46 protein-coding genes and 1 pseudogene (2 of these 47 cut by a window edge) are annotated in these 57,671 nt (G+C 73.2%); 18 read left to right on the forward strand and 29 right to left on the reverse strand.

Annotation, left to right across the window (positions count from 1 at the left end; all coding sequences use genetic code 11):
- The 6 genes in view from MF406_RS11380 to MF406_RS11405 are tightly spaced (at most 24 nt apart) and all read left to right on the forward strand, a layout consistent with a single transcriptional unit that may run on beyond the window.
- A protein-coding gene (locus tag MF406_RS11380; RefSeq protein WP_242893446.1) for a glycoside hydrolase family 97 catalytic domain-containing protein crosses the window boundary here: on the forward strand, nt 1-1,880 show its 3' portion. Its footprint begins 616 nt before the window's first position; only the last 1,880 of its 2,496 coding nucleotides appear in the window; the start codon falls outside the window, past its left edge; its stop codon occupies nt 1,878-1,880.
- A 24-nt stretch (nt 1,881-1,904) separates the two neighbouring features.
- Entirely contained in the window at nt 1,905-3,176 is a 1,272-nt protein-coding gene (locus MF406_RS11385) for a sugar ABC transporter substrate-binding protein (RefSeq protein ID WP_242893460.1), read from the forward strand.
- Entirely contained in the window at nt 3,173-4,102 is a 930-nt protein-coding gene (locus tag MF406_RS11390) for a carbohydrate ABC transporter permease (RefSeq protein ID WP_242893475.1), read from the forward strand. Before MF406_RS11385 ends, MF406_RS11390 begins: the two co-directional genes overlap by 4 nt.
- On the forward strand, nt 4,095-4,958 hold the full coding sequence (locus tag MF406_RS11395; RefSeq protein WP_242893478.1) for a carbohydrate ABC transporter permease: 864 nt from the start codon (nt 4,095-4,097) through the stop codon (nt 4,956-4,958). The genes MF406_RS11390 and MF406_RS11395 overlap by 8 nt, the downstream gene beginning before the upstream one ends.
- A gap of 2 nt (nt 4,959-4,960) precedes the next feature.
- Nucleotides 4,961-7,105, forward strand: coding sequence for an alpha-galactosidase (locus tag MF406_RS11400; RefSeq protein WP_242893481.1), 2,145 nt, complete (start codon nt 4,961-4,963; stop codon nt 7,103-7,105).
- Complete coding sequence (locus MF406_RS11405) at nt 7,102-8,070, forward strand: aldose epimerase (protein ID WP_242893483.1); 969 nt, start codon at nt 7,102-7,104, stop codon at nt 8,068-8,070. Before MF406_RS11400 ends, MF406_RS11405 begins: the two co-directional genes overlap by 4 nt.
- On the opposite strand, the gene MF406_RS11410 is transcribed toward MF406_RS11405, so the two are convergent.
- The gene (locus MF406_RS11410) at nt 8,043-8,867 is read right to left on the reverse strand and encodes an AraC family transcriptional regulator (protein WP_242893485.1); all 825 of its coding nucleotides are present in this window, start codon (nt 8,865-8,867) and stop codon (nt 8,043-8,045) included. The genes MF406_RS11405 and MF406_RS11410 overlap by 28 nt on opposite strands.
- A 133-nt stretch (nt 8,868-9,000) precedes the next feature.
- Between MF406_RS11410 and MF406_RS11415 the strand changes: the two genes are divergently transcribed.
- Genes MF406_RS11415 through galE form a run of 4 tightly spaced genes read left to right on the forward strand, consistent with a single transcriptional unit; the run spans nt 9,001 to nt 15,349 of the window.
- The gene (locus tag MF406_RS11415; RefSeq protein ID WP_242893488.1) at nt 9,001-12,078 is read left to right on the forward strand and encodes a DUF5107 domain-containing protein; all 3,078 of its coding nucleotides are present in this window, start codon (nt 9,001-9,003) and stop codon (nt 12,076-12,078) included.
- Between the two features lie 43 nt (nt 12,079-12,121).
- Complete coding sequence (gene galT / locus MF406_RS11420) at nt 12,122-13,234, forward strand: galactose-1-phosphate uridylyltransferase (protein WP_242893491.1); 1,113 nt, start codon at nt 12,122-12,124, stop codon at nt 13,232-13,234.
- The gene (gene galK / locus MF406_RS11425) at nt 13,227-14,375 is read left to right on the forward strand and encodes a galactokinase (RefSeq protein ID WP_242893494.1); all 1,149 of its coding nucleotides are present in this window, start codon (nt 13,227-13,229) and stop codon (nt 14,373-14,375) included. Before galT ends, galK begins: the two co-directional genes overlap by 8 nt.
- Nucleotides 14,372-15,349, forward strand: a complete 978-nt coding sequence (gene galE, locus MF406_RS11430) for a UDP-glucose 4-epimerase GalE (RefSeq protein WP_242893497.1) — start codon at nt 14,372-14,374, stop codon at nt 15,347-15,349. Before galK ends, galE begins: the two co-directional genes overlap by 4 nt.
- Here the strand turns inward: galE and MF406_RS11435 are convergent.
- The 16 genes from MF406_RS11435 to hrcA all read right to left on the reverse strand — a co-directional run bounded on the left by MF406_RS11435 (nt 15,346) and on the right by hrcA (nt 33,095).
- The gene (locus tag MF406_RS11435; RefSeq protein ID WP_242893500.1) at nt 15,346-15,846 is read right to left on the reverse strand and encodes a hypothetical protein; all 501 of its coding nucleotides are present in this window, start codon (nt 15,844-15,846) and stop codon (nt 15,346-15,348) included. The two genes, galE and MF406_RS11435, sit on opposite strands and share 4 nt — an antisense overlap.
- 313 nt (nt 15,847-16,159) lie before the next feature.
- Complete coding sequence (locus tag MF406_RS11440) at nt 16,160-17,848, reverse strand: UvrD-helicase domain-containing protein (protein ID WP_242893503.1); 1,689 nt, start codon at nt 17,846-17,848, stop codon at nt 16,160-16,162.
- The gene (locus MF406_RS11445; protein WP_242893506.1) at nt 17,845-19,452 is read right to left on the reverse strand and encodes an ATP-dependent endonuclease; all 1,608 of its coding nucleotides are present in this window, start codon (nt 19,450-19,452) and stop codon (nt 17,845-17,847) included. Before MF406_RS11445 ends, MF406_RS11440 begins: the two co-directional genes overlap by 4 nt.
- A gap of 138 nt (nt 19,453-19,590) precedes the next feature.
- Nucleotides 19,591-20,751: an ImmA/IrrE family metallo-endopeptidase gene (locus tag MF406_RS11450; RefSeq protein WP_242893508.1), complete on the reverse strand. Its 1,161-nt coding sequence runs from the start codon at nt 20,749-20,751 to the stop codon at nt 19,591-19,593.
- Nucleotides 20,744-21,466, reverse strand: coding sequence for a hypothetical protein (locus MF406_RS11455; protein WP_242893511.1), 723 nt, complete (start codon nt 21,464-21,466; stop codon nt 20,744-20,746). The genes MF406_RS11450 and MF406_RS11455 overlap by 8 nt, the downstream gene beginning before the upstream one ends.
- Before the next feature lie 108 nt (nt 21,467-21,574).
- On the reverse strand, nt 21,575-22,843 hold the full coding sequence (locus tag MF406_RS11460; protein WP_242893514.1) for an ATP-binding cassette domain-containing protein: 1,269 nt from the start codon (nt 22,841-22,843) through the stop codon (nt 21,575-21,577).
- Nucleotides 22,844-23,094: 251 nt separating this feature from the next.
- On the reverse strand, nt 23,095-23,274 hold the full coding sequence (locus MF406_RS11465; protein ID WP_242893516.1) for a hypothetical protein: 180 nt from the start codon (nt 23,272-23,274) through the stop codon (nt 23,095-23,097).
- A 129-nt stretch (nt 23,275-23,403) separates the two neighbouring features.
- The gene (locus MF406_RS11470) at nt 23,404-24,222 is read right to left on the reverse strand and encodes a PP2C family serine/threonine-protein phosphatase (RefSeq protein ID WP_242893519.1); all 819 of its coding nucleotides are present in this window, start codon (nt 24,220-24,222) and stop codon (nt 23,404-23,406) included.
- Between the two features lie 180 nt (nt 24,223-24,402).
- The gene (locus MF406_RS11475; protein ID WP_242893522.1) at nt 24,403-25,866 is read right to left on the reverse strand and encodes a S9 family peptidase; all 1,464 of its coding nucleotides are present in this window, start codon (nt 25,864-25,866) and stop codon (nt 24,403-24,405) included.
- A 157-nt stretch (nt 25,867-26,023) separates the two neighbouring features.
- Nucleotides 26,024-27,079, reverse strand: coding sequence for a GTPase Era (gene era / locus MF406_RS11480; RefSeq protein WP_242893524.1), 1,056 nt, complete (start codon nt 27,077-27,079; stop codon nt 26,024-26,026).
- Nucleotides 27,076-28,353, reverse strand: a complete 1,278-nt coding sequence (locus tag MF406_RS11485; RefSeq protein ID WP_242893527.1) for a hemolysin family protein — start codon at nt 28,351-28,353, stop codon at nt 27,076-27,078. Before MF406_RS11485 ends, era begins: the two co-directional genes overlap by 4 nt.
- An 11-nt stretch (nt 28,354-28,364) precedes the next feature.
- Complete coding sequence (gene ybeY, locus MF406_RS11490; RefSeq protein WP_242893541.1) at nt 28,365-28,814, reverse strand: rRNA maturation RNase YbeY; 450 nt, start codon at nt 28,812-28,814, stop codon at nt 28,365-28,367.
- Entirely contained in the window at nt 28,811-29,869 is a 1,059-nt protein-coding gene (locus tag MF406_RS11495) for a PhoH family protein (RefSeq protein ID WP_242893544.1), read from the reverse strand. The genes ybeY and MF406_RS11495 overlap by 4 nt, the downstream gene beginning before the upstream one ends.
- A 137-nt stretch (nt 29,870-30,006) precedes the next feature.
- A complete protein-coding gene (locus MF406_RS11500; protein ID WP_242893547.1) occupies nt 30,007-30,804 on the reverse strand; it encodes a 16S rRNA (uracil(1498)-N(3))-methyltransferase in 798 nt (265 codons plus the stop codon).
- Nucleotides 30,805-30,806: 2 nt separating this feature from the next.
- Nucleotides 30,807-31,940, reverse strand: a complete 1,134-nt coding sequence (dnaJ, locus tag MF406_RS11505) for a molecular chaperone DnaJ (RefSeq protein WP_242893549.1) — start codon at nt 31,938-31,940, stop codon at nt 30,807-30,809.
- A gap of 141 nt (nt 31,941-32,081) precedes the next feature.
- Nucleotides 32,082-33,095 (reverse strand): heat-inducible transcriptional repressor HrcA, encoded by a 1,014-nt coding sequence (gene hrcA / locus MF406_RS11510; RefSeq protein WP_242893578.1) that lies wholly within the window; start codon nt 33,093-33,095, stop codon nt 32,082-32,084.
- A 266-nt stretch (nt 33,096-33,361) separates the two neighbouring features.
- Between hrcA and MF406_RS11515 the strand changes: the two genes are divergently transcribed.
- On the forward strand, nt 33,362-34,249 hold the full coding sequence (locus MF406_RS11515; RefSeq protein WP_242893580.1) for a DUF3097 domain-containing protein: 888 nt from the start codon (nt 33,362-33,364) through the stop codon (nt 34,247-34,249).
- A 406-nt stretch (nt 34,250-34,655) separates the two neighbouring features.
- Nucleotides 34,656-35,024, forward strand: a complete 369-nt coding sequence (locus tag MF406_RS11520) for a nuclear transport factor 2 family protein (protein ID WP_242893584.1) — start codon at nt 34,656-34,658, stop codon at nt 35,022-35,024.
- Nucleotides 35,025-35,257: 233 nt separating this feature from the next.
- Here MF406_RS11520 and hemW read toward each other — a convergent pair whose 3' ends face one another.
- The gene (gene hemW / locus MF406_RS11525) at nt 35,258-36,547 is read right to left on the reverse strand and encodes a radical SAM family heme chaperone HemW (RefSeq protein ID WP_242893587.1); all 1,290 of its coding nucleotides are present in this window, start codon (nt 36,545-36,547) and stop codon (nt 35,258-35,260) included.
- 19 nt (nt 36,548-36,566) lie between these two features.
- On the opposite strand from hemW, the gene MF406_RS11530 reads away from it, so the two are divergent.
- Entirely contained in the window at nt 36,567-37,178 is a 612-nt protein-coding gene (locus MF406_RS11530) for a GNAT family N-acetyltransferase (protein ID WP_242893590.1), read from the forward strand.
- A 107-nt stretch (nt 37,179-37,285) separates the two neighbouring features.
- Here MF406_RS11530 and MF406_RS11535 read toward each other — a convergent pair whose 3' ends face one another.
- The 3 genes from MF406_RS11535 to MF406_RS11545 all read right to left on the reverse strand — a co-directional run bounded on the left by MF406_RS11535 (nt 37,286) and on the right by MF406_RS11545 (nt 41,280).
- Nucleotides 37,286-37,918: an MOSC domain-containing protein gene (locus MF406_RS11535; protein WP_242893593.1), complete on the reverse strand. Its 633-nt coding sequence runs from the start codon at nt 37,916-37,918 to the stop codon at nt 37,286-37,288.
- A gap of 131 nt (nt 37,919-38,049) precedes the next feature.
- Nucleotides 38,050-39,909, reverse strand: coding sequence for a translation elongation factor 4 (gene lepA, locus MF406_RS11540; protein ID WP_242893609.1), 1,860 nt, complete (start codon nt 39,907-39,909; stop codon nt 38,050-38,052).
- Between the two features lie 261 nt (nt 39,910-40,170).
- Complete coding sequence (locus MF406_RS11545; protein WP_242893612.1) at nt 40,171-41,280, reverse strand: substrate-binding domain-containing protein; 1,110 nt, start codon at nt 41,278-41,280, stop codon at nt 40,171-40,173.
- A gap of 41 nt (nt 41,281-41,321) precedes the next feature.
- On the opposite strand from MF406_RS11545, the gene MF406_RS11550 reads away from it, so the two are divergent.
- The 3 genes and pseudogenes from MF406_RS11550 to MF406_RS11560 form a co-directional block, all read left to right on the forward strand.
- Entirely contained in the window at nt 41,322-42,665 is a 1,344-nt protein-coding gene (locus MF406_RS11550; RefSeq protein ID WP_242893615.1) for an MFS transporter, read from the forward strand.
- Between the two features lie 244 nt (nt 42,666-42,909).
- Entirely contained in the window at nt 42,910-43,503 is a 594-nt protein-coding gene (locus tag MF406_RS11555) for a hypothetical protein (RefSeq protein ID WP_242893618.1), read from the forward strand.
- Between the two features lie 76 nt (nt 43,504-43,579).
- Nucleotides 43,580-44,176: pseudogene (locus MF406_RS11560) on the forward strand (type II toxin-antitoxin system PemK/MazF family toxin); the annotation flags it as partial.
- Between the two features lie 93 nt (nt 44,177-44,269).
- On the opposite strand, the gene MF406_RS11565 reads toward MF406_RS11560, so the two are convergent.
- Complete coding sequence (locus MF406_RS11565) at nt 44,270-45,463, reverse strand: integrase (RefSeq protein WP_242893621.1); 1,194 nt, start codon at nt 45,461-45,463, stop codon at nt 44,270-44,272.
- 80 nt (nt 45,464-45,543) lie between these two features.
- Nucleotides 45,544-46,908 carry an NF041680 family putative transposase gene (locus MF406_RS11570; RefSeq protein ID WP_242893081.1) on the reverse strand — a complete coding sequence of 455 codons (1,365 nt, stop codon included), beginning with the start codon at nt 46,906-46,908 and terminating at the stop codon, nt 45,544-45,546.
- 78 nt (nt 46,909-46,986) lie between these two features.
- Here MF406_RS11570 and MF406_RS11575 point away from each other — a divergent pair, with 78 nt between their 5' ends.
- Entirely contained in the window at nt 46,987-47,358 is a 372-nt protein-coding gene (locus MF406_RS11575) for a DUF6788 family protein (RefSeq protein WP_242893078.1), read from the forward strand.
- Nucleotides 47,359-47,587: 229 nt separating this feature from the next.
- Nucleotides 47,588-47,848 (forward strand): 30S ribosomal protein S20, encoded by a 261-nt coding sequence (gene rpsT, locus MF406_RS11580; RefSeq protein ID WP_242893623.1) that lies wholly within the window; start codon nt 47,588-47,590, stop codon nt 47,846-47,848.
- Between the two features lie 114 nt (nt 47,849-47,962).
- On the opposite strand, the gene holA is transcribed toward rpsT, so the two are convergent.
- The 6 genes from holA to MF406_RS11610 form a co-directional block, all read right to left on the reverse strand.
- On the reverse strand, nt 47,963-48,964 hold the full coding sequence (gene holA, locus MF406_RS11585; protein ID WP_242893626.1) for a DNA polymerase III subunit delta: 1,002 nt from the start codon (nt 48,962-48,964) through the stop codon (nt 47,963-47,965).
- 4 nt (nt 48,965-48,968) lie between these two features.
- The gene (locus MF406_RS11590; RefSeq protein ID WP_242893629.1) at nt 48,969-51,566 is read right to left on the reverse strand and encodes a ComEC/Rec2 family competence protein; all 2,598 of its coding nucleotides are present in this window, start codon (nt 51,564-51,566) and stop codon (nt 48,969-48,971) included.
- Nucleotides 51,567-51,718: 152 nt separating this feature from the next.
- Nucleotides 51,719-52,210 carry a helix-hairpin-helix domain-containing protein gene (locus tag MF406_RS11595; RefSeq protein ID WP_242893644.1) on the reverse strand — a complete coding sequence of 164 codons (492 nt, stop codon included), beginning with the start codon at nt 52,208-52,210 and terminating at the stop codon, nt 51,719-51,721.
- A 573-nt stretch (nt 52,211-52,783) separates the two neighbouring features.
- Nucleotides 52,784-53,794: an aldose 1-epimerase gene (locus tag MF406_RS11600; RefSeq protein WP_242893647.1), complete on the reverse strand. Its 1,011-nt coding sequence runs from the start codon at nt 53,792-53,794 to the stop codon at nt 52,784-52,786.
- 445 nt (nt 53,795-54,239) lie between these two features.
- The gene (locus tag MF406_RS11605) at nt 54,240-57,239 is read right to left on the reverse strand and encodes a leucine--tRNA ligase (protein ID WP_242893650.1); all 3,000 of its coding nucleotides are present in this window, start codon (nt 57,237-57,239) and stop codon (nt 54,240-54,242) included.
- 369 nt (nt 57,240-57,608) lie between these two features.
- Nucleotides 57,609-57,671, reverse strand: partial view of an alpha-hydroxy-acid oxidizing protein gene (locus MF406_RS11610; RefSeq protein ID WP_371744475.1) — the 3' end only. The gene runs 1,332 nt beyond the window's last position; 63 of the gene's 1,395 nt are visible here — the last part of the coding sequence; its start codon lies beyond the right edge, outside the window; the stop codon is at nt 57,609-57,611.

Here is a 57,671-nt window from a genome sequence, read left to right on the forward strand (position 1 = left end):
CCCGCGTGCAGCTCGCTGACGAGAGCGTCGAGATCACGCGCGGGCCGGTGACCCCGTGGCGGGTGCTCGTGATCGGTGACCTGGCCGATGTCGTGGAGACCCGCCTCATCGACGAGCTCGCGCCCACGGCGGCGCCGGCGCTCGAGAGCGCGGCGTGGGTGCGCCCGGGTCGGGCGGCCTGGTCATGGTGGTCGGACTTCTACTCCGGTGCGCAGCTGGCCCATCAGCGGCGGTTCGTCGACGCTGCCGCCGAGCTCGGCTGGGAGCACCTGCTGATCGACTGCGGCTGGGACCCCGTGTGGGTGCCCGCCATCGTCGAATACGCCAGCCGCCGCGGCATTCAGGTGCATCTGTGGACGGTCTGGCACGATCTCGACGGGCCTGCGAAGCTGCGCAGGCTCGAGCTCTGGCGTTCTTGGGGCGTGGCCGGGATCAAGGTCGACTTCATGGAGTCAGAGTCGAAGGACCGTTACCGCTGGTACGATACGATCCTCGCCGAGACCGCGCGTCTCGGGCTCATGGTGAACTTCCACGGGTCGGTCATCCCGCGCGGCTGGGCGCGCACCTGGCCGCAGGTGATCGGCTATGAGGCGATCCGCGGCTCGGAGTACTACGTCTTCTACCAGGGCACGCCGCTGACCGCTGCACACAACGTCATCCAACCGTTTACGCGCAACGTCGTCGGCGCCATGGACTACACGCCCGTCGCGTTCGGTGCCCCCGACCGGGAGACCAGCGACGCGCACGAGCTCGCCCTCGCGATCGCGTACGAGTGCGGGATCACGAACTTCGCCGACGACGTCGACGCCTACCGCTCCCGGCCCGAGGCGGCGCGCCTGCTCGCCGAGCTGCCGCCGTCGTGGGACGAGACGCGGCTTGTGGCCGGTGATCCCGACACCGAGGCGGTCATCGCCCGCCGATCCGGTGACCGGTGGTTCATCGGTGCCATCGCGACGGGCGCCCCGCGCACCCTGACGGTGCCCCTGGAGCGCCTCGGCGACGGTCCCTGGCAGGCCTGGATCGTCTCCGACGGCCCCGAAGGCGGCTTGACGGCGGCCAGCCACGACGCGGTCGCAGGAGAACTCGCCGTCCGTGTGTCCGGCAACGGCGGCTTCGCCGCCATCCTCGCCCCCGCAGGCGCAGCGCTCCTGGACGCGGCGCCCCGCCCGCTGCGCGCGCCGCTCGTCGTCGAGCCCGCCGTGCAGACGCTCGCCTCAGACGGGACGGCCGAGCTGCGCACCGAGCCCGGGGCAACCGTGCGCACCGCGCCCGGCTGGCTCGCCGAGCGCGTCGAGCCAGGACGGTGGCGCGTCCGTGCACCCCACATCGTGCTTCCTGGAGAGGTGGGGGTCGTCACGCTCGAGCGGCCCGACACCGATGTGCCGGTCGTCACCCACGCCCGGATCATCGCCCCGCTGACGCCGGGAGAGCATGCGCTGTCCGCGCTGGCGATCGTCGCGTTCGAGAACGAGAGCGGACCCGTCGAGCGGGACATGAGCAACGGCGGCGGGAATCCCGGCGACGGCCGGCGCATGTGCGTCGCCGGTGTCGAGTACGACACCGGCCTGGGCGTGTCCAGCCCGTCGCGCGTCGTCATCCACCTCGGCGGCGAAGCGGCGCGGCTCTCGGTCGCAGTGGGGATCGATGACGAGACGCCCGACACCGATGCGGTGGCCCGTGTTCTCGCCGACGGCATCCAGCTCACGGCTCTCGACCTGCACGCAGGACATCCCGCAGCGCCAATCGCCGTCGACCTTGCCGACGTCAGGGTGCTCGAGCTCATCACCGAGCCGCGAGAAGGCACCGTCGCGCACGTCGACTGGGCCCTGGGCCGGGTCACCGCCACATCACAGCAGATGGGAACCTCCGGTCGGGGTTGACCGGGAGAAGAAAGGAAACAAGTTATGCGCACCAAGAGAGTCCTGGTCACCGCAGCCCTGATCACCACCGGCGCCCTCCTGGCCGGTTGCTCCGGCGGCGATACGGCAGACACCGGCGACGGCGGTGATGTCACCATCACCTACGGGGTCTGGGCCGGAACCCAGACCCCGGCGATGGAGGCGATCGCCGCGGCCTTCGAGGACGAGAACCCCGGGATCAACGTCGAGGTCCAGGAGCAGCCCTGGCCGCAGTACTGGTCCACGCTGCAGACCGGCGCCCAGGGCGGCACCGCCCCGGACGCGTTCTGGATGCTCGCCCAGCAGATCCGCCCCTATGCCTCGGGCGGTCAGCTGCTCGACCTCACCGACGCCATCGAGTCCGAGGGCGTCGACCTGGCCGACTACCCGCAGGCGGTGCTCGACCTGTACGACCAGGGCGACGGCGCCATCTACGGTCTGCCGAAGGACTTCGACACCAACGGCGTCTGGTACAACAAGGAGCTCTTCGACGCCGCCGGCGTCGACTACCCCTCGCCGGACTGGACGTGGGAGGACTTCCGCGAGACCGCTCGAGCGCTCACCGGTGACGGCGTGTGGGGCGTGGCCGCGCCGATCGACCCGCAGGGCGGGTACTACAACACGATCTACCAGGCCGGTGGCCAGGTCATCTCCGACGACGGCACGACCGCCGAGATCGCCTCGCCCGAAGCTGTCGAGGGCATCCAGTTCTGGACCGACCTGCAGGCCGACGGCTCCTCGCCCACGCTGCAGCAGCTCTCCGACACCGAAGCCGTGACGATGTTCGAGCAGGGCCGGGTCGCGATGTACATGTCCGGCTCGTTCTGGGCGCTGCAGTTCTACAACAACGAGGAGTTCCGCCCGAACGTCGACGTCGCGCCGCTGCCGACCGGTCCTGCCGGGCAGGCGAACATCACCAGCGGCATCGCGAACGTCGGCTTCGCCGGCACCGACCACCCCGAAGAGGTGGCGAAGTTCCTGCTGTTCGCCAGCGGTGAGCGCGCCGCACAGATCCAGGCCGAGACCGGCGCTGTCCTGCCCGCGTTCAATGGCACGCAGCAGGGCTGGCTGGATGCGATGCCGGAGTTCGAGAACCTGCAGGTCTTCATCGACGCCGTCGAGTACGCCGTCCCGCTGCCCGTGCAGGGCAATGCCGCCGAGTGGCAAGGCCTGCAGACGCAGTACCTGACGCCGGCCTGGAACGGGGAGATCTCCGCCCAGGAGGCGGCCGAGCAGTACGCGGTCGCCATCGACGAGGTCCTCGCCGCGGATCGATGAGCACACAGACCCCAGAGTCGGTGCGGCGGCCTCAGCGCCGCCGCACCGGCCTGTCCCACCGCACCGAGTGGTGGGCGTTCGTCATGATCGCCCCCGCCACGATCGGGCTCGCGGTCCTGTACCTGTGGCCGTTCGCCTCGACCTTCCTCACGAGCTTCCAGAACGTGCCCGCCTTCGGCCCGGGCGAGTTCACCGGCGTCGACAACTACGCCCGGCTCCTGGACAGCGACGCGTTCTGGCGTGCGCTGCGCAACTCCGGCCTCTACACCGGGCTGGTGCTGCTCGGCATCCCGATCGCGATCGTCCTCGCGGCCCTGATCCAGCAGGTCTCCCGCGGGCGTGGCATCTATCGGGTGCTGTTCTTCCTGCCTGTGGTGACCCTGCCGGTCGCGGTCGGGATGGTGTGGCGGTTCATCCTCAACGGTGACTTCGGCCTGTTCAACTGGTTCCTGTCGCTCTTCGGGATCCCCGGCCAGTACTGGGTCGCCGACGACCGGTTCACGATCTACGCCTTCGCCGTGGTCGGGATCTGGATGACCCTCGGCATCAACCTCATCATCCTCGGCGCCGGCCTGCAGAGCATCCCCCTCGACCTCTACGAGGCCTCGTCGCTGGACGGCGCCGGGCGGATCCGGCAGTTCTTCTCGATCACCCTGCCGCTGCTGAGTCCCACGATCTTCTTCGTGATGATCCTGTCGGTCATCTCCGCGCTGCAGATGTTCGACCTCGTCTTCGTCATGCTCGGCAGCGTCAACAACACCGCGATCGACGGGTCCAAGACCATCGTCTACCTGTTCTACGAGGCCGGCTTTGTGCAGTTCCGCCAGGGCGATGCCGCCGCCATCGCGATGGTGCTGCTGCTGATCATCATGGCCGCCACCGCCATCCAGTTCCGCCTGCAGAAGAAGTGGGTCGTCTATGACTAGCATCAGCGTGCGCGCCGCCGGGCAGGACCGGCGCGCGCCCAACCGGCACGGGGAATGGCGCATCCATGTCATCCTCATCATCGCGGCCGCGCTCATGGTCGTGCCGTTCGTGTGGGAGATCCTCGCGTCCTTCAAGACGAACGCCGAGGTCTCCTCCCTGCCACCGACGATCCTGCCCAACGAGCCCAGCGTGCGCGGATACGGCACGTTCTTCGACTCCGTCCCGTTCCTGGCCCAGTTCGCCGTCTCGGCGGCGTCGCTCGTGATGCGTGTCGTCGGGCAGGTCCTCGTCGCGGCCCTCGCCGGCTACGCCTTCGCCCGCCTGCGCTTCCCGGGCCGGAACGTGCTGTTCGTGATCTTCCTGCTGATGCTGATGGTGCCCAGCCAGCTGTTCCTGCTCGGCCAGTTCGAGATCATCCGCGACGTCGGACTGCTCAACACCGTCCCCGCCCTCGCGATCCCGGGCATCTTCTCCGCCTTCGGGACCTTCCTCATGCGGCAGGCGTTCATCACCATGCCCAAGGAGTACGAGGAGGCCGCGCGCCTGGACGGTGCGGGCCCCATCCGCACCTTCTGGAGCGTCATGCTCCCCATGGCGCGACCGATGATCGCCGCGCTGGCCGTGCTGACGTCCCTGTACTCCTGGAACGACCTGCTCTGGCCGCTCATCGTCACCCCGACGGGAAGTGCGAGGCCGTTGCCCGTCGGGCTCGCGGCGATGCAGGGGCAGTTCGGCACCGACTACCCGGCGCTCATGGCCGGAGCCATCATCTGCACGATCCCGCTGGTCCTGGTCTTCCTCGTCCTCCAGCGGCAGTTCTTCGCCGGCATCGCCTCGAGCGGCCTGAAAGGTTGACCGTGACATCCCCGATCGTTCATCTGCGACGCGACGACACCAGCGTCGTCCTCTCGCTCACCGAGGACCGGTTGCCTCGCATCCTGCACTGGGGACGCGACCTCGGACCCCTCTCACCCGACGAGCTCAACACGTTGGAGCTGTCCACTAGGCCCACCATCGGCGACAGCCCGGTGACCTACCCCCAGCCTGTGCCGGTCCTCCCGCAGCTCGCGGAGGGATGGCTCGGAACCCCCGGCCTCGCCGGCTCCCGGGACGGTCGCGCCTGGGCGCCGCTGTTCCTCGTCACCGGCGCTGTTGTGCGCGATGAGGATCCCGACGAGGCGGCGACACTGACCGTCGAGGCCGCCGACGCCGTGTCCGAGCTGGACCTGACCCTCGAGCTGCGGCTCGAGCCCAGCGGGCTGCTGCGTATGCGTGCCCGGCTGCGCAACCTCGGTGCGGCGTACCGGGTGGACCGGTTGGAGCTGTCCCTGCCGGTGCCCGACCGCGCCGACGAGCTGCTGGATCTCACCGGCCGGTGGGCGCACGAGCGGGTGCCGCAGCGGCACCCGTTCCCGCTCGGGCGGTGGGAGCGCGAGAGCCGCGGCGGCAAGCCCGGGCTGGACGCCCCCACCGTGCTGCTCGCCGGGGCGAGCGGCTTCGGGTTCCGCAGTGGCGACGTGTGGGGGGCGCACCTGGGCTGGAGCGGGAACCAGACGCTCGCGGCCGAACGCACCCCCGCGGGCTCCCGGATGCTGCGCGGCGGTGAGCTGCTGCTGCCCGACGAGCTCACCCTCGGTACCGGTGATGAGGTCGCCACCCCGTGGTTCTTCGGTTCCTGGGGAGCGGGGCTGGACGAGCTGTCCGGCCGCTTCCACCGGTTCCTGCGGGCACGGCCCGCCCATCCGTCCACGCCGCGACCGGTGCTCGTGAACACGTGGGAGGCGGTGTACTTCGACCACGATCTCGGCCGGTTGCTCGCCCTCGCCGAGCGCAGTGCCGCCCTCGGGGCCGAGCGGTTCGTCGTCGACGACGGCTGGTTCCTCGGCCGGCGCGACGACACCACTTCTCTCGGGGACTGGACCGTCGACCCCGCGGTCTGGCCGACCGGGCTCGAGCCGCTGGCCGAACGGGTGCGCGAGCTCGGCATGGACTTCGGTCTCTGGTTCGAGCCCGAGATGGTCAACCTCGACTCCGACCTCGCCCGTGAGCACCCGGAGTGGGTCTTCGACGCCGGTCACGGGCCCGGGTTGCCCTCCCGCTACCAGCACGTCCTCGACCTCGGTCACGAGGACGCCTACACGCTGGTCCGCGACCGGATCTCCGAGCTGGTCGCCCGCCTCGGTATCGCCTACATCAAGTGGGACCACAACCGGTTCCTCACCGACACCGGTCACAGCCCCGACGGGCGACCAGGGGTCAGGCGCCAGACCCAGCAGGTGTACCGGATGATGGACGAGCTGCGCGCCGCGCACCCCGGGCTGGAGATCGAGTCTTGCGCCTCCGGCGGCGGGCGCGTCGACCTCGGTGTTCTCGAGCACACCGACCGCGTCTGGGACTCGGACTGCAACGACCCGCACGAGCGCATCGACATCCAGCGCTGGACGACGCTGCTGCTGCCGCCGGAGCTGCAGGGCACCCACATCGGTGCCGAGGAGTCGCACACGACGCACCGGGTCGCGCCGCTCGCGTTCCGCGCCGCGACCGTGCTCTGGGGGCATCTCGGCGTCGAACTCGACCTCACCCGGCTCGACGACGACACGTTCGCGGCCGTCCGCGCGTGGGTGGACACCCACCGGGAGCTGAGGCCGTTGCTGCACAAGGGCACGGTCGTCCGCGCCGACACCCCGCCCGAGACCCGTCTCGACGGCGTCGTCTCCCAGGACCGCGGGGCGGGCCTGTACCAGTTCGCCGTCCTGCAGCGGCCGGCAGCCTGGCCGCCGCCCCGACTGCGCCTGCCCGGGCTCGATCCGACCCGCCGCTATCGCGTCGAGGAGCTCGTCGTGACTGACGCGGTCCCCGTCGGGCAGCGACCGCCGTGGCTTGTCGACGGCGGCATCGTCCTGCCCGGTGCGGTGCTCGCCGAGCATGGCGTGGAGGCGCCGTCCCTGGATGTCGACCGCTCGGTGCTGCTGAAGGTCACCGCGACCGACGGCCTCACATGAGCCCGCGCGACGACCTCGCGCTGATCAGGTTGTCGCGTCAGTCCGGGGAGTACTCCGTCACGGCGGTCGTCTCACGACGCGCGGCGGCGCTGCGGATGCTGCGCGTGGATGATGTCGACCTGGTCGAGCCCACGACGAGGACGACGGATCCGCCCGGGATGGCCGGTGCCATCCTCGCGCCGTGGCCCAACCGCGTCGAGGGCGCGTCCTGGTGGTTGGACGGACACGAACACCATCTGGCGGTCACCGAGCCCGAGCTCGGCCACGCCAACCACGGCCTGCTCACGGCGACAGACTTCACGGTGCCCGAACGGCGCCGGGATGCCGTCACGCTTCACACCGCCATCGCCGAGACGAAGGGGTACCCGTTCGCGCTCGACCTGTCGGTCTCCTACCGGCTGCGCGAGCACGGGATCGCCGTGACGATCACCGTGCGCAATCTCGGTGCCGCGCCCGCTCCGGTCGCCCTCGGCGCGCACCCGTACCTGCGGATCGGCGATGTGCCGACCGCGCAGCTGCGGATGAGCCTGGACGCTGACCACGCGTGGCCCCTCGACGAACGCCATGTGCCGGTCGGGCGGGTGGCCCGGACCGTGCAGGACGTGCTCGTGTCGCGCAGCCCGCGGCATGCGACCTACGAGAGCAGCGCCCCGGGCCAGGCCCTCGCGCACACCCTGACCGCCCCGGACGGTCGCCGGGTGACCCTGACTGCGGACGCCGCCCACCGTTTCACGCAGCTGTGGATCACCGAGTCCCTGCCCGCGGACGACGGGGCGCGCGAGGCGATCGCGATCGAGCCGATGACCGCGCCGCCCAACGCGCTGCGCAACGGCGCCGGACTGCGCTGGCTCGAATCCGGCGTGACGTGGACCACAGGATGGAGCATCCACCTCTCCCGCGCTGCCCCCCGCACGCCCGCGGAGGCAGAGCCCCGCCGTCAGCCGGCGGAGTCGCGGGCGCGGTAGTCGGTCGGGCTCGTACCGTGGTGTCGGCGGAACTGCCGGGAGAAGTAGAACGCGTCCGTGTAGCCGATCTCGCGCCCGATCTCGGTGACGGTCGCATCCGTCGTGTCGAGCAGCTGGCGCGCCCGCGCCATCCGCAACGCAGTGTGGTGCGCGAGCACGCCCCCTCCGGTGGCGCGGTGGAACATCGCCGTCAGATGCGACGGGGACACGCCCACGAGCACGGCGAGCTCTGGCACCTTGATCGACCCGTCCAAGCGGTCCTCCAGGTACGACATGGCGCGCTGCAGCGGGTCTCCCGGCTTGGGCAGGAGCTGGTCGACGGCGATCTGCGTGAGCAGCTTCCACGCCGCACCTGCCGCGGCGAGCATCTTCGCCGGTGACGGTGCGCGCTCGAGCGCGGTCACGACCTCGTCGAGGAGTGCCACGGCGCGCTCGACGGCGCGTACGGCGACCACCGGCTTCGCCTCCGTGACCCCGATGCTCCCGATCAGCTCCGGGACGTCCGTCCCGCCCAAGTGGGCCCACCAGATCGTCCAGGGGTCGCCGTCGTCGGCGCCGTACTCGTGCGGGACGGTCGCTGGGACGACGAGCGCCTCGCGCGCTTCGACCCGGTGCAGTTCCTGCCCGAGCCGCACCCAGCCCGCGCCACTGGCGCAGACGATCACGATGTACTCTGCGGTTCCCCGCGTGCGGCGCATCCGGTGATCCGACGCGTGCGGGTAGTAGCCGGCATCCGTCACCGCCAGGCGCCTGGTCACCGGTCGCCGCAGCGCGTCCGCGACGACCGGGCGCGGCACTACGACCAGCCGCTGCCCGCGGAAGCCCTCTTCGATCGGCACCCACCCATCCTTGCCGACGATCGGTGAATCGTCCAGGTAATGCGTAAGCCGGGCCCTGGTGCGAGCTGTCGGCGGGAGGTTGGCTGGAGACATGCACGATGACGTCACGCTCACGCTTCCCGACGCCCCCGAACATCTCGCCACCCGGCTGACGAACGGGGGTGCGGTGGCCTGGCCGCAGCCGGTGACGATCCGCACCTACGCTGTCGGCAACCCCGACCCGTATCCGCTGTTCGTCGACCGCCGCGTCTACCAGGGATCAAGCGGCCGGGTCTACCCGATCCCGTTCATCGACCGCGTCGACCACGAGGCGTCCCCCCGGCAGTGGCAGGCCATCCATCTGGAGAACCGGTGGATCCGCCTGATGGTGCTGCCTGAGCTCGGTGGGCGCATCCATATCGGCTACGACAAGAGCGCCGACTACGACTTCTTCTACCGCAACAACGTCATCAAGCCCGCCCTCGTCGGACTCGCCGGCCCGTGGATCTCCGGCGGCGTCGAGTTCAACTGGCCCCAGCACCACCGCCCGGCGACCTTCCTGCCGGTGTGCACGCAGATCGAGGAGCACGACGACGGCAGTGTCACGGTCTGGTGCTCCGACCACGACCCGTTCACCCGCATGCGCGGCACCCACGGCGTGCGCCTGCACCCCGACCGCGCCGTCGTGGAGCTCGTCGTGCGCCTGCACAACCGCACCAGCGAAACGCAGACGTTCCTGTGGTGGGCCAACGTCGCCGCCCGCGTGCACGACGACTACCAGTCCTTCTTCCCCACCGACGTCGCCTACGTCGCCGATCACGCCCGGCGCGCCATCACCGCCTTCCCCGAGGCCGACCGCCCGTACTACGGATTCGACTACACCCGACGGCACGAGACCGGCGGGGACCGGATCGACTTCTACCGCAACATCCCCGTGCCCACCTCCTACATGGTCACCGGCACCCGCGACGACTTCTTCGGCGGATACGACCACGCCGCCGGCGCCGGATTCGTGCACGTCGCCGACCGCCACATCGCCCCGGGCAAGAAGCAGTGGACCTGGGGCAACGCCCCCTTCGGGCACGCCTGGGATCGCCTCCTCACCGACGCCGACGGCCCCTACGTCGAACTCATGGCCGGTGTCTACACCGACAACCAGCCCGACTTCGCCTGGCTCGAACCCGGCGAGACCAAGACCTTCCACCAGACCTGGTTCCCGTATCAGGGCATCGACGTGGCGCACCAGGCCAACCAGGAGGCCGCCGTCCACCTCGACGTGAGCGACCACCGGCTCAGCGCCGGCATCGCCGTCACCCGCGAACGCCCCGGGGCGCGGATCCAGATCACCGTCCGTGACAACGTGCTCTACGACCAGCGCGTCGACCTCGCACCCGACACGCCCTGGACCTGGTCGACACTGCTCACCGACGACGTCGCGGCGTCGGACGCACGCATCGTCCTCGAACACGACGACGCCGTCATCCTGCAGTGGAACCCCCGCGTCCCGGTCGACGCCGCCGAACCGGATGTCGCCGTCGCACCGCTCCAACCCGACGAGATCGGCAGCGTCGACGAGCTCTATCTCACCGGCGTGCACCTGTCCCAGTACCGGCACCCCACCCGCTCACCGATCCCGTACTGGCAGGAGGGCCTGCGACGCGACCCCGGGGATGCGCGCTGCAACCTCGCCCTCGGCGCCGACCGATACCGCCACGGCCGGTACACGGACGCCGAAGCACACCTGCGCCGTGCCCTGGACCGGCTCACCGTGCACAACGCCAACCCCCGCGACGGAGAGACCTCCTACCTGCTCGGCCTCACCCTCACCCGCACCGGCCGGCTGGAGGAAGCGTTCGACGCGTTCGCCAAGGCCGCCTGGGACCGGCACTGGCTCGCACCAGCATCCCTCGAGCTCGCGCGCATCGCCGCCCAGACCGGCGACCACGCCACCGCCCTCGACAAGGTCACCGCGGCTCTGGCCGCCGCACCCGACGACACTCGCGCCCACGCCGTGCACGCGGCCCTGCTGCGCCGCCTCGGCCAGGCGGCGCAGGCGACCCAGGTGCTCGACACGGTCCTGAGCATCGAACCGCTCGACCACACCTGCCGCTTCCTGCGACACGGCGCCTCGGCGCTCGACGGGCTGGACGCACGGACCATCATCGACGTCGCCCTCGACCTCGCCCACTCCGGCGATGCCGACAACGCGCTGGACGTCCTCATGATCGCCGGCGGACTCGAGCGCACCAACGCCGGTGAAGCCCGACCGATGGCGCACTACCACCGCGCCCGTCTCCTGGACGACCTCGGCCGCCCGGACGAAGCGGCACATGCTCGTGCACAGGCCCGGCAGGCGCCCGAGGAGCTGTGCTTCCCCGCCGGGCTGGACGACCACGATGCGCTCGTCGCCGCGATCGTCGCCGACCCCTCAGACGGTCGCGCCAAGAGCCTCCTCGCGACGCTGCTGTTCGATGCCGGGCGCACCGCTGAGGCCCTCGACCTGTGGCGCGCGGCGATCGCCTCCGGTCCGGTGAGCACCGTGACCCTGCGCAACGCCGCGATCGCCACGTACACCGTCGACGGCGACATCGACCGTGCACTCGCCCTGTACGACGCGGCCCTCGAGCAACGACCCGACGCACGCCTGGTCTACGAGAGCGACCAGCTCCGGGCCCGCGCCCACGTCAACACCGGCGAGCGGCTCCAGCTGCTCGAGCAGCACCGGGACCTCGTCCTGCACCGCGACGACGCCACCACCGGTTACTGCCGCCTGCTCATCGACTCCGACCGCCTCGACGACGCAGCCGCCATCCTGGCCACACGCCGCTTCGCTCCCTGGGAAGGCGGCGAAGGCCGCGTGCTGGCCGCATGGGAAGACCTCCACCTCGCCATCGCCGACCGTCTCGAGACCACCGGAGACCTCCCCAGGGCACTGGCCGCAGTCGAAGCAGCCATCAACGTGCCCGCTCACCTCGGCGAGGCACGCCACGAACTCGCCGACACAACCCGCATCTACAGCCGACTCTCCGCCCTGCTCGACGCGCTCGGCCGCCCGCAGGACGCCGCCGACGCACGCCGCCGTATCCAGACCCACACCGCGGTAGACCCCATCCTCCCCGACGGAACCATCGACTACTTCGCTACCTCGCTGCCCGACCTGCTCCTCTTCCCGCCCAAGGACCGACCGTGAACACCACCATCCCTATCGCACCGATCGAGGTGACTCGACCACGATGACGACGATCACGAGCACGACGCTCGCGGACGGCCGTGAGCTGCTGTACTTCGACGCCGACGGCGCGCCCCAGCGAGTCCCGACGTCGGATCCGCGCACACTCGATCCACGTCCCGACACGCCGCAACTGCGCCGCGACCCGCTCACCGGCGACTGGATCACCGTCGCCTCAGCCCGCCAAGGCCGTGCCCACCTGCCGCCGGCCGAGTTCGATCCGCTCGCACCGCAGACCCCCTCGAACCCGAGCGAGATCCCGGACGACTACGAGGTCGCGGTGTTCGAGAACCGCTCACCAGCGTTCGGCCCGGCGCTGGGCGACCTCAGCGTCATGACCGGTGTGGAACGGAGCACGGTCGCGTCCGGGCGCTGCGAGGTCGTGTGCTTCAGCGCCGATCGCACCGGATCCTTCGCGACACAGACCCCGCAACGGGCTCGTACGATCATCGACGCCTGGGCGCACCGCACCGAGGCGCTCAGCGCGCTGCAGGGTGTCGAGCAGGTGTTCGTCTTCGAGAATCGAGGCGTCGAGATCGGAGTCACCCTGCACCACCCGCACGGTCAGATCTACGCCTACCCCTACGTCACCCCGCGCACGCAGCAGCTGCTCACCCAGGCCCGTCAGCACCACGGCGACCTGCAGGGTGAGATCCTCCAGCGCGAGCTCGCCGGCCCGCGCATGGTCGCCGAGACCGACCACTGGGCGGCCTACGTCCCGTTCGCGGCACGGTGGCCGATCGAGCTGCACGTCCAGCCGAAACGGCGCATCCCCGACCTCGCCGCGACCCGGGACACGGAACGAGACGACCTCGCGGTCCTCTCGTTGCGTCTGCTGCGAGCGCTCGACGCGCTCTATGACGGCCCGACGCCGTACATCGCCGCGTGGCATCAAGCACCGGTGCGTGAGGACCGCGACCTTGTCCGGCTCACCTGGCAGATCACCTCCCCACGCCGCGGCACCGACCGGCTGAAGTACCTCGCCGGGTCCGAGGCAGCGATGGGTGCCTGGGTGGGCGACATCGTGCCCGAGGCCGGCGCGCAGAGGTTGCGGGACGCGCTCGCCCGTGTCGACGCCGACCCCGCGACCCGCATCGGCGAGCAAGCGCATGCGTGACGCCTTCGCTGCGGCGTTCGGAACCGAGCCATCCGGTGTCTGGTCGGCGCCAGGACGTGTGAACCTCATCGGAGAGCACACCGACTACAACGGTGGCGCCAGCCTACCGTTCGCGATCGACCGCAGGGCGCGCGTCGCTGTCGCGCTCCGCGCGGAGCGCGTCGCACGCGTCGGCACGAGCTTCGCCGACGACATCGTGGAACTCGAGATCGACGACCTCGTCTCAGGCACGACGCGCCCTGTCGGGTGGGCCGCCTATGTGCTCGGGATCGTGTGGGCGCTCGGGGAGATCGTGGATCTCGAGGACGTCGCTGGCTTCGACGCCTGGATCAACTCCGACGTGCCCGTCGGCGTCGGTGTCTCCTCGTCGGCTGCGATCGAGGCCGCCGTCTGCATCGCGCTCGACGAGCTGTGGGGCCTGGGGCTCGATCGCAGGACCATGGTGCGGGTGTGTCAGCGGGCGGAGAACATCATCGCCGGGGCCCCGACCGGCACGCTCGACCAGTCCGCTGCCCTCCTGACCCGGCCCGGAGCCGGCGTGCTGCTCGACTTCGCTCGCGGCACGGCACGGCAGGTTCCCTTGGGCCTGGCCGAAGCGAACCTCGCACTGCTCGTCGTCGACTCGACCGTACGGCACGACCACACCACCGGTGGGTACCGCAAACGGCGGGCTGAGTGCGAGCGGGCTGCCGCGTTCGCCAGCGTGGACCACCTGGCGCAGATCCCTGTCGAGTCGGTCGCAGCGTGGGAAGGCAGCATGCCGGACGTGGAGTTCCGCCGGATGCGGCACGTCGTCACCGACACCGCCCGCTGCTTCGCCGCCGCGCGGCTGCTCGAGGCGGGCGACCCCACGAAGATCGGCCCCTTGCTGACGCAGGCCCACGCCTCGCTGCGTGACGACTTCGAGATCTCCGTCTCCGCGATCGACACCGCCGTCGATGCGGCACTCTCGGCCGGTGCGTACGGCGCGCGGCTCACGGGCGGCGGCTTCGGCGGAGCATCCGTCGCCCTGGTCGACCTCGACGACGTCGAGCGCGTCGCCTCCCACATCGCCGACACCGTGGAACATGCCGGCCATGCCCGCCCGGTGGTGTTCCCCGTCCAAGCGAGCGGCGGCGCGATCCGAGAGGAAGGGACATGACCCGCTGGCTGGTCACCGGCGGCGCCGGCTACATCGGCGCCCACGTCGCCGAAACGCTACTCACCACCGGCAGGGAGGTCACCGTCCTCGACGACCTCTCCAGCGGGCACCGCGAGTTCGTGCCCGAACAGGCGACGTTCGTCGAGGGCTCCTTGCTCGACCACGACGCGCTGCGCCAAGCATTCACAGAACGAGTCGACGGTGTCGTACACCTCGCCGGGTTCAAGTACGCCGGCGTCTCGGTCCAGCGGCCCCTGCACACGTACCGCCAGAACGTTACCGGCACGATCGAGCTTCTCGCCGCCATGCGCGAGGCAGGCGTGACGAGGATGGTGTTCTCCTCGAGCGCCGGCGTCTACGGCACCCCACACGTTGACCGTGTCACCGAAGAGACCCCGACCGCACCCGAATCGCCGTACGGCCAATCAAAGCTCGTGGGCGAATGGCTCCTCGCGGACGAGGCGAAGGCCGCAGCGCTCGCGGGCAGAGCATTCTCCGGCGTCGCGCTCCGCTACTTCAACGTCATCGGATCCTCGACACCGCGCATTCACGACACCTCACCGCACAACCTCATCCCGAAGGTCTTCACCGCCTTGCGAGAAGGTCAGACCCCGCAGATCAACGGCAACGACTACCCAACCCCCGACGGCACGAACGTGCGCGACTACGTGCACGTCGGCGACATCGCCCTCGCACATGCCGCCGCGGCAGACCGCTTGGAACGCGGCATCCCGCTGCGTCCCGTCTACAACCTGGGATCCGGAACCGGCGCATCTGTCACGCAGCTCATGGACGCCATCACCCGAACAACCGATATCGCCTTCACCCCGACGATCGCTCCTCGCCGCCCCGGCGACCCCGCCAGCATCGTCGCCGACGGCACGGCAGCTGCGCGCGACCTCGACTGGACGATGCGGCACACGCTCGACGAGATGATCTCCTCCGCCTGGTCCGCAGCCCGCACAGCCAACTAGGTATCGCGTGCAGCACCGCCCTGCTCCTGCGCCAGCAAGTACTCCCATTCCTCCGGAATGACCTCGCGGAGACCACCCTCGGACATCCGCGTCGTGTCGACGACGTACTCGCTCTCACCCCGGCCGTCATTGAAGTGCGCGAGCACCCATTCGCGAGGAGCGTCCAACTCCATGATCCGATGCGGCCTCCCACCGATCGCCCCGATACGGGTAGCGAACCAGTGCGCACGCTCGAAGCTCGTCGTCCACGACAACCCGAGCTCGTGCCCCTCGGTCGCCGCACGGTAGACCCTGAGCGTCTCAGGCAACGCCGAGTGCTCACGGAGCTCATGCTCATGCAGGTAGTGCCCCTCGACGAGAGCCACGTCGAACGCCATCAGCCACACGTCATAGTCCGCAGCCCGACCCGGCCACTCGGCAGTCGTCCACGCATCCTCCAGACCGATCCGGATCTCTTGCGGATCGGTCATCGCCCCCATCGCGATCGCGGTGAGCAAGATTGCGGGCTTGTCGTTCCGACCGGCACGTCCGGCGAGATCATGCCACCGCATCGATGGGACCGAGTCAGACCCTGGATTGAGCACGCCACCGCCTCGGACGAGTTCTTGTGACTGTAGCTCGTACGTGCGATCGCGCTCGGTGTGCGCCCTTCGCTCTGGTGACCGTTCCACACTACGAAGGTACGAACCGGTTCAGACGACCAGACGGATCCCGGAGCTCAGCCGACTCGCACACGATGTGGTCACGTTGCTCGGGACTGCTACAGCGATGTCTGACGTCACTGCCGGTGGATGGTTCGATACTTCCGGGTCAGCGCTTGGCGATCTCGTCCCACGATGCGGTCCCGAACCACTGAACGAGTCCAGCTCCATCAGTCAGGGTCGCTCTCAGCTCAGAAGTGAGGAACCGCGACGGGTCCTTGGCGAACACTCTCCCGCTCTGCGCGGGCACTGCCACCGCGTGGGAAAGGATGAGCCCGTGCCTGGCTCGTGACATCATCACGGACAGAACGCGCGCCTCTTCTCGCAGCGCATCGTCACTCTTTGCCTCAAAGAAGGGAACGTTGCCGTCCTCGAGGCCGATGACAACGACCCAGTCGAACTGCTGGCCCTTGCCTGCGTGGCCGGAGAGCAGGTGTACACCTGGCTTGGTGAGCAGGGTCGAGTTGTCACCGACTCGGATCCGTTTCGAGATCTCGGCCGGTGTCAGCCCCTGCGTGAGCAGCTCAAGTACCCAGCCCAGGGCGTCAGCAAGCGCGAGCCGATCCGCGGGATCCTGGATCTGATGGAACTCGGCAAAGTCCCGCAGGAACTCGATCGAGTCGTCCGCGTCAAGTACCGCAGCAGCGTCCATGCCTGCCAGAACCGGCTTGACCCGACGAGCGGTATCGGTGTCGAGCACGCCGTCGTCCCACCGGTGGACCTCAAACCCACCCTCAGCGGCGAACGCGGCATCCGCGAAACGGCGCCTCGATCCGATGCGAGAGATGACGCCGATGCGCTGAATCGGGGCGCGAGACAGGATGGCTCTGGCGAGCTTGACAACCCAGGCCGCTTCCTCGTCTGCGGTCTGATGGCCCACTTCGACGGCGATGCCACCGGATGGCCAGCTGTCGGGAGCCGCACAAGTGAGCGCGGTTCCTTGCGTGAGCGGCACCAGAGCGTTCACCGAGGCGAGCACGGCTGGCGACGATCGATGCGATTCGGTCAGTTGAACAACCTCGCCTACTTCGTCGGTGATCTGCGCGTACACCTCTTCGGGCTTGGCGCCAGTGAAGCCGTAGATGCCCTGGGCTAGGTCACCGGCGTAGGTGGTGCGGCCGGCGCCGATCCGGTTGATGATCCGCAGTTGCTGTGGGGTGAGGTCTTGGAACTCGTCGACCACGACCGCGGCGAAGTGCGCACGGTAGAGATCAGCGACCTCGTCTCGTGCCAGGATCAGCTCGGCCATGCGGGGCAGGTCGTCGTAGGTCAGTTGCTGGTCCCGTGCACGAAGCTGTTCGATCTCGAGGGCGTCGACGTTCCCGTGTGCTTCGACGAGGCGAAGCACTTCGGTGTCGTCCACTGGGTCCTGCTTGATCCGCTGGAGCACCTTGTCGACGCCGGAGGCCTGCCCGTAGTTGAGTCCGGCGCGCTGGCACTGTTCCTTCACCCAGTCGTTCTCCGGCAGGGTCCACTCCGGGTCCAAGCCGATCGCGGCAGCGTGCGACCGGTAGAGGCGAGCGGAGAGCCCGTGGAAGTTGATGACAGTCACCTTGTCGCGGAGCTCTGTCGGGGTCAGGTAGTGGCGCAAGCGTTCTCGGATGTTGTCCTTCGCACGGTTGGAGAAGGTGGCGACCAGGAGTCGACGTGCACCTGTGGCGATGCCGCGTCGGAGCATCCCCTGCACACGCAGCGCGAGCGCTTCGCTCTTTCCGCACCCGGCCGGTGCGACGACCAGCAGGCCCATCTGGCCGCTGTCTCGAATCTGGATCTGAGCTGCGGTGGGCTCGACAGTCACAGGGAGACCTCAATCTGCGCCAGCATCCCCTCTATGCTGCGGATCGCCCGGGCAGCGGCCTCGTCGAGTACTGAGACTGCGACCAGCGCCGCGTTGACCTTGTAGGACCGGCAGAAGCTCGCCACGTCGGCGTCGGTGAACGTCCCGCCCTGGCCCGAAGCCCTCAGCGTGCGTAGCTGGTTCGGCTTGAAGAGCGTCGAAGCTGCCAGTGCGGCCTGTAGGGGCGCGGCTCCGATGGCGGCCACGTACTCGTCCTCGAGATCCGCTCGCGACACCCATACGAAGTTGGCGTTCAGATCCGCTGGGTGCACGCCCAGCTTGGTTGCGGTGTCAACCTCCGCGTCCGCGTCGATCAGCAAGGACAGCGGAACGTCGAAGCCTCTAGGTCCGAACAGGGTGTTGATCGCGCCCATGTCGCCCGCACCGTTCGTTTCGATCAGTGAGACCCCGAGCCGGTCGAGGGTCCGGTTGGTGAGGTCCGCGGCTCGCTCAACGATGATCCGGTCCGCGATGCCTTCGACTGCGATCACCCGGCGGGCGGTCAGCGGCTCGAGCCGGTCGCGCACCCACCAGCGCACCGTCAACCGCTCGTCGCTGGTCAGGAAGCCGGCCTGTGGCTGGACGAGTACGCCGCCGGACTTGACGACGACGATGGAGTCGGGATCGAAGGCGCCGACGATGTCCGGTGAGTGTGTCGCGATGATCTTCTGATTGCTGCTGGCTTTGAGCAGACGCGCCAGGCTGCGCTGGCTGGTCGGGTGGAGGTGGATCTCGGGTTCGTCGATTCCCACGACGTTGGCGCCCGAGCTTGTCAGGTCATACAGCGCGATCGCGTACAACGCCCGCATCCCGTCGGACTGTGCCGTGAGATCCCGTAGCTCCCCGTCCTTCTGGATCTGCAGGCGCACATCGCTCAGGACGTCCTGCTCCGCCGATGACCCAGGCACGAACGCCAGATCATCAGTGTCGATCATCGACGGCAGCGCCTTCGTCAGCTGCGTAGCAAGGTCCGCCCGGACACCTTCCATGACAGTCGACTGTGACAGCACCGTTGCCAGCTGCTGCACGGCATCGTCGAAGTCCCCCTTCTCGGCGCCCAGCTCGACCGCTTCCAGGAGGTCTCGGAGCGCCGAGCGACGATCGTCACGAAGCTCACGCGCCTGGCTAGTGGCGCTGAGGAACCGCCATCCGATCGCATCGAGCTGCGGCCTCGACAGCTGACGTCGAGTTCCGGCGCCTACGGCGATTCGTTCGATGTTCAGCGTCTCGTTTGCGTCGATGGTCGAGCTCAGCCGAAGCGCGAGTGTCGCGGCGCCGGTGTTCGCGTCGACGTCGATCTCGTCCGGAAAGGCCGCCTTCTCATCATCCGAGAAGTCCGCGAGCTCAACCTCCACGACGAACTCGTTGTCGGCGTTACGGAAGTCCTCCCCTGTGATCTGCGCGTACAGCTGGGCGGTCGATGCGCCGAGGACGAGCTGAAGGCAACGCAGCACGGAGCTTTTCCCGACGTCGTTCGCACCCACCAACACCAGATGGTCGCGGATGTCGATCGCGATGTCCGCGATCCGGCTGTGATTCTGAATGTGGAGACGAGTGAGCTTCATTGAGTCTTCATCCGCTAGTAGTGATGCCTGGTCAGGTCTGTTGAGTCTGCCGATGAGCGGGTCGGGTCCGCCGACTTGTGCCCGGGAGGATCGGCTTTCGCATCGAACTGCGTCCTCACGCCTGAAGCGCCGCAGGTTCTATTGCTGTGAGTCGCTGACGAGTCGCAGGGCTGGTCGGGGGTCTTCTGCGCCGAGTACCTCGCGTACCCGCGCGGGGTACCATCTCAGCTCCCGTGCGAGGTCGGCATGCCCGTAGCCTGCTTGATCGGCGAGCTCGGCAGCCTGCGCGAGCATCGAGGGCACCTCCCCGGGGTAGGCGTTCACGGGTTCGGGTGTTTCCAGTCCCGAGCTGCGCAACTGGTTCAGCTTCTGGTATCCGCGCCGGATCGATGCATCGGACACCGTGCCGGTCTCCTTCATCCGCAGCAGCAGCGAGTCGACGGAGACACCCCAGTGTCGCGACAACTCGTCCAGCCGCGACAAGTTCACCGTGCGTGGCAGCAGGTTCGTGATCTGGGAGCGCGGCGTGAGGAACTCAGCGGCGAACTGGTCCGCTTCGCGTTCCTGCTGCTTGTCGCCCGGCGCCGCCTCGCCGTGCAGGAGCACGTGTCCGAGCTCGTGCGCAATCGTGAACCGGTACACGAACACAGACTTCGCTCGTTCCGGGGTGACGACGATGATTGGCCTTGCCAGGTGAGACGTCGAGAAGGCACCGACGCGAGCGACGTCCGCGTTCGCCATCGTGAGCAGACTGACGACGATCCCGTGCGACTCCGCCAAGGCGACCAGATGCTTCACCGGCTTCACGCCGAGACCCCACTGCGAGCGAAGTGCCTGGGCAACCGAAATCGGGTCCGCGTGTCCCCGGTCGATCGGTGGTAGATCGACCTCCGGGAAGCGGACCTTCTTCTCCAGCGCGAACGTCAGCTCCCACACTTGCTCGATGAAGGCGATCGCCTTCGCGCGGTCCCGCGCGGACGTCGAACGCAAGCTCCGGAAGTGCGCCTGCGATCCGTCCACTCGACCAATCGGCCTGCCGGTTGCGAAGTAGTCCACGGGCACGTGTAGTTCGCGCGCGAGCACCGGTAGGAGGTCGCGTCGCGGCGTGGAGGACTGTGACTCGTACTGGCCGATGGCCGCGGGCGTCACTCCGACGAGGTCGGCGAGCTTCGCCTTCGACAGACCTGCCGCAAAACGCGCCTGTGTCAGGCGTGCAGGATCGAAGCTGCCCGCGACAGTACCGAGATCAGGGCGATCGGATGTCTCCACCAGGGAGAACAGTGTGTCCCGGTCATCCATGAGCGCCTCCGTCTGCCTCCTCCTCCTTCACTCCCAGCTGAGGTCGCGGAATGGGGCCGTCCGAGAAGGCCTCGTCTTCCGCAGGCTCGACATCTACCAGCGAGCCCAGTCCGACGTCGAGCAACGACTCCATCGATGCAAAGGTGAGGTAGCCATCGGCGCCCAGAGTCGCCTCCCCCCAGTCGATGCTGTGAAGCGCAGACGGGTTGCTCGCATAGGGCACGACCACGACACGGTGGGACGACAGCGTCTCCTCAAGCGCCTTGGCCTCGGCGTCGAGAAGTTCCCGCTCCTCCTCGGTCAGTTCCGGGTGCTCGAACTCGATGTCGAGACGCTGCTGCGCGAGATCCCGCTCCTGTGTGAAGAGGGAGATGCGCGTGTCCGACACCGCGAAAGGACGCGATCCGATGTCCGTGGAACGCTCCCGGGCGAAGCGCCACGGGAACAGGACCACGCCGTTGAACGAGACCAGCTTGTAGCCCCGCCGCGGGATTATCTCAGCCGAGGGAAGCCGCCCGAGCACCGCAACGAACTCATCCAGGCACTTGCGCCAGATCTGCCCGTACACCCCAGTGTGCTTCATGTCGGCTTCCGCCTGCGCGTTCGCCATCTTCTCGTGGCAGTCGCGGATGATGGCCGAGATCTGCTCCCGCACCCGCACCCCATCGGCTCCCAGCGCCCGCAGTGCCCATGCACGTCTCTCGTCGATCGCCACCCGAGGCTCCCTTCATCCGCCTACAGAGAAGTTAGCACATCACTTCATTTTTCGACGCCAACCGCTCACTATTGATCGGCGAGTCGTCGCCGATGGTCGTTACTGGCGTCAGACTTCCCATGTGGTATTGCCTGCCCCGTTGGTGCCGGTGACCAGCCACTTCTCGCCCCCGCTGACGGTCAGTGAGGTCGGCGCCAGCCGGCCGGCCGACGCGACCGCGGTGGCGGTGAGGAGCGGCCCGGTTGCCGGGCCCGGGGTTCCGGCGACCGTGAGGCCGGTGAAGTGGAGCTGGTCCGGGGGCTTCCTGATCTGCCGGGCGTCGAGGTCGTCCCGACGGGCGCGCGCGTCGTTGACCCGGCGGGCGACCACCTTGGCGTTGCGGTCGGCGTAGAACTTCTTGGCCGCGCGCGCTTCGGTACGCGGCCGGGCGTCGTCGTGCCCGACGCGCTGGCTGCCGGTCACCGCGGCCCGGAGCCGTTTCAGCTCGGCCTGCTCGTCGCGGTACTGCCGCTCCCACCGGGCCCGGGCGTCGGCGCGGGCCTGCAGGTAGTCGGTGTAGCTGCCGGTGAACTTCGTCGTCCCGATCCCCGAGCCCGGGCCGTCGTCGGCCAGCGGGCCGGACACGGCGTGCGGGACCGGGGCCGGGTCGAGATCGACCAGCGCGGTCACCGCCTCGTCCAGGAACGCGCGGTCGTGGCTGGCCATCAGCACCGGCCCGCCCCAGCCCAGCAGGACGCTGCGCAGGTGCGCGGCGGCGTCGTCGTCGAGATGGTTCGTGGGCTCGTCCAGCAGCAGGACCTCCGGGCCGCGCAGCAGCAGCCACGCCAGCGACAGCCGGGCGCGCTCCCCGCCCGACAGCTCCCCGGTCCGCCGGGCGCGGGGCAGGTCGGGCAGGCCGAGGCCCGCGAGCATGGTGGCGATCCGGGTGTCCACGTCCCACGCCCCGAGCCGTTCCGCCTCTGCCAGGGCGCGGGCATAGGCGTCCGCGGCCGCCGGGTCGTCGGGGGCGCCCGCCAGGGCCTGCGCGCACCTGTCGACGGCGGCGATCGCGTCGTGTGCCGGGGCGACGGCGGACTCGATCGCCGCGCCGACCGTGACCGCGGGGCCGAACGGGGGCTCCTGGTGCAGCAGCCCGATGCTCGGTGTGCCGCCGCCCGGCGCGCGGGCCGTCACCGTCCCGGCCGTCGGCGTCATGAGTCCGGCGGCGACCCGCAGCAGGGTGGACTTGCCCGACCCGTTCTCGCCGATCAGCCCCACCCGCTCGCCGGCGGGGACGACGAAGGAGATGTCGGTCAGGACGCGCCGACCGGGGAACGAGACCGACACGCCGTCGATCCGCAGGTGCGCAGAAGCAGAAGAAGAGAGTGGCGTTGCCATGGGTGTCCTTGGCGGTCCGGACGACTCCTGCCGGGCAGCTGCCGCGGGTGCAGGACGTGGACGACGCTCAAGAGATCACCCGGCCACGTTACCGAGGTGGCCCAGCGCCCGACAACCGCAAATAGGAGCCGTCGCCCGCGCGGACCATCGACCGCACCCGCCCTCGAGCGGCGCCGGGGCTGGCCGCGGGGCCGGGAGCCGTTCGTGCACCGACCGCGACGACACGCTGGTCGTCCGCCCTTGCGGGCGACTCACCTCCGCGCGCGTCTGCGCTCCCGGACGAGGTCGATCGACCGGTCGACCAGCGGCCACAGCAGGACGACGCCGACGACCGCGACGACGCGTCCCGCCTCCTCGTCCAGCCCGATGGCGAACACCCCCACGAGGATCACCACGACCGCGACAATCGCTACCGGTATCGCGATCCTCATGTCGTGCAGCCCAATCGGTCGAACGGCTCGAGTGAACTGCGAGGGTAACGGCCGGACGGTGACCGATGCCACTGCCCACCCATAGTGCAGACCCGGGCCGCCGGCGCCCACGCGGGACCGACGGCGGCGTCAGGGCCCGCCGTCGTAGTCGGCACCTGCGGCGCCGGCCCCCAGCGCGTCGACCACGACGACCGTGACGTTGTCCTCCGCCCCGGCGGCGACCGCACGGTCCACCAGCGCCCGGGCCGCCTCCTTGGGCTCGGTCACCGCGGTGAGGACCTCGGCGATCTCCGCGTCCGCGAGCTCGAGCAGCCCGTCGGTGCACAGCAGGAGCCGGTCCTCGGGCCGCACCGGCACCGTCCAGAGGTCGACCGGCCCGGGTGCGGCCGTGCCGACCGCCCGGGTGATGACGTTGCGCCGGGGGTGGTGACGGGCCTCCTCAGGAGGCAGGGTGCCGGCGTCGACCATCTCCTGCACGAGGGAGTGGTCCACGGTCAGCTGCGTCAGCCGGCCGCCGTCGCAGCGGTAGACCCGGGAGTCCCCCACGTTCAGGACGAGCCAGGCCGGGGCGCCGTCGGCGGTGCTGAGCACCGCGCCGGAGACCGTCGTCCCCGCGACGGCGTCCGGCCCGGGCACGGACCCGGCGGCGGCGGACCGTTCGTGCGGGTCGTCCGTGAGCGCGTCGGCGCCGGTCATCGCGGCCCAGATGGCTTCGGCAGCGGCGGCGACGGCGGCCTCGACGTCGGCGGGGGTCAGCGGATCGGGGTGGGCGCGGGCGCGGGCGGCGAGGTCGCGGAAGGCGTCGACGGCCGCCCGGCTGGCCATCGCGCCGTGGGTGTGCCCGCCCATGCCGTCGGCGACGAGGAAGACCGGCGGCTCGGCGAGGGCGGCGTCCTCGTTGACCTCGCGGTCGCCGCGGTCGGTGGCCACGCCCCACCGGGTCTCCATGCCGCCATCTCCCTCCGGCCGAACGGGACGGAGCCGCGCGGAGCCCGTCCGCGCCGTCGCCCGTGGCCCTGCCGCGCCTCGTTCCGTCGTCACCTGTCGCGCCCAGCGTGCCATGCCCACCGGGCGCCCGCGCCGCGGGGTCTCCGCCGTCGCCGGCGACCGAGCGCCGTCGCCGGGCCGTCAGATGACCGCCGGGAACACCCCCCAGTAGGCGGCGAAGACGAGCAGGATCACGCTGCCGGTGACCGCCGTGCCCAGCACCGCCCAGGGCAGCGCGCCCACCGGCGCGGCGCCCCGCCCCCGGGCCTGCCGCCAGGCCCCCTCCAGGGTCAGCACGAGCAGCCCGACGGCCAGGATCCCCACGCCCTGGACCAGGATCCACCCGCCCTGCACGAGCAGGCTGTCGGTGCGGTAGTTCAGCGCCAGGTCGGTGATGGCCAGCAGGTAGGCGATGAACAGCACCAGGGTCGCCGTCGTCGCCAGGCACAGGGCGCCGACCCACCGGCCCAGCGGCCGCGGGAGGCTCCGGGGGCGGCGGCGCACCAGCCGCGGGAGCCGCCCGGCCAGGGCGAGCAGGCCGGACAGCACCACCAGGCCGCAGCCGGTGAGCGCGGAGACCACGATCATGTCGCCCGAGGCGTACCACCGGGGCCGGTCGACGGGGTCGGCCCGGAAGGCCTGGACCGGCTCCGCGCCGGCGACCCGGGGCGGGGCGTCGGCGGTGGCCGGCAGCCCGAGGACCCACCGCGCCAGGTCCCGCGGGAAGGTCGGGACGAGGTCGCCGTCGACGCGGATGCCGTGGTTGGCGCCGTCGTAGTAGCGCAGGGTGATCTGCTCGTTCCCGGCCTCGGCGAGGTCGGCGACGATGAGCTGGGGGCCCTGCACGATGGGCATGGAGGCGTCCCCGGTCCCGTAGACCACCAGCACGGGCTGGTGGAGGCGCTGCTGGTAGGGGCGCACGTCGAAGTCGAAGTAGTCGAACCCGCCGCCGGGGAACGCCCCGCCGATGAGCCGTGGGATCGCCCGCAGCAGCCGCCCGGGCACGCCGACCTCGCGGAGGTAGGAGTCGGCGGCGAGGGCACCCTGGGCGCGGATGGGCAGCACCGGGGCGGAGACGAGGGCGACGAAGGCGACGTCGGGGTTGTCGGCGGCGGCCACGGGTGCGGACATGGCGCCCTCGCTCTCGCCGTAGATTCCGACCCGCCCCGGGTCGACGCCGGGCCAGGTACGCAGCACCGTGAAGGAGTCCAGGTAGTCCGCCGCCATGCCCACGTAGTCCCGGTCCCGGGTGGTGTAGGTGTCCGCGCGCTTGTCCGGCACCATCGTCACCACCCCGGCCGAGGCGAGCGCCTCGGTGGTGTCCGCGAAGCCCTCGTGGGTGGCGGTGCCGGCGCCGTGCATGAACAGCACGGCCGGCCGCGGCTCGGGGGCGCCGACCGGCTCGGCGATGGTGGCCTGCACGGTGACGCCGTCCTCGACCGGCACCGTCACCACGGTCCGGGTGACCGGGTAGGTCCCGACGGCGGTCGTGCCGGCGTCGGAGCCGATGCTGGTGTCCGGGGTCTCCGGGACGACCGTGTGCTCCAGCGGCTGGGGGTGCCAGCCGGGCCCGGCGACGGAGCCGAGGAGACCAAGCAGGAGCACCGCCCCGATCGTGGCCGCCAACCGCCCGTATCGCACCGGCCCAGGTTAGTGGGTGGGGTGGGGCGGGCCGGGCCGGCGCGACCGGCGGGGTCTGTGTGCCGGCGCCCGGCGGTCGTTCAGCCACGCCGGGCGCGGCGTCAGAACCCGAGCCGCGCCGTCAGAACCCGAGCCGGTTGAGGAGCTTGGGGTCGCGCTGCCAGTCCTTGGCCACCCGCACGTGCAGGTCGAGGTAGACCCGCGCGCCGAGGAGCGCCTCGATGCCCTGCCGCGCCCGGCTCCCCACCTCGCGCAGCCGCGCCCCGCCCCTGCCGATGACGATGGCCTTCTGGGAGGGGCGTTCGACGTACATCTCGACCCGCACGTCCAGCAGCGGCGGGCGCTGGTCCCCGGGCTGCCGGGGCCGCTCGGCGATCTCCTCCACGACGACCGCGAGGGAGTGCGGCAGCTCCTCCCGCACGCCCTCCAGCGCCGCCTCCCGGACGAGCTCGGCGATCATCACCTGCTCCGGCTCGTCGGTCAGCTCCCCGCCCGGGTACAGCGGCGGGGAGGGCGGCAGGTGCTCGACCAGGACGTCGGTCAGGACGTCCACCTGCTCCCCGCGGACCGCGGAGACCGGCACGACAGCGGACCAGTCGCCGAGGGCGTCCACGGCCAGCAGGTGCTCGGCCAGGCGCTGCTTGCTCACCGTGTCCGCCTTGGTCGCGACGGCGACGACGGGGGTGCGCTGCTGGCCGAGCTCGCGGGCGATGAACCGGTCGCCGGGGCCGACCTTCTCGTCCGCCGGCAGGCAGAAGACGATGACGTCGACCTCGGCGAGGGTCTCCCGCACGAGGTCGTTCAGGCGCTGGCCGAGCAGCGTGCGGGGGCGGTGCAGGCCGGGGGTGTCGACCAGGACGAGCTGGGCGTCGGGGCGGTGCAGGATGCCGCGGATGGTGTGCCGGGTGGTCTGCGGGCGGGCCGAGGTGATCGCGACCTTCTGTCCGACCAGCGCGTTGGTGAGGGTGGACTTGCCCGCGTTCGGCCGGCCCACGAGGCAGGCGAAGCCGGCGCGGAAGCCCTCCGGCCAGTCCCGGACGAGGCCGGCAAGGTCGGGCTCAGCGCCCGGGCCAGCGTCCTCGCCAGAGCCGGGGTCGAGGTCCGGGCCGGCCTCAGCGTCCGGGCGAGGGTCCGCAGCCGTGCCGGGCTCGCCATTCGGGCCGGGCGCGCCGCTCATGCCTCCTCCTCGCCGTCGGACCGGGAGGCCAGCAGGGTGGACAGCCGGCGCCGGCGGCCCTCGGCGCGCTCGGCCACCAGGTGCAGCCCGTGCACGTCGGCCTCGGCGCCGGGCAGGGGCACGATGCCCAGCGCCTTGGCGAGCAGCCCGCCGGCGGAGTCGACGTCGTCGTCGTCGATCTCCAGGCCGAAGAGCTCGCCGAGGTCGTCCACCGGCAGCCGGGCCGGGACCCGCACCACGCCGTCGCCCACCGGCTCCACCTCCGGCTCGGCCCGGTCGTGCTCGTCGACCATCTCCCCGACCAGCTCCTCGAGCAGGTCCTCGATGGTGACCAGGCCCGCGATGCCGCCGTACTCGTCCACCACCATGGCGATGTGGATGCTGTCCGCCTGCATCTCCTGGAGCAGGTCGTCCACCAGCTTCGTCTCCGGGACGAACACCGGCGGGCGCATGACGTCGGCGACGGTCAGGCCGGCGGTGTCGGTGCGCCGGTGGACCCGGCGCATGACGTCCTTGAGGTAGAGGACCCCGCGGACGTCGTCGGTGGACTCCCCCACCACCGGCACCCGGGAGTACCCGGACCGGGTGAACAGGGTGATCGCGGCCTCCAGGTCGGCGTCGGCGTCGATGGTGACCATGTCCGTGCGCGGCACCATGACCTCCCTGGTGAGGGTCCGGCCGAGCTCGAAGACGGAGTGCAGCAGCTCGCGCTCGTCCTCCTGGATCTGCTCGGACTCGCTCACCCGGTCCACCATGTCCCGCAGCTCCTCGCCGCGCTCCTCCCGGGTCTCGGCGGCGGTGCGGGCCGGGCCGGGGACGACGGCGCGGACCACCCGGGCCACCCCGCCGGCCACGGTGGTCAGCGGGCCCATGACCGGGACCAGGACGGCGAGGACGCCGGCCGGGTTGCGCCGGCCCAGCCGCCGGGGGCTGACCCGGACGAGGGCGGCGACGAGCAGGGCGGTGAGCACGACGGCGGCCAGCAGCACCTGCCACCAGCGCGGCAGCAGGCCGGCGACGACGAGGGTGAGGCACACCGCCGCGGTCATCTCGGCGAGCACCCGCACGAACGTGGCGGCGGCCAGGCCGAGGTCGCGCCGGTCGACCAGCCGGGCGACGGCGTCGGCGTTCTTCTGGCCGGCGGCGGCCAGGTCGGCGACGGCGGCCCGGGTGACCCGGGCCAGGGCGGCCTCTCCGGCGCTGAGCGCCCCGCCGACCACCAGGCCGAGGAGCACGAGCACGCCGAGCCAGGCCGCCGGGACCTGGTGGATCATCTCGCCCATGCTCAGCGCCCGGCGAGGAAGGTGAGCAGGAGCCGGCGCTGCAGCGCGAACATTTCCCGCTCCTCGTCCGGCTCGGCGTGGTCGTAGCCGAGCAGGTGCAGGATGCCGTGCGTGGTCAGCAGCAGCAGCTCCTCCACGGTGGAGTGGCCGGCCGTCTTGGCCTGCGCGGCGGCCACCTCCGGGCACAGCACGATGTCCCCCAGGGTGCCCTCCACCGGCTCCTCCCCGTCCCGGCCGGGGCGCAGCTCGTCCATCGGGAAGGACAGCACGTCGGTGGGCCCGGGCTCGTCCATCCACCGCTCGTGCAGCTCGGCCATCACGTCGGCGGTGACGAGCAGGATGGACAGCTCGGCGCGGGGGTGGACGCGCATCTCGGCCAGCACGTAGCTGGCGAGGTCGGCGAACTCCTCGCCGTCGACGTCGTAGCCGGACTCGTTGGTCACCTCGGTCACGACCGGGCCCCCCGGCGCTGCCGCTGGCGCAGGTCGGTGCGGGTGCGGTCGGCGGAGGCGTCCCACCGCTCGTAAGCGTCGATGATCTCCCCCACCAGCCGATGCCGGACGACGTCGGCGCTGGTCAGCCGGCAGAAGGTGACGTCGTCGAGGTCGGCCAGGATGTCCTGGACCACCCGCAGCCCGGACCGGGTGCCGGTCGGCAGGTCGACCTGGGTGACGTCGCCGGTGACGACGACCTTGGACCCGAAGCCCAGCCGGGTGAGGAACATCTTCATCTGCTCCGGCGAGGTGTTCTGGGCCTCGTCCAGGATGATGAAGGCGTCGTTGAGGGTCCGGCCGCGCATGTAGGCCAGCGGCGCGACCTCGATGGTCCCGGCGGCCATGAGCTTGGGGATGGACTCCGGGTCGAGCATGTCGTGCAGGGCGTCGTGCAGCGGGCGCAGGTAGGGGTCGATCTTCTCGGTGAGGCTGCCGGGCAGGTAGCCCAGCCGCTCGCCGGCCTCCACCGCCGGGCGGGTCAGCACGATCCGGCTGACCTGCTTGTTCTGCAGCGCCCCGACGGCCTTGGCCATGGCCAGGTAGGTCTTGCCGGTGCCGGCCGGGCCGATGCCGAATGTGATCGTGGCGTCGTCGATCGCGTCGACGTAGCGCTTCTGCCCCACCGTCTTGGGCCGGATGGTCCGGCCGCGGGCGGAGAGGATGTTGGTGGTGAGCACCTCCGCCGGCCGCTCGGTGGTCGGCGCGGTCAGCATGGTGATGGCGCGGCCGACGGCGTCCGCGCCGAGCGGCTCCCCGGCGGCGGCCACCGTGGCCAGCTCGTCGACGAGCCGCTCGGCCAGCGCGACGGCGCCGGCCGGGCCGGTGAGGGTAACGACGTTGCCGCGGACGTGGACGTCGACGGCGGGGAAGCCGGTCTCGACGGCGCGCAGCACCTCGTCGCGCTGGCCCAGGAGGACGACCATCGGGACGGACTCGGGGACGGTGACCTGGTGCTGGACCAGTCCGGCCGGGAGGCCGGTGGGGTCGGGGGTGGACGACGGGGTGGTCGACATGGGCGCGGGCGCGGCGGCCCTGGTTCTCCTCAGGATGGACGACGGCGGTGGTCAGGATATCGGGTGCGGCCCGGTGCGCGCGGGGCGGTCGGGGGTCGTCCGCCGGCGGCGAAAGGCAGTGCTCCGGGGAGGCGTGGTCAGCCCCACCGGCCCAGCGCCGGGGCGAGGACGGCGAGGGCGGCAGGCCCGGCGGTGGAGGTACGCAGCACGTGCGGGCCCAGCCGCACGGCCTGCGCGCCGGCCGCCTCCAGGGCGGTGAGCTCGGCGTCGGTGATGCCACCCTCGGGGCCGACCACCACCGCCAGCACGGTGGGGCGGGTGGCGCCGTCGGCGCCCGCGACGACCGCGGCGGGCGCGGGCAGGGCGGCGGCGGTCAGCGGCACGGGCGCCGTCTCGTGCAGGACGAGGACGGCGCCGCCGGCGGCGACCGTGGAGGCCACCGCGGCGGGCAGGGCGGCGGAGGTGACCGGCTCGTGCACGGCCGGCACCCAGGCGCGGCGGGCCTGCTTGGCCGCGGCCAGGGCGACGGCTTCCCACCGGCGCCGGCCGCGCTCGGCCCGAGCGCCGGCCCACACCGAGACCGAGCGGTCGGCCTGCCAGGGCACGACCGCGTCGACGCCGAGCTCGGTGGCGGTCTCCACCGCCTGCTCGTCGCGCCCGCCCTTGGCCAGGGCCTGGACCAGGACGAGGCGCACGGCGGGCGGGGGCTCGTCCGTCACCGCGGTGACGGCGACGGCGAGCCGGTCCGGCGCGGCGTCGCGCACGGCGCCGGTGACGCGCCGGCCGGCGCCGTCGACCAGGTCGACCACCTCCCCGGGCCGCAGCCGGCGCACCGTCACCGCGTGGCGGGCCTCCGCCCCGGTGAGGGTGACGACGGCGCCGGGCCGGGCGCCGTCGAGCGCCCCGGGCCCGGCGTGGAAGACGGGCGTGGTCACGCTCAGCGGCCGGCGAGCTTCTCGCGCAGCTTGGAGAACACCCCGGCGCCGGCGGTGGCCGCCAGCCGCGGCTCGGGCCGCTCCTCCCCGCGCAGGGCGGCGACCTCGGCGAGCAGGTCGCGCTGGCGGTCGTCCAGCCGGGTGGGGACGTGGACGTCGACGTGGACGTGCAGGTCCCCGCGGCCACCGCGGTGCAGGTGGCCCACGCCCAGGCCCTCCAGCGTGAGGACCTGCGCGGGCTGGGTGCCGGGCTCGATGTCGAGCTGGCGGGCCCCGTCGAGGGTCTCGACCTCGACGACGGTGCCCAGCGCCGCGGCGGTCATCGGCAGCTCGAGGGAGCAGTGCAGGTCGTCGCCCTCGCGGACGAACAGCGGGTGCGGCTTGACCCGCAGCTCGACGTAGAGGTCCCCGGCCGGGCCGCCGCCGGGGCCCACCTCGCCCTGGCCGGTCAGCCGGATCCGGGTGCCGGAGTCCACGCCGGCGGGGACGTCGACGTGCAGGGTCCGGCGGGTGCGCACCCGGCCCTCGCCGGAGCAGTCCGGGCAGGGGTCGGGGATGACGGTGCCGTGGCCCTGGCAGGCCGGGCAGGGGGAGGTGGACATGACCTGGCCGAGGAAGGACCGGGTGACCCGCTGGACGGACCCGCGCCCGTGGCACACCTCGCAGGTGCGCGGGGCGGTGCCGGGGCGGCAGCAGCTGCCCTGGCAGGTGGGGCAGACGACGGCGGTGTCCACCTGTATCTCGCGGTCGACGCCGAAGACGGCGTCGGCCAGCTCCAGGTCGAGCCGGACGAGGGCGTCCTGCCCGCGGCGGCCCCGGGGCACCGGGCCGCGGGGGGCGCCGCCGCCCGCGGCGCCGAAGAACGTCTCGAAGATGTCCTGGAAGGCGCCGAACCCGGCGGTCCCGGCGCCGGCGCCGTTGCCGCCGAGCGCGGACTCCCCGCCCAGGTCGTACATCTGGCGCTTCTCCGGGTTGGAGAGGACCTCGTAGGCGCGGGTGACGTCCTTGAACTGCTCGGCGGCCTCCGGGCCGGCGACGTCGGGGTGGAGCTTGCGGGCCTGCCGGCGGTAGGCCTTCTTGATCTCCTCCTGGCTCGCCTGCCGGGAGACACCGAGGATCTCGTAGTAGTCGTTCACCACGTCACTCTCTGCTGGGGGCTGCTGGGCGGTCGGCGCCGGCGGGCGTCGGGACGGTGCTGGGGCGGGGCGGTGCGCTGCGGGGGCGGGGCGGGCCCGGCCGGCGGCCGGGCGGGGGCGGTCCGGGCCGGCGGCCGGGGGTCACCCGCCCAGTATCCGGGACAGGTACCGGGCGACGGCGCGCACGGCGCCGATGGCCCCGGGGTAGTCCATGCGGGTGGGGCCGAGCACGCCGAGCCGGGCGATGCCCGGCGGGCGGGCGCCGTAGGCGCTGGCGACGATCGAGGCCTCGGTGAGGCCCTCGTGGTGGTTCTCGGAGCCGATCCGCACGGCGATGGGGTCCTCCTCCATCTCGGCGAAGAGCCGCAGCAGCACCACCTGCTCCTCCAGGGCCTCCAGCACCGGCCCGATGGTGCGGGGGAAGTCCACGTCGGAGCGGGCCAGGTTCGCGGTGCCGGCCATGACGATGCGCTCCTGGGTCTCCTGCCGGAGCGTCTGCAGGAGCTCGGCGGCGACCGCCTCGACCAGCGGCCGGTGGGCCGGCGCGAACTCCGCGGCCAGGTCCGCCAGCGGCTGGGTCAGGGCCTCCACCCGGCGCCCGGCGCAGACCACGTTGAGCCGGGCGCGCAGCTCGGCGACGACGGCCTGGTCGACCTCCGCCGCGGTCTCCACGGTCCGCTGCTCGACCCGGCCGGCGTCGGTGATGATGACGACGAGCAGGCGGTGCGGGCTGAGCGGGACGAGCTCGAGGTGCCGCAGCGCGGTCCGGCTGAGCGAGGGGTACTGGACGACGGCGACCTGGTGGGTGAGCTGGGCGAGGAGCCGCACGGTGCGGTCCACCACGTCGTCCAGGTCGACGGCGTCCTCGAGGAGGTTCTGGATCGCGCGCCGCTCCGCCGGCGAGAGGGGCTTGACCGTGTCGATCTGGTCGACGAAGAGGCGGTAGCCCTTGTCGGTGGGGATCCGGCCGGCGGAGGTGTGCGGCTGGGCGATGTACCCCTGCTCCTCCAGCGCGGCCATGTCGTTGCGGATGGTCGCCGGGGAGACGTCGAGGGCGTGCCGCTCGACCAGGACGCGGGAGCCGACCGGCTCGCGCGTCTCGACGTAGTCCTTGACGATGGCCTGCAGCACGTGCAGGCGACGATCCTCGCTCACGGGTCCTCCTCCCCGGTCCGTGGTGCTCCCGCCGGGTACGCTCCCCGCGGTCCGCGTGCCGTCCTGGTCACCGGCGCGGTGCGCCCGGCGGCGGTCAGCACTCTGGCGCTCTGAGTGCCAATCCTACGCGCCGGCGCGGAGATGCGCGCCGTGGTCAGCCGCACAAGTGGGCGCCCGGCTCGCCCGCGCGGCAGGACGCCCGGTTCGCCCGCGACACGCCCGCCGAGCTCGGTCGTCGCCGCTGCTCGCCCGCATAGCCTGCCGCGGTGACCGACCGTTACGGCAGCGACGTCCTCGGTGCCGACCCGCACACCACCGGCCCCTACGCCCGCCGCCGCACCACCCGCGACCTGCCGGTCGAGCACGGCATGGTGGTGGAGGAGGTGCAGACCGGCTGGGTGGGCGCCGTCGTCCGGGTGGAGAAGTCCGGCGGGATGCACGTGGTGGTGCTGGAGGACCGCAAGGGCCGGACCCGGACCTTCCCGCTCGGGGCGGGCTTCTGGGTGGACGGGGCGCCGGTCCGGCTGCTGCCGCCGGTCGGCGCGTCCCCGGCGGCCGGGCCGCGGACCGCCGGCGGGCGGCGGCTGACGGCCTCGGGGTCCCTCGCGGTGGAGCAGCACCGGGCGCGGGTGGCCCGGGCGTCGCGGATCTGGGTGGAGGGCCGGCACGACGCCGAGCTCGTCGAGCGAGTCTGGGGCGACGACCTCCGGGTCGAGGGCGTCGTCGTCGAGCTGCTCGACGGCGTGGACAACCTCGAGGCGGTGCTGCGGGACTTCCGGCCCGGGCCGCGCCGGCGCGCGGGGGTGCTGGTCGACCACCTGGTGCCCGGGTCGAAGGAGTCCCGGATCGCCGCGCGGGTGACCGCCGGGGCGGCCGGTGCGAACGTGCTCGTCCTCGGGCACCCGTACGTGGACGTCTGGCAGGCCGTCCGGCCCGAACGGGTCGGCCTGCGGGAGTGGCCGCAGGTCCCGCGCGGGACGGACATCAAGGTCGGCACCCTCCGGGCGCTCGGCTGGCCGCACGCGGACCAGGCGGACATCGCCACGGGGTGGAAGCGGATCCTCGGCACGGTGCGCTCATACAAGGACCTCTCCCCCGCCCTGCTCGGTCGCATGGAAGAGCTCATCGATTTCGTGACGGCGGTGCCGGAGTGAGCGTGGCCGCGGAGCGACGGCGGGTGGCTCGGGACTGACCGCGGTGATTCGGGACTGACGGCGGGGCCGGATTGACGCGGTGGTGCCGGACAGCTGCGGCGGTGTGCAAGAAGTAACACAATCTCGCTCGAGGCGGGACTGAACCTGGCGGAATTCCGCCGTTGCGACTGCCGTTCCTGCCGAACTTGTGTTACTTCTCGCACGCCTCGGCCGCGGCGGCCACCTCCCAGAGGATCCGCGAGGATGGCATCCTCGCCGAGGTCCACGCCACCGGTGGCGACGCCCGACGCATCAGCGGCCTGTTCGGCCTCAGCATCGGCAGCACCAACCGCTACCTCGACACCCTCGAAACACGCCGACCTCACCTCGTAGGCTGTGGAGCCCCGACGATCGAAGGAGACGCACCATGCTCGACGAGCTGCTCGACCTCGAACACCAGGGGTGGAAGTCCCTCTGCAACAGCACCGGAGCGGACTTCTACGGGCAGAACATGACCAGCGACGGCGTCATGGTCCTCGCTCACGGCCAGGTCTTCGACCGGCAGGCCGTCATCGACTCCCTGAACGAAGCTCCCCCGTGGCGGACCTACGACATCGTTGACGAGCGGCTCATCGCGCTCAGCGACGATCACGCGATCCTCGTCTACACCGGCCGCGCCTACCGCGACGAGAACGAGCCCGCGTTCATCGCGCTGATGTCCAGCGCCTACACCCGACAGGACGGCGCCTGGCGACTCGCCCTCTACCAGCAGACGCCCGTTCCGGCCCAGCCGTAGAACCCAGACAGCTCAGCGCACCCCGAGATCCAGCCCCGCTATCGAGCGCCGGGATGTGCCGCGAACATCCGCCCCAACCGGCCCAGAGACATCGTGGGATGTCTGTTGCGAAATGGGCTTGAGCGGTCGGACAGCCACAACATGTAGGGCCCGCACTCCTAAATCCCACATCTTGCGGTGCTCATCAGGGGCACCCTCAGAAACCAACAGGCTCACCGGCGAACGTCAGTCGGTCAATCGGTCAGGGCGCGGACCACCGCGTCGGCGAGCAGGCGGCCGCGCAGCGTCAGCACGATCCGTCCGTGCCGTGCCGGGGCAAGCTCGACAAGCCCCTGACCGATGAGGTCCGCCACCGTCCCGCGCAGGTGCGCCGGGACCGTCCCGGTCCCCGGCGCCAGCTCGAGGCCCTCGGCCAGCCGTACGCCGAGCATGATGCGCTCGAGCTCGCGGGTCGCGGGGTCCAGGACCTCCCGGCCGACCGCCGGGCTGAGGCCCTGCTCGAGGCGGTGGGCGTAGGTCCGGGGGTGCTTGGCGTTCCACCAGCGGACCCCGCCCACGTGGCTGTGGGCGCCCGGGCCGATCCCCCACCAGTCGTGCCCGCGCCAGTACGCCAGGTTGTGCCGGCAGGCGTGCGGCGTCGGGACGGCCGCGGCCTCGTGCGGGCGCGGGCCGCCGTCGTCCCGGGCGAAGTTGCTCACCTCGTACCAGCGGAACCCCGCGCCGGCGAGCACCTCCTCGGCGAGCTCGTACTTCTCGGCCGCGTCGTCGTCGTCGGGCAGCGGCAGCTCGCCGCGCCGGACCTGGGCGCCCATCTTGGTCCCGGGCTCGACGACGAGGGCGTAGGCGGAGACGTGGTCCGGAGCGAGCGCGACGGCCGCGTCCAGCGAGGTGCGCCAGTCCGCGAGCGACTCCCCCGGGGTGCCGTAGATCAGGTCCACGGAGACCTCGAGCCCGGCGTCCCGGGCCCAGCGGACCACCTGCGGCACCCGTCGGGGGTCATGGGTCCGGTCCAGGGTGCGCAGGACGTGCGGCACTGCCGACTGCATCCCGAAGGACACCCGGGTGAAGCCGACGTCGGCCAGGGTGGCGAGGTCCCCGGCGTCCACCGAGTCCGGGTTGGCCTCGGTGGTCACCTCGGCGTCGTCGGTCAGGCCGAAGGCGTCGCGCACGCCCTGGAGCATCCGGGCCAGGTCGGGCACGGGGAGCATCGTCGGCGTGCCGCCGCCGACGAACACCGTGCTGACCGGCCGCGCCGGCATCCCGGCGGACCGCAGGGCGGGGTCGGCGAGGACCTGGGCCGCCAGCTCGACCTCGCGCAGCGCGGTGTCCGCGTACGCCGCCGCGCTGGCGCCGCCGCCGAGCTCGGCGTTGGTGTAGGTGTTGAAGTCGCAGTACCCGCAGCGCACCCGGCAGAACGGGACGTGCAGGTAGACGCCGAGGTCGCGGCCGCTCGCCCCGGCGGCGGCGGAGGTGGGGAGGGTGCCGTCCTCTGGGGGGACCTCACCGTCGGGCAGCGCGACCATGGTCGCTATTGTCTCGCAGATGACCGGCCCCCTTCCCACCCCCGGTCCAGCTGACAGCCCGGTTCCGAGCGTCGACCCAGGTCCCCTCCCCACCCCCGGTTTGGTTGCCGCGCAGGTGGACCCGGGCCTGACCCGCCTGCACCGGCTGGACCGCGACGACCCGCGTACCCGGCGGCTCCGGGCGGCGGTGGTCACGCTGCGTCCGCTGCCCGGCCAGGAGCAGTACTCTGGCTACGCCAAGGTGACCCTGCCGGAGGCCGACGCCGCGCCGACCCGCACGCCCTTCGCCGTCGTGCACGAGGAGGACGCGGTGGGCTTCGGCGTCCTGGACACCGGCGGCTACCTCCCGGACCTCACCAGCGATCCGGCCCGGGCGGTGCTGCTGCGCGCCTTCTACATCGGGGCCGACCACCAGCTCCGCGGGCACGGGCGCCGGGCCGCGGCCCTCCTGCCGGCGTTCGTCCACGACGTCCACCCGGGCGCCGAGGTGCTCTACCTCACCGTCAACGAGGCGAACCCGGCGGCGATCCGCGCCTACGCGGCCGGCGGGTTCACCGACGTCGGCCGCTACCTCGGCGGGTCGCTGGGGCCGCAGCGGGTGATGACGACGGCGGTCGCTTTGGCGTCCTGAGCGCAACGGTCGGTGGTGGCGCGGCTGTGCCGGGCCGACGTCGGGAGGACCGGCTGCCGGTGCTGCCGGCGGGCCGCCGATGCTGAGCCGAGACCCGGGCCTGCCGGTCAGGAGCCGGGGATTGCGTCCTCCGACCGCCGGTGCGCGGCGAGGACGTACGTGCGCAGGTACCCGGCCATCTGCCAGCCGGTGGCCGCCTCGTGGGCGAGGAGCCGGGCGGCGTCGGCGGGGTCCTTGCGGGTGAACCAGCCGGCGACGGTGACGCCGTGGCCGGGCCGGTCGAGCACCTCGAGGGTGTCGCCGGCGGCCACCGGGCCGGTGGAGAGCACCCGCAGGTACACCCCGGTGCGGCCGCGGGCGGTGAACTCGCGCACCCAGCCGGGGCGGGCGACCCAGCGGGCGAACGTCGCGCACGGGGTGCGCGGGCCGGTGACCTCGAGCTCGGCCCCGCCGACGCGCCACCGCTCGCCGATCTCCGCGTCGTCGACCGGGTAGCCGGCCACCCGCAGGTTCTCCCCCAGCCGGCCGGGGCCGACGTCGGTGCCGAGGACCCCAGCCCAGTGGTCGGCCTCCGCGGTGTCCAGGACGTAGACGGCCTTGTCCGGTCCGCCGTGGTGGGCGCGGTCGGCCTGGAGGTCGCCGTGGAGCCCGAGCCGGCGTACCTGGACCGGGCCGTCGACGGCGCGCTTGTCGATCGCGGTCACCCCGACCGTGCCGTCGTCGGGGTGCAGGCGGTGCACCCGGCACACGTGGGTGACCCGGCCGCGGCCGGGCGAGACCGGCGGAGCTGACGCCGCCGGCGTCACGGGTGTCGTCGGGGCCGCCGCTGCAGACGGGGGGTCACCGGCCGGGCGCGTCCCGCCGTCGGCCGTCACTTCTTGCCGGTGGGGGCGTCGGTGGTCAGGGCCGCGACGAAGGCCTCCTGCGGCACCTCGACCCGGCCGATGTTCTTCATCCGCTTCTTGCCCTCCTTCTGCTTCTCGAGCAGCTTGCGCTTGCGGCTGATGTCCCCGCCGTAGCACTTGGCGAGCATGTCCTTGCGCAGCGCCCGGATCGTCTCCCGGGCAATCACCCGGGAGCCGACGGCGGCCTGGATCGGCACCTCGAACTGCTGGCGCGGGATGAGCTCCTTGAGCTTCTCGGCCATCCGGACGCCGTAGGCGTAGGCCTTGTCCCGGTGCACGATCGCGGAGAAGGCGTCGACGGGCTCGTGGTTGAGCAGGATGTCGACCTTGACCAGGTCGGCCTCCTGGTCCCCGGCGGGCTCGTAGTCCAGCGAGGCGTAGCCGCGGGTGCGGGACTTGAGCTGGTCGAAGAAGTCCCCGACGATCTCCGCCAGCGGCAGGGTGTAGCGCAGCTCCACCCGCTCCGGGGAGAGGTAGTCCATCCCGAGCAGGGTGCCGCGCCGCCCCTGGCACAGCTCCATGATCGCGCCGATGAACTCGGACGGCGCGAGGATGGTGGCCCGGACCACCGGCTCGCGGATCTCGCTGACCTTCCCCTCGGGGAACTCGCTGGGGTTGGTCACCGGCACCACCGTGCCGTCCTCGGTGCGCACGTCGTAGGAGACGTTGGGGGCGGTGGAGATGAGCGCCAGGTCGAACTCCCGCTCGAGCCGTTCGCGCACGATCTCCAGGTGCAGCAGCCCGAGGAACCCGCAGCGGAACCCGAAGCCGAGCGCCACCGACGTCTCCGGCTCGTAGACCAGGGCGGCGTCGTTGAGCTTGAGCTTGTCCAGCGCGTCGCGCAGCACCGGGTAGTCCGAGCCGTCCACCGGGTACAGCCCGGAGAAGACCATCGGCTTGGGGTCGCGGTACCCGCCCAGCGGCGTCTGGGCCGGGCTGGCCTGGGTCGTCACGGTGTCCCCGACCCGGGACTGGCGCACGTCCTTCACGCCGGTGATCAGGTAGCCCACCTCCCCCACGCCCAGGCCGTCGGCGGGGACGGGCTCCGGCGCGATCACCCCGATCTCCAGCAGCTCGTGGGTGGCCCGGGTGGACATCATCTGGATCCGCTCGCGCGGGGAGAGCTGGCCGTCGACGACGCGGACGTAGGTGACCACGCCCCGGTAGGTGTCGTAGACGGAGTCGAAGATCATCGCCCGGGCGGGGGCGTCGGCGTCGCCCACCGGGGCGGGGACCTCAGCGACGATGCGGTCGAGGAGCTCGACCACGCCGGCCCCGGTCTTCCCCGAGACGCGCAGGCAGTCGGCCGGGTCGCCCCCGATGAGGCCGGCGACCTCCTCGGCGTACTTGTCCGGCTGCGCGGCGGGCAGGTCGATCTTGTTCAGGACCGGGATGATGGTCAGGTCGTTCTCCATGGCCATGTACAGGTTGGCCAGGGTCTGCGCCTCGATCCCCTGGGCAGCGTCGACCAGCAGGATCGCGCCCTCGCAGGCGGCCAGGGAGCGGTTGACCTCGTAGGAGAAGTCCACGTGCCCCGGGGTGTCGATCATGTTCAGGGCGTACGTCTCGTCCCCGGCCTGCCAGGGCATGCGCACGGCCTGGGACTTGATGGTGATGCCCCGCTCGCGCTCGATGTCCATCCGGTCCAGGTACTGCGCCCGCATGGCCCGCTCGTCGACGACGCCGGTCAGCTGCAGCATGCGGTCGGCCAGGGTGGACTTGCCGTGGTCGATGTGGGCGATGATGCAGAAGTTGCGGATCAGCGCCGGCGGGGTCGCTGCCGGGCGGATGCGCGCGGCCTGGGCCGCGGTGGGGATCGGGGACACGCTTACCTTCGTGGGCTCGGCTGGTGCGCGGCAGCCGCGCACCCGGGGCAGTGCTCATGGTCCCACGGCCGGGCGTGATGGCGGGGGCCGGGCGGCGGTGGCGGGCCGGGCAGCGGTGATGAGGCGGGCCGCGGTGGCGGGCCGGGCCGCGGTGGTGAGGCGGGCAGCGGGCACGACAGCGGCGACGCAGACCGGTCGCCCCCCGTCCCCGCCACGCCCCCCGTCCCCGCCACGCCCTCCATGCCGCCGCCCTGCCGTCCGCTAGGCCGCGGCGGGTGGCGGCGCGGAGCTGGTGCGGGTCACGAGGTGCGTCGGGAGGGTCACCTGCCCTGCGGCCGGATGGCCGCGGAGGAGGTCGAGGAGGGCGGCCGCGGCCAGTTGGCCCTTGCGCCGGCTGGGCTGGTGGACGGTGGTGAGGCCGAGCCGGTCCGCCAGTTGGGGGGCGTCGTCGAAGCCGACGACCGTGACTTCCTCGGGGACGCGCAGACCGTGCTGGCGGACGGCGGCGATCGCACCCTCGGCCAGCCGGTCGCTGAGGCAGATGAGGGCGGTCGGGCGGGGGCGGCGGTCCAGCACCGCCATGGCGCCGCGGTAGCCCTCGTCGGGGGTGCTGTCGGTGCCCTGGCTCACTGGGACGGCCGTCCAGTCGATGCCGTGCCGGGCGGCAGCGGCGCGGTAGCCCGCCAGCCGGTCCCTGGTGACGGCCAGCGTGGCGGTGTCCTGGTCGCGTGGCTCGGCGAGCACCGGCGTCGGGCCGGCGCGCAGGGCGAAGGAGACGACCCCGATACGGCGGTGCCCGAGGCCGAGGACGTGCTCGGCGATCTCCTGGGCGGCGCCGTGGTCGTCGATGCCCACCCACGGCGTGCCGCCCGCGACCAGGGCGGCGAGCCGGGCGGGCCGGGGCTGGTCGACGACGACCAGGGGCAGGTGCCGCTCGATGGTGGTGAGCAGGAGCGGGTCGTCGTCGGCGAGCGAGGAGGCGACGACCCCGTCGACGACGGCCTCCTCGATGGCCGTGCTGCGGTCCTTGGCCGCGCTGGAGCCCGGCAGCAGCAGCAGCCCGCGGCCGGCGGCCTGGGCCGTGGTGCTCAGCCCGCCGAGCAGCTGGTTCGTGTTCGGGTCGTCGAAGGCGTAGGCGAGCGGGTTGGCGTAGAGGACGCCGATCGGGCCGGTCGGGCGCCGCCGCAGCCCGGCCGCGATCGGGTCGGGGCCGCGGTAGCCCATGGCGGCGGCCGTCTCCAAGATCCGTCGCCGCAGCTCGGGACGGAGCTGCCCGGGTTGGCGGTAGGCGTTGGACACCGTCTTCGCCGACACCCCGACGCGCTCGGCCACGTCCTGCAGCCGCAGGCGGCGCGGGGTCTCGGGGTGCATGCCCCTAGCCTCGCACTTCAACGATGAAGTAGCGTCGCCGCATGACGTCCGGACGTCGCGCCGCGGACCTCGGTGTCCCGTTGCTCTGTGCTGTGCAGTTCGTCGACGTCCTGGGCGTGACCAGCGCGACGACCGCCATCCCGGCGATGGTGGCCGAGCTGGCGGCCGGCCCGGCCGTCGTCGTCGCGCTCGCGACGGCGTACGCGGCGATCTTCGGTGGCTTCCTGGTCGTGGGGTCGCGGCTGGGCGACCGCTACGGCTCCCGCCGGGTGCTGCTGCTCGGGCTGGTGCTGTTCGCCGGCGTGTCCGTCCTCGGCGGGACCGCGGCGACGGCAGTCCAGCTGGTGGCCGCCCGCGCGCTGCAGGGCCTGGCGGCCGCCGTCAGCATCCCCAGCGCGTTGAGCCTGCTCCTCCACCTGACCCCCGACCCCCGGCGGCGCACGACGGCGATCGCGGCGTGGAGCGCCGCTGGCGCCGCCGCCGGCGCGGCCGGGTTCCTGCTCGGCGGGCTCCTCACCGACGGGTGGAGCTGGCGGGCGATCTTCTGGATCAACGTCCCGGTCGGGCTCGCCCTGGCCGTCCTCATCGCCTGGCTGGTCGCCCCGGTGCGGGCGACCGCCCCGACCGCGCGGCTGGACGGCGCTGGGTCGGTCCTGCTGGTGTCGGCCGTGGTGGCGCTGGTCGCCGGGGCGGCCCTGTGCGAACGCTCCGCCACCCGCCCGGCCGGCGTCGCCGTCGTGCTGCTCGGTGCCGCGCTCGTCGCCGTCTTTGTCGCCCACCAGCGCCGGGCCACCGACCCGTTGGTCCCGGCCCGGGCGGCACGGGTGCCCACGCTGCGGGCGGGGGCCGGGCTGTCGTTCGTCAACACCGCGACCACCAGCGCCAGCTCGGTCCTGCTCACCCTCCACCTGCAGGAGCGGCTCGGCGCCAGCCCGACCGAAGCAGGCCTCCGGCTGCTGCCGCTCAGCCTGGCCGTGGTCGCCGGGTCGGCCGTGGCGAGACCCCTCACCCGGCGGCTGACGGCCGCCGACGTGGCCGGCGTCGGCCTCCTGGCGGTCGCCGCGGCCAACGGGTCCCTGGCCCTCCTGCACGACAGTCGCCCCGCCGTCTCGGCGGGCGTGGTCCTGATGGGGATCGGTCTTGGCATCGTCTCCGTCGCCGCGACCCGGATCGGCACGACAGTTCCCGAGCCCCTCGCGAGCACGGCCAGCGGGATCGTCAACGCCGCTGCCCAGGTCGGTACCGCGCTGGGGACCGCCGCCTTCCTCATGGTCGCCGCCCTGCCCGGGTCCGCCGGCACCGGTGCGGCGCTCGCCTGGGCCGCGATCGCGGCCCTCGCCCTGGCCACCGCCGCCGGCTGCCGCCGTCTCGGACCGCTGGCCTGACACCCGGCCCTGCCCGCGTCACCCGTGCCCTAGTGATTTGCCCGGTCGCGCGAAGGCCGGCGGGGACGGGCACCGAGGCGTCGCGCCGCCGCTGCCCAGCCGCGCCCCCCGCTCCCCCTCCGCGCCCCCGCTCCCCCGGCGCTCCCCCGCTCCCCCGGCGCTCCCCCGCCGCGGCTAGCAGCCCGGCTGTTCGCCCAGGGCGAGGACTGCACCTCCCGGCACTGGTGCGTGCGAGCCTGGGGCCATGACGGCGGCGGCGGACGTGCTCAACACGGTGGTTCCCGTGCTCGTGCGGGTCGCCCGCCGGCCGGGTGCCGTCCTCCTCACCGTCGCCGGCGCGGGCGTGGTGCTCTTCGCGCTGCTCGGCCTGCTCCTGGGCACGGGCGGCACCGGCTGGCCGGCGTGGATCCCGTTCGGCTGCGCGGTGCTGCTGGCGGTCCCGGTGCTCGTGCTGGCGGTGCGCCGGTGGCGGCTGCAGGCCCAGACCGCCGACCTGGCCGCGCACCCAACGGTGGGGCCCGCCTCTCGCGAGGTGGTCGCCGTCGGCGGCGAGCGGGCGGGGGCCACCGGCGCCGGTGCTGGCGCCGGCGCCGGGCTGGCGGACCTGGACGCCCTCAACGCCGCCCTGGCCGAGTCGAGCATCCGCACCGCCCGCTTCCTCCCCCGCGTCGAGGCCGCCCAGCGCGCCGCGCGGGCCGCCGCCGGCGGCCCGGTCGCCGCGCCCTACCTGGCCGACGACCTGCGCGTCACCATCGTCGCGCTCCTCGGCACCCTGGCCGCGGCCCCGCTCTCGGCGGTCGGCGCGCTGGTCACGGCGCTGCTCCTCCTGCTCGGCTGACCACCCCGGTGAACCCGGTGAGCCCCGGGCCGGCCCCGGTGCGCGCACGGCCGGCGCCGCCGATAGCCTCCGCCCCATGACCTCCGTCGTGCGCCGGGCCGCCCGGCTCGTCGGCGTCGCCGCCGGTGCGGCCGCCGCCCGGTACGTCCGCCACCGTCGCGGCACCGCGGCCCGACGTCGTGCCGCCGAGGCAGCCACCCGCCCCCGGCCGGACGCCGGGCCCCGCGGCGCGGCCTACCCGGGCGCGAGCAGCGGCGAGCGGCAGGTGGAGGCGGCCTCGCGGACCACCGCCACGTACGACGTCGCCCGGCTGGGCCTGCCCGACCTGGCCTACGCCCCGCGGCACGACGACCAGCCGGACCCGGGCAAGGTCGTCTGGACCTGGGTGCCCTACGAGGACGACCCGGACCGGGGCAAGGACCGGCCCGTGCTGGTCCTCGCGCAGGAGGGCGCCGGCCTGGTCGCCGCGCCGATGACGACGAAGGACCACGACCTGGACGCGGCCGACGAGGCCCGGTACGGCCGCCGGTGGATCGACGTCGGCACCGGCGGGTGGGACGGCCGGGGCCGGCCGAGCGAGGTCCGGCTCGACCGGCTGCTGTGGGTGGACCCGAGCGCGGTCCGGCGGACCGGTGCTGCCCTGGACCGGGACCGGTACGCGCAGGTGGCCGTGGCGCTGCGGGCGCTGCACGTGGTGCCTCATGTCAAGGTGCTCGCGAAACGGGACTGCGTGCCTCAGCTGGGTCTGCTCGCGTGGGCGGGGGGGTCAGGAGGCGTCGCGGCGGGCGAGGGTCTTGGCTCGGGCGTGGCGTTCGAGCTGGGCCTGGATGGCGGTGATCCGGCGGGTCAGGTCGGCCGGGTTGAGCTCGGCCCGCACGGCGGTCAGCTCGGCGGCCTGCTCGGCGGTCAGGACCCCGGAGTCCAGGACTCGCTGGTAGGGGGTGCGGGGGGCGTCGTAGGTGCGCACGTGACGGCCCGCGGGGGTCTCGCGCCAGCCGGTGACCTTCTTGGTGGGCAGGAGGTAGTTCTTGCGCAGGTTGACCAGCTCCCACAGGTCGCCCAGCAGCTCGAGCTCGGCGGGGGTGTCGTAGCGGTAGCGGAAGGCGTTCTTGCGGACGATGTCGCCGTTCTTCTGCTCCACGTGCGCGTTGTCGTTGGAGGTGTGCGGCCGGGACCGGGTCATGAACACCGCCCGCTGGGCGCACCAGGCGACGAGCTGGTGGTTGATGAACTCTCCGCCGTTGTCGGAGTCCAGCCCGACCAGGGGGTAGGGCAGGGTGTCGGCGAGGAGGTCGATGGCGGCCACCACCCACCGGTGCGCCCGGTTCTTGATCGCCACGTTGGTGGTCCACCCGGTGACCACGTCGGTGCCGGTCAGGGTCCAGGCGTGCTCCCCGGCCAGGGAGTGCCCGCAGTGGGCGACCAGGTCGACCTCGAAGAACCCGGGCCGGGTCTCGGCCTCGTCGGTGGAGCGGCGCACCGCCAGCTCGCTGCGCAGCGTCGACGACGGCCTGGTGGCGGCCTTGGCGCCCGGGTAGCGGGCGGCCCGGGTCGGGGCCAGGTAGCGGTCGATCGTGGCCGGGCTCATCGCGAGCACCTCGGCGCGGACCTCCTCGGTGAGCCGGTCGGCCACCGCTGTCAGCTCGCCGTGGGCCTGCAGCACGTCCAGGGACTCGGCCAGGATCACCTTCAGGTACTTCCCGCACGGCTGCCCGCACAGGGTCCAGACCTCGATCAGGACCTTCAGCGCGTCGTAGGAGTACCCCCGCCCCCGCGGCTTGCGCACCACCGCCCGGGCCGGGCCCTTCCGGACCCGGGCCGCGGCCAGGGCCCGGCGGGCGTTGGCCCGCGACCAGCCCGTGGCCCCGCACAGCTCATCGAGTATGCGGCCCTTGTCCTTCTTCCCCGCGGCGGCGTAGCTCGCCGCGTACCGCTTGGTGATCTCACGCCTGGCACCCATCGACAACCGACCCATCCGGCCAGCCCACCACCGCGGCCACGGTTCGCGAGCACAACCCATCTGAGCTTGCGTTTTAACCTCTACGCGGCCTTCTTGATGGCTGGGTGTCGGGTTCGTGGGCCGGTTCGGGTGCCGGGGGGTCGTCCGGGTCCGGGGGTGCGGGATTTCGGTGCCCTGGCCATGGGGGGTAGGTGGGGCTGGAGCTGGCGAAATCCTCGCCGGACCCGGGCCGGGGAGAGCTTGGGGCGTGGTCGGGGTCGTTCCCAGGGGCGGCGGCAGTCCTCGACGAGGGTGCGGGCCAGGCGGAGCTGGGTGTAGGCGGCGGTGATGATCCAGGTCCACCGGTCGGCCTGCTCGGGGGTGCGCAGCGAGGGCGCGGTCCAGCCCAGGGTGTTCTTGTAGAAGCGGAAGGTGTGCTCGATGTCGAAGCGGCGCAGGTAGGCCCGCCAGCAGACGTCCAGGTCGGTGCCGTGGGGGCCTGTGACCCACAGCCACAGGACCTTCTTGGTGCGGCTTGTGGGCTTGGGCAGGTGCTCGACGTCCACCCGCATGATCGTCCCGCGCACGATCGGGACGACGTCGCTGTCCTTCCAGGGGCCGCGGCGGCCGAGCTTGGGGTGCAGGTCGTGCCAGGCGTCCACCCGCACGGTGCCGTACCGGTCGTCGGTGGCGGTGATGCTGTGGTCGGGGGTGGGCCAGGAGGCGACCTCGCGCAGGGCGCGGCGGGCCCCGTGCCGGCGGGGCCGCCCGGCCCGCCCGGCCGGGGCCGGCTCGGGGTCGGCGTAGAACACCCGGTCGTCCCGGATCCGGACCACGATCCCGGCGCGGACCCCGGCCAGGGCGTGGGTCAGGCCGGGGGCGTCGTAGCCGGCGTCGAAGGCCACGACCGGGACCTGCTCGGTGGCCCCCAGCCGGGCGACCAGGCCGGTGACCTGGGCGGCGGTGACGGTGGTGGCATCGGCGGTGGGGTCCAGGCGGACCACGTCCACCGGCGCGGTCCAGGAGTCCTTGGCCCAGCTGAGCTGGACCAGGTGCTGGTAGGACCAGCCGGCCACGATGGGCTGCCCGGCGGAGTGGGTGGAGGCGGAGTAGTAGAACCCGCGCCCCGGGCTGGTCTCGGCATCGCACCGCGGCCAGGTCGTGGCGTCCATCGCGAAGACCAGCGGCCAGCCGCCGGGACGGTGGGCCGCGAGCAGGTCACGCACCGCGCCGGCGTCGACCCGCCCCCGGGCCAGGGCCTTGTACAGGCTGCCGTGCGAGCGGCGGAACACCGGCTCCAGGGACAGCGCCGGCACCGAGGTCACCGGGCCGGGCGTGCACAGCACCGCCTCGGTCAGCTCGAAGGCGGCGTCCGCCCAGCCGGTCCAGGCCTGGTAGAAGCCCTCCCGGAAACCGACCAGCCCGGCCCCGCCCGGGACGCTGAGCGATCTGTCGTCGTGGACCATGCTGCCTCCTTCGCCAGACAGTAGCCATACTGTCTGGCAGAGGATGGAGACCTCGTCCGACACGCCGGAGGAACCACGATGAACTCATCGACAGCCCAGGAGCTCGCTGCCCACCAAGACCGCTACCGCGAGCTCGCCGCCCGCATCGCCGACCTCGGCCTGATCAGCGCGGGCAGCATCACCCGCCGCTACACCAGGTGCGCCACCCCGGGCTGCCGCTGCCGGGCCGACCCGCCACAGATGCACGGGCCCTACTGGCAGTGGACCGCCAAGGTCGACGGCAAGACCGTCACCCGACGGCTCACCCCGACCGAGGCGGGCCTCTACCAGGAGTGGATCGACAACGACCGCCAGCTCCGCCACATCGTCGCCCAGATGCGCCAGGTAGCCGCCAAGGCCACCGCACTCATCCTCAACGACGCCAAGGACCAGCAGACCTCACAGGTTTAAACGCAAGCTGAGGCACGCGACCCGTTTCGCGAGCAACTTAGGTGAGTCTCGTCGTGCACGGCTGAGCGGGCGGGGATGCGCTAGAGTGTCCCCTCGGGTCGCCGCCCGGTCGGCGACGACCCAGCCACCGACCAACCACGAGGCATCCCCACGCCCCAGTCCCGGTCGCGGCACTGCCCTCTACGACCGATGACCGATCGCTCCGGCGAACGCACGAGAGAGTCCATACGTGGCGAACATCAAGTCCCAGAAGAAGCGCATCCTCACCAACGAGAAGGCGCGCCTGCGCAACAAGGCCGTGAAGTCCGAGCTGAAGACCTACGTCCGCCGGGTCCGCGAGGCGATCGCGGCCGGCGACCAGGAGTCCGCCGCCGACGCCATGAGGGCCGCCGGCCGCAAGCTGGACAAGGCCGCCAGCAAGGGTGTCATCCACGCCAACCAGGCCGCCAACCGCAAGGCCAAGCTGGCCCGCCAGGTCAGCTCGCTCTGACCCGCTGACCCCGCCGACGGCGCCGCACCTCCGGGTGCGGCGCCGTCGTCGTCTGTGCGCCCGTCATGGTGCCCGCGCCGCCGTTCGCCCGCCATGGTGCCCGCGCCGCCGTCGTCACCCCCGGCCGTGGGCGCCGGCCACCCGGAGCACGGCCCGCTCGACCGCGAACACCGGGTCCCGGCCCTGCCCCTTGACCTCCGCGTCGGCGGCGGCGACGGCGGTGATCGCGGCGGCCAGCCCCTCGGGCGTCCAGCCCGCCAGCTCCCGCCGGGCCCGGTCGACCTGCCAGGGGGCCAGGCCCAGGTCGGCCGCCGAGACCCCGGCCCGTCCGCGGGTGGCGGCGACCTTGGCCAGGGTCCGCAGCTTCATCGCCAGCGCGGCGACGACCGGGACCGGGCCGGTGCCGGTGGCGACGGCGTGGCGCAGCAGCACCAGCGCCGGGCCGCCCTGGCCGGCCACGGCGGCGTCGGCCACCTTGAAGCCGGTGGCCTCGACCCGGCCGCCGTGGTAGCGCTCGACCACCTCCGCGGTGACCGTCCCGGTGGTGTCGGTGAGCAGCTGGCTGGTCGCGGCGCCGAGCTCGCGCAGGTCCGCGCCGAGCGCCTCGACCAGGGCCTGGGCGGCGGCGGGCTCGATCCGGCGGTGGGCGCGGGCGAAGTCCGCCCGGACGAGGTCGACCTTGTCCGCCTCCCGCTTCAGCGGCTCGCAGGCGACCACCGGGTAGCTGCCGGCGGCGACGGCGTCGAGGAGCTTCTTGCCCCGGGTCCCGCCGCCGTGCCGCAGGAGCAGCCAGACGTCCTCGGCGACCGCATCGAGGTAGCGCAGGGCGTCGTCGAGGAAGGCCTCGGACATGGCCTCGGCGCCGTGGACCACCACGCACCGCCGCTCCCCGAACAGGGAGGGCGAGGCCAGCATCTCCAGCTGGCCGTGCTCGTACGTGGCCGCCTCCAGATGGCTGACCTCCACCTGCGGGTCGGCGGCGCGGGCCTGCGCGAGCAGCCGGTCGACCGCGCGGTCGGCGAGCAGGCCCTCGGTGCCGCGGACGAGGACGACGGGCGCGATCTCCACCTGGTCCCAGGTCAGCGCGGGCGCGGTCTTGCGGCGGGTCGGCGGCACGGGCCTAGCCTGCCACGGGCCGGGGACATGCCCGGGCGGTGCCGACGGCGCCCCCAGCCGTGCGTGGTAAGGGTGCCACCCGGTCGGCGCGCCGTCGCCCGGACGAGGGCGCCGGGCAGCGTGCGACGGTCGCCCAGCGCCCGCCGTGGTCCACCAGCGCCACCGGGCCGCAGGTGCTCGTCGGCAGCACCCGCCCGGTGCGGGCGTACAGGGCCAGCGCGGCCGGGGCGGGATGCCCGTAGTCGTTGTCCGTCCCCACGCCCACGACGGTCAGCCGGGGTGCCAGCAACCGGGCCAGGGCCGGGTCCTGCCGGGCCGAGCCGTGGTGGGCCATCACCGCCAGGTCCACCCCGGGCGTCGGCTCGGTGCGCAGCCGCTGCACCACGCCGGCCTGCCCGGCGAGCTCGACGTCGCCGAGCGCGAGGGCCCGCAGCCCCCCGGCGTCCAGCCGCAGCACCAGGGACAGGTCGTTGACCCCGTCCGGGCCGGCGAACAGCTCCGTCGCCCGCGCCGTCGGCCAGAGCACCTCCCAGGAGACGTCCCCGGCGCGGCCGGCCGCGCCCGCCGTCGCTGCGGCATGCGCCGCGGCCGGATCAGCAGCGTCCGGACTCCCGGCGTCCAGCCCCGCCGCGGCGCCCGCCGGCCCCGGGTCCGCCGCCACCGGCCGGTGCACCGGCACGCCGGCCGCGTCCAGCTGGGCCTGCACCGCGGCCACGGTCGCCGGCGGGTCCCGCCCCGGGCCGAGCAGCGCGGCGGCGACGCCGACGGCGCCCAGCACCTCCGGCAGGGCGCCGACGTGGTCGGCGTGGGCGTGGGTGAGCACGAGGAGGTCCACCCGGCGCACGCCGGCCGCGCGCAGGCAGGCGGCGGCGCCACCGCCGGCCGGGCCGACGTCGACCATCACCACGGCCGCCGGCCCGGACCGCAGCAGGAAGGCGGCGCCCTGGCCGACGTCGCACTGGATCGCGCGCCAGCCCGGCGGCGGCCACCCGTCCGGCAGCCGGGCGAGCAGCGCCGCCCGCGGCCCCGGCACCAGCACGAGCGCCGCGAGCACGGCGAGGGCCAGGAGCACCGGGCGGGCCCGGCGCAGGACCCGCGGGCCGAGCCGGCCGAGCACGACCAGGGCGGTCAGGCTGCCGGCGGCCAGCAGCACCAGGCCGGCGAGCCCCGGCGGCCAGGGCAGCTGCGCGGCCGGCAGCGCCGCGAAGGTCGTGGCCACCGTCGCGATCCAGGCCGTGCACCAGGACGCGGCGGTGACCAGCGCGTGCGCCGCGGCCGGCCACACCGGCGCGAGCACGGTCGCGGCCACGCCGAGCACCGTGGCGGGCGGGACGGCCGGGGCGGCCAGCACGTTGGCCGGCACCGCGTAGGTGGCCAGCGCCGGCGTGAGCAGCACGACGACGGGCCCGCAGGCCAGCTGCGCCGCGGTGGGGACGGCGACGGCGTAGGCGAGCCCGCGGGGCAGCACCTGCCCGAGCCGGGCGGCGAGCGGGCGGGCGAGGAGCACCAGCCCGGCGGTAGCGAGCACGGAGAGGGCGAAGCCATAGGAGCGGGCCAGCCACGGGTCCGCCAGGAGCAGCGCGACGACGCCGGCGGCGAGGGCGGGCAGGGCCCGGCTCGGCCGGCCGACCAGGAGGGCGAGCAGGACGACGGCGCCCATGGTGGCCGAGCGCAGCACGCTGGCCTCGGGGCGCACGAGCAGCACGAACGCGACGAGCGCGGCGCAGCCGGCGCCGGCGCGCCACCGCCGGGGCAGCCAGGACAGCGCCCCGAGGACCGCCCCGAGCACGATGGCCACGTGCGCCCCGCTGACCGCGGTGAGGTGGGTGAGGGAGGTGGCCCGCATCGCGTCACGCAGGTCGGCCGGGAGGGCGCGGTCGTCGCCGACGGCGATGCCCGGGACGAGGCCCTGGGCCTGCGGGGCGAGGTCGGCGGTGGCCGCGCGCAGGGCGTCGCGCAGCCCGCCGACGACCCGGAGCAGCGGGCCGGGCGGACGGCGGACCTCGGGCGGCTGGTCGGTGCTGAGCAGGGCCATCACCGGGTCCCCCGGCGCGGTGGCGGCCGGCGTGCCGCGCACCCGGACCTCCGCGCCGAGGGGCACCGACGCCCATGCGGACGGCCCGAGGACCACCACCGGCGCGCGGGCCGCTCCGTGCTGCCCCCGGCCGGCCACGGCGATGACGTCGAGCCGGATCCGGAACCGGCCGCCGTCGTGCCACTCCCGCGGGGAGCCGACCGGCTGCGGCTCGGCGGCGACCCGGCCGGTGACGGTGGTGCTGGCGCCCCGGCCGACGAGCTCGGGCAGCAGGCCGCGCTCCCGGGCGTCGAGGCGGGCGGCGGTGACCGCCAGCACCGCGGCGACCACGACGAGGCCGAGCAGCACCCCGGCGGCCGGCGGGGCTTGCGCCCGGGCCCGGTGGCGGGCGACCCTCGGCCGGGCCCGCCGGTGCACCAGGAGCAGGACCGCTGGCGCGACGGCGAGGGCCCCGGCGGCGGCCGCCGCCCGGGCGACGACGGAGGCCGGCTGGCCCAGCGCGAGCCCGACGGCGGCCCAGGCCAGCACGGCCGGCGGGACCAGGCGCAGGTCGAGCGCGCGCGGCACCGGCCGCGGTCCCGCGGGCTGCGGCGCCTGCCGCGGCGCCGCGGGCGCGCGCACCGGACCTGGAACGTCGCGTGCGTGCACCGGCCGTGGGACCGGCGCATCTGGCGGTGCTGACCCGAGCTCCGGCGCACCTGACCGCTCCGGCCCCGTCGTCATACCGTCACCAGGTCGGCGAGCCGGGCCATCGTGGCCGGGCCGATGCCGGCGACCTCGTCGAGGTCGGCGACCGAGGTGAACGGGCCGTTGAGCTCGCGCCAGTCGAGGATCCGGCCGGCGAGGGCCGGACCGATCCCGGGCAGGGTGTCGAGCTCCTCGGCGGTGGCGGTGTTGAGGTTGACCAGCCCGGCGGGCGCGCCGGTCCCGCCGCCAGCGCCCGTCCCGGCGCCGGTCTCGCCGGTCCCCGCGCCCGGGTCGCCGCCGGCGCCCGGCTGGCCGGCGGCCGGTGGAGCTCCAGCCGGCGGGGGCCCGGCGACCGCCGGCGGGCTCTCCCCCACCCGCGGGACGTACACCTGCTCCCCGTCTGCCACCGGCCGGGCCAGGTTGACGGCGGCGAGCTCGGCCTCCGCGGTCGCCCCGCCCGCCGCGGCCACCGCGTCGGCCACCCGGGCGCCGCCGGACAGCTCGACGACGCCGGGGGCCAGCACCGCACCGTGCCACGTGGACGACGACGGGCGCGGCCGGGCCAGCCGCGGTGGGGCCGGTCGGGCCGTCCGCCGGCCCGCGCGTCGCGCCGTTCCCAGCGGCGCCCGACGCGCCCGGCTGGTCGGTGCCCGCCGGCCCCGCGCCGCCGGGGGCCGTCCCGTCCGCAGCGCCGGCCGTCGCCGTCGGCGCGGGCGTGCCGGCGGCTGCCGGCTTCCCCGCCGGGAGCGGTTCCGGGGCCGGCGGGCGGCCGGCCCACACCCACCACACCAGGGCCGCGGCCAGCACCGCGAGCACGATGGCGGTGGCCAGGACCGCCGGCACCGACGGTGCCCACCGGCGCCGGGACGGCGCCGCCGGCGGTTCGGGGTCCAGCTCGAGGTGGCCGGCCGTGGCGGTATAGGCGGCGCGGGTGAGCGCCCGCAGGCGGTCCGGCCGGGCGGCACGTCGGCTGGTCACCCGCGCACGCTAGGCAGCCCGGCCCTCCCACCGTGGCCCGCCGCCGCGCCGGTGTGGAAGCCGCGGCGTCGGCGCGACGTGTGGACGGAGCCGACCGGACCGGGCGCGCCCGGCGTCGGTCAGCCGCGCCGGTAGACGATGTCGGTGACGAGCTGGCGGGTCTGGCCGGGCTCGACCGGGACGATGTCGGCGCAGTCGGCCCGGTTGAACGCGTCGGCCATGGTCTGGCAGGGCTCGACGGCGACGGCGGCCCGGCGGCGCCGCACGAGGGGGTCGCCGGTGAAGACGTGCACGACCCGGGCCTGGTCGGGCTCCTGCTCGAGGGTGAGGGTGGCGCCCGTCGCCGGCGAGCGCAGCACGGAGGTGACCACGCCGTCGTCGTCCGGCACCAGGTCGGTGAAGGCCTGGTCCAGGACCAGGCCGGCGAGCCGGAGCCGGACCGGCGCGCTCACGCCGGCGTAGGCCTGCTCGCCGGGCAGCGGGATCAGGTGGGCGTCGGTCAGCACGCGGGCCCGGGCGGGGACGGTGAGCTCGAGGTCGTCGATCGTGTCGTGGCCGGGCATACGGAGGTAGGGGTGCCAGCCGAGGGTCACCGGCGCCGGGCCGTCGCCGGTGTTGGTCGCGGTGATCTCCAGCCCGAGCCGGGACTCGCCGGCCGCGCCCACGCCGAGGGAGTAGGCCGCGGTGACGGTGACCGAGAACGGGTAGCCCGGGTTCAGGTCGGGCGGCACGACGGCGGTGAGCCGCAGCACGCCGTCGGCGGCCGGGGACCGGCGCCAGCGCAGGCCGGTGACCAGCCCGTGGAGCGCCTCGCGGGTGCCGTCGGCCGCGACGCCGAGGTCGTGGCTGACGCCGGCGAAGGTGTACCGGGCGCCGGCGATCCGGTTGGACCACGGCGCCAGCACGCTGCCGCGGTACCCGTCGAGCTCGGTGAGCTCGGCCGCCGTCGGGTAGCCGTCGAGGAGGTCGGCCCTGCCGGCACCGTCCGGGACCTGCCAGGCCAGGGCGGTGGCGCCGCGCTCGGCGACGACGAGCCGGGCGCCGGCCGGGTTGGTGAGGACCCAGGTGGGTTCCCCGTCCAGGTCACCGCGCTCGATGGTGGTCGGGCCGAGGTGGGTGGTGCTGCTCACGGTCTCTCCTTGTCGCTGGCCGGCCTCCCAGCGTCGCCGATCGGCGTGCCGGGCGCACCCGCGTCCCACCCTGCGGCCGGAACGGACGAGCGGCATCGGCAGGATGGGTGAGGTCGGAGGGGTCAGCCGAGCCCGGGCGGCGCGGTGAGGCAGCCGTGCGTCCTGGCCGGCGCGGTGAGGCAGCCGTGCGTCCTGGCCGGCGAGCTGAGGCAGCCGTGCGTCCTGTGTAGTCGTTGAAGCGCTTTCCCGCGCCAGGGAAAGCGCTTCAACGACTACACAGGATGGACGTCGCTCTGTGGCAGTGAGCCTGCGCGCCGACGTCGAACGTGTCGCCGAGCCGGGAGTGCCTCCACGGCTCGCGACCGGGGCGCCACCGCGATTCCTCGGTCCGCGACTGGCTCGACCCGCACCCGGGGACCGCCGCGGCCCGGGCCGCGACCACCCCTCAGGCCGGGACGACGTTCACCAGCCGGGGCGCCCGGACGATCACCCGGCGCACGTCCTTCCCGGCCAGCGCCCGCTGCACCCCGGCGGTGGCCACGGCGAGCCTGCCGAGCTCCTCCTCGCCGATCCCGGGCGGGACCTCCAGCCGGTCCCGCACCTTGCCGGCCACCTGGACCACGCAGGTCACCGTCTCCGTCACGAGCAGGGCCGGGTCCGCCGTCGGGAAGGGCTCCCGGGCCAGGGAGGTGGGGTGGCCGAGCCGGCTCCACAGCTCCTCGGCGATGTGCGGGGCGACCGGGGCCACCATCAGCACGAGGGGCTCGATCGCCTCCCGCGGCACCCGGGCCAGCCCGGTCAGGTGGTTGTTCAGCACGATCATCCGGGCGATGGCGGTGTTGACCCGCATCGCCGACATCTCCGTCTCGACGTCGGCGACCGTGCGGGCCACCAGCCGGCGGGTCTCCAGGTCGGCCGGCTCGTCCACCACCGTGGTCGCCCCGGTGGTCTCGTCGACGACGTTGCGCCACAGCCGCTGCAGGAACCGCTGGGCGCCGACGACGGCGCGGGTGTCCCAGGGCCGGGAGTCGTCCAGCGGGCCCATGGACATCTCGTACACCCGGAAGGTGTCCGCGCCGTAGGCGTCGTACATCTCGTCCGGGGTGACGATGTTCTTCAGGGACTTGCCCATCTTCCCGTACTCGCGGAACACCTCCTGGCCCCGCCAGGTGTACCGCGGCTCCCCGCCGTCGGCCGCCGGCACCTCCTCGACCTCGTCCGCCGGCACGTACTGCCCGCGGGCGTCGGCGTAGGCGTAGGCCTGGATGTAACCCTGGTTGAACAGCCGGTGGAAGGGCTCCGAGCTGGAGACGTGGCCCAGGTCGTGGAGCACCTTGTGCCAGAACCGGGCGTAGAGCAGGTGCAGCACGGCGTGCTCGACGCCGCCGACGTACAGGTCCGCCCCACCGGAGACGTTGGCCGGCACGGGCGTGCCGTCGGGGGCGGTGGAGGCCGGCCGGGGCCCCATCCAGTACGCCTCGTTGGCCGGGTCGACCAGGGCGGCGTCGTTGTGCGGGTCCAGGTAGCGCAGCTCATACCAGGACGACCCGGCCCAGTTGGGCATGGTGTTGGTGTCCCGGTGGTAGGTCCGCGGGCCCTCCCCCAGGTCCAGCTCGACCTCGACCCACTCCGGCACCCGGCCCAGCGGGGGCTCCGGGGAGGAGGTGGCGTCCTCGGGGTCGAAGGTCCGCGGGGAGTAGTCCGGCACCTCCGGCAGGTCCACCGGCAGGTCGGCCTCGGGCACGGCGTGCGGGCGCCCGTCGGCGTCGTAGACGATCGGGAAGGGCTCGCCCCAGTACCGCTGGCGGGAGAAGAGCCAGTCCCGCAGCCGGTAGGTGGTGGCGCCGCGCCCGGCCCCGGTGGCCTCCAGCCAGGCGATCATCCGGGCCTTGGCCGCCGCGACGTCCAGCCCGTCCAGGCTCACCCCGGGGCCGGCGGAGTTGATGACCGTCCCGTCGCCGGTGTACGCACCGCCGGCGAAGCCCGCGGGCGGCTGGACCGTGTAGACCACCGGCAGCTCGTACTTGGTGGCGAAGGCGAAGTCACGCTCGTCCCCGCCGGGGACGGCCATGATCGCACCGGTGCCGTAGCCGGCCAGGACGTAGTCGGCGACGAACACCGGCACTTCCGCCCCGGTCGCCGGGTTGGTCGCGTAGATCCCGGTGAACACGCCGGTCTTGGTGCGCTCGGCGTCCTGCCGCTCGGCGTCGGTCTTGGCCGCGGCGGCCCGCTGGTAGGAGCGCACCGCCTCGGCCGGGGTGGCCGCGCCCCCGGTCCACGCCGCCTTGGTGCCCGCGGGCCAGCGGGCCGGGACGGCGCCAGTGCCGGGGCCGCCGTCGGCGGCGTGGTCGGAACCGGAACCGGAACCGGGGCCGTGGTCGCCGTCGGCGGCGCCGGCGACCAGCGGGTGCTCCGGCGCGAGCACCATGAACGTCGCCCCGAACAGGGTGTCCGGCCGGGTGGTGAACACGGTCAGCGGCTCCGCCACGCCGTCGACGGTGAAGTCCACGTACGCGCCGGTGGACCGGCCGATCCAGTTCCGCTGCATCGAGCGGACCTTCTCCGGCCAGTCGATGGTGTCCAGGTCCGCGTCCAGCCGGTCGGCGTAGGCGGTGATCCGCAGCATCCACTGGCGCAGGTTGCGCTGGAAGACCGGGAAGTTGCCCCGCTCGGACCGCCCCTCGGCGGTGACCTCCTCGTTGGCCAGCACGGTGCCCAGCCCGGGGCACCAGTTCACCGGCGCCTCGGAGATGTAGGCCAGCCGGAAGGAGTCCACGACGTCGGCCCGTTCCCCGGGGGTCAGGTCCGCCCAGGGCCGCCCGTCCGGGGTGGGGCGGGTGCCGGCGGCCAGCTGCGCCTGAAGCTCGCCGATCGGGCGGGCGGCGCCGCGGCCGCCGTCGGGCCGCACCGCGTCGGCGTCGTAGTAGGAGCCGAAGATCTGCAGGAAGATCCACTGGGTCCACCGCACGAACCCGGGGTCGGTGGTGGCGAAGGTGCGGCGGGAGTCGTGGGCCAGGCCCAGCCGGAGCAGCTGGCGGCGCATGTTGACGATGTTCGCCTCGGTGGTGGCCCGCGGGTGCTGCCCGGTCTGCACCGCGTACTGCTCGGCGGGCAGGCCGAAGGCGTCGTAGCCCAGCGCATGCAGGACGTTCTTGCCCTTCATCCGCTGGTACCGGCCGACCACGTCGGTGGCGATGTAGCCCAGCGGGTGACCCACGTGCAGGCCCTTGCCGGAGGGGTAGGGGAACATGTCCAGCAGGTAGTACTTCTCCGCCGGCACCTCCCCCGGGCCGGCGAGGTCGCCGGTGGGGTTGTCGGCGTGGAAGGTGCCCAGCCGCTCCCAGGTCTCCTGCCACTTCTGCTCGATCTGGCCGGCGAGCGCCGCGGTGTAGCGGTGCGCGGTCTCCTCGGCGGTGGTGGTCGTGGCGGCGTCGTGGGTGGTCATCGCTCGTCCCTCGTGGTGGCTCCGGACATGAGAAAACCTCCCGGGCAGGGAGGTGGGCCGCGCTGGTGCGGCGCCGGTCGGGCGCCCGCTGGTGTCAGCGCGGCCGGGTAAGGAGGAGCACCACGGCAGTCATGATGGGCAAGGGTAGCGCAGGTGGCGGGTGGGCGGGCGGGACGTTCCCGACGGCGGGGCCCGGGCGGGTGCACGGCGACCGGCCGCCGTCGGCATGGGACGACGGCGGGTGCCGGGCGTGTGCACCGTTTGCGGCCGGCCAGCGCCGCCGCGGGACGACGGCGGGTTCCGGATGGGTGCACCTCCGGCGGCCGGCCGCTGTCGCCGTTGCACGACGGCGACGCGCGGGTCGTCCCGTCACGGCCGCACCCGCACCACCTCCGGGGTGATCTCCGCGACCGACGCCAGGCCCGCCAGCGC

This window comes from Georgenia sp. TF02-10 (assembly GCF_022759505.1).
Lineage (GTDB): Bacteria > Actinomycetota > Actinomycetes > Actinomycetales > Actinomycetaceae > TF02-10.

What these genes read in the sequence shown, in the direction of transcription:
- MF406_RS11470 (WP_242893519.1), bottom strand. Translation starts at nt 24,222, where the DNA reads ATGGAGACCCGGTGGGGCGTGGCCACCGACCGCGGCGACCGCGAGGTC.
- galT (WP_242893491.1), top strand. Translation starts at nt 12,122, where the DNA reads ATGACGACGATCACGAGCACGACGCTCGCGGACGGCCGTGAGCTGCTG.
- MF406_RS11460 (WP_242893514.1), bottom strand. Translation starts at nt 22,843, where the DNA reads ATGGCAACGCCACTCTCTTCTTCTGCTTCTGCGCACCTGCGGATCGAC.
- MF406_RS11395 (WP_242893478.1), top strand. Translation starts at nt 4,095, where the DNA reads ATGACTAGCATCAGCGTGCGCGCCGCCGGGCAGGACCGGCGCGCGCCC.
- MF406_RS11570 (WP_242893081.1), bottom strand. Translation starts at nt 46,908, where the DNA reads ATGGTCCACGACGACAGATCGCTCAGCGTCCCGGGCGGGGCCGGGCTG.
- era (WP_242893524.1), bottom strand. Translation starts at nt 27,079, where the DNA reads ATGAGCGGCGCGCCCGGCCCGAATGGCGAGCCCGGCACGGCTGCGGAC.
- MF406_RS11575 (WP_242893078.1), top strand. Translation starts at nt 46,987, where the DNA reads ATGAACTCATCGACAGCCCAGGAGCTCGCTGCCCACCAAGACCGCTAC.
- MF406_RS11415 (WP_242893488.1), top strand. Translation starts at nt 9,001, where the DNA reads ATGCACGATGACGTCACGCTCACGCTTCCCGACGCCCCCGAACATCTC.
- MF406_RS11465 (WP_242893516.1), bottom strand. Translation starts at nt 23,274, where the DNA reads ATGAGGATCGCGATACCGGTAGCGATTGTCGCGGTCGTGGTGATCCTC.
- MF406_RS11605 (WP_242893650.1), bottom strand. Translation starts at nt 57,239, where the DNA reads ATGACCACCCACGACGCCGCCACGACCACCACCGCCGAGGAGACCGCG.
- MF406_RS11385 (WP_242893460.1), top strand. Translation starts at nt 1,905, where the DNA reads ATGCGCACCAAGAGAGTCCTGGTCACCGCAGCCCTGATCACCACCGGC.
- MF406_RS11530 (WP_242893590.1), top strand. Translation starts at nt 36,567, where the DNA reads ATGACCGGCCCCCTTCCCACCCCCGGTCCAGCTGACAGCCCGGTTCCG.
- MF406_RS11495 (WP_242893544.1), bottom strand. Translation starts at nt 29,869, where the DNA reads ATGTCGACCACCCCGTCGTCCACCCCCGACCCCACCGGCCTCCCGGCC.
- galK (WP_242893494.1), top strand. Translation starts at nt 13,227, where the DNA reads ATGCGTGACGCCTTCGCTGCGGCGTTCGGAACCGAGCCATCCGGTGTC.
- MF406_RS11550 (WP_242893615.1), top strand. Translation starts at nt 41,322, where the DNA reads ATGACGTCCGGACGTCGCGCCGCGGACCTCGGTGTCCCGTTGCTCTGT.
- MF406_RS11565 (WP_242893621.1), bottom strand. Translation starts at nt 45,463, where the DNA reads ATGGGTGCCAGGCGTGAGATCACCAAGCGGTACGCGGCGAGCTACGCC.
- MF406_RS11545 (WP_242893612.1), bottom strand. Translation starts at nt 41,280, where the DNA reads ATGCACCCCGAGACCCCGCGCCGCCTGCGGCTGCAGGACGTGGCCGAG.
- galE (WP_242893497.1), top strand. Translation starts at nt 14,372, where the DNA reads ATGACCCGCTGGCTGGTCACCGGCGGCGCCGGCTACATCGGCGCCCAC.
- MF406_RS11445 (WP_242893506.1), bottom strand. Translation starts at nt 19,452, where the DNA reads ATGAAGCTCACTCGTCTCCACATTCAGAATCACAGCCGGATCGCGGAC.
- MF406_RS11405 (WP_242893483.1), top strand. Translation starts at nt 7,102, where the DNA reads ATGAGCCCGCGCGACGACCTCGCGCTGATCAGGTTGTCGCGTCAGTCC.
- hemW (WP_242893587.1), bottom strand. Translation starts at nt 36,547, where the DNA reads ATGGTCGCGCTGCCCGACGGTGAGGTCCCCCCAGAGGACGGCACCCTC.
- MF406_RS11520 (WP_242893584.1), top strand. Translation starts at nt 34,656, where the DNA reads ATGCTCGACGAGCTGCTCGACCTCGAACACCAGGGGTGGAAGTCCCTC.
- MF406_RS11450 (WP_242893508.1), bottom strand. Translation starts at nt 20,751, where the DNA reads ATGGATGACCGGGACACACTGTTCTCCCTGGTGGAGACATCCGATCGC.
- MF406_RS11485 (WP_242893527.1), bottom strand. Translation starts at nt 28,353, where the DNA reads ATGATCCACCAGGTCCCGGCGGCCTGGCTCGGCGTGCTCGTGCTCCTC.
- MF406_RS11555 (WP_242893618.1), top strand. Translation starts at nt 42,910, where the DNA reads ATGACGGCGGCGGCGGACGTGCTCAACACGGTGGTTCCCGTGCTCGTG.
- MF406_RS11390 (WP_242893475.1), top strand. Translation starts at nt 3,173, where the DNA reads ATGAGCACACAGACCCCAGAGTCGGTGCGGCGGCCTCAGCGCCGCCGC.